At 58.6% G+C, this 57,671-nt stretch carries 49 protein-coding genes (2 of these 49 cut by a window edge); 31 read left to right on the top strand and 18 right to left on the bottom strand.

What is annotated here, in order from left to right:
• The 14 genes from ACWHWP_RS12280 to dsbG form a co-directional block, all read left to right on the top strand.
• On the top strand, nt 1-566 hold the end of the coding sequence (locus tag ACWHWP_RS12280; protein ID WP_447855696.1) for a diguanylate phosphodiesterase. It extends 646 nt beyond the left edge of the window; 566 of the gene's 1,212 nt are visible here — the last part of the coding sequence; its start codon lies off the left edge, out of view; it ends in the stop codon at nt 564-566.
• An 89-nt stretch (nt 567-655) separates the two neighbouring features.
• Nucleotides 656-1,546, top strand: a complete 891-nt coding sequence (locus tag ACWHWP_RS12275; protein ID WP_447855695.1) for an aminoimidazole riboside kinase — start codon at nt 656-658, stop codon at nt 1,544-1,546.
• 173 nt (nt 1,547-1,719) lie between these two features.
• Nucleotides 1,720-3,237, top strand: coding sequence for a carbohydrate porin (locus ACWHWP_RS12270; RefSeq protein WP_063430066.1), 1,518 nt, complete (start codon nt 1,720-1,722; stop codon nt 3,235-3,237).
• A 68-nt stretch (nt 3,238-3,305) separates the two neighbouring features.
• On the top strand, nt 3,306-4,676 hold the full coding sequence (locus ACWHWP_RS12265) for a sucrose-specific PTS transporter subunit IIBC (RefSeq protein WP_063430068.1): 1,371 nt from the start codon (nt 3,306-3,308) through the stop codon (nt 4,674-4,676).
• Complete coding sequence (locus ACWHWP_RS12260) at nt 4,676-6,082, top strand: sucrose-6-phosphate hydrolase (protein WP_447855694.1); 1,407 nt, start codon at nt 4,676-4,678, stop codon at nt 6,080-6,082. Before ACWHWP_RS12265 ends, ACWHWP_RS12260 begins: the two co-directional genes overlap by 1 nt.
• A 28-nt stretch (nt 6,083-6,110) precedes the next feature.
• Nucleotides 6,111-7,127, top strand: coding sequence for a LacI family DNA-binding transcriptional regulator (locus ACWHWP_RS12255; protein WP_047348449.1), 1,017 nt, complete (start codon nt 6,111-6,113; stop codon nt 7,125-7,127).
• A 214-nt stretch (nt 7,128-7,341) separates the two neighbouring features.
• Entirely contained in the window at nt 7,342-8,892 is a 1,551-nt protein-coding gene (locus ACWHWP_RS12250; RefSeq protein ID WP_447855693.1) for a methyl-accepting chemotaxis protein, read from the top strand.
• Between the two features lie 339 nt (nt 8,893-9,231).
• The gene (locus ACWHWP_RS12245) at nt 9,232-10,011 is read left to right on the top strand and encodes an FRG domain-containing protein (RefSeq protein ID WP_447855692.1); all 780 of its coding nucleotides are present in this window, start codon (nt 9,232-9,234) and stop codon (nt 10,009-10,011) included.
• Nucleotides 10,012-10,292: 281 nt separating this feature from the next.
• A complete protein-coding gene (locus ACWHWP_RS12240; RefSeq protein WP_447855691.1) occupies nt 10,293-10,712 on the top strand; it encodes a hypothetical protein in 420 nt (139 codons plus the stop codon).
• A 5-nt stretch (nt 10,713-10,717) separates the two neighbouring features.
• The gene (locus ACWHWP_RS12235; RefSeq protein WP_447856673.1) at nt 10,718-11,278 is read left to right on the top strand and encodes an RNA polymerase sigma factor; all 561 of its coding nucleotides are present in this window, start codon (nt 10,718-10,720) and stop codon (nt 11,276-11,278) included.
• Between the two features lie 87 nt (nt 11,279-11,365).
• Nucleotides 11,366-11,737 carry a hypothetical protein gene (locus ACWHWP_RS12230; protein ID WP_059310024.1) on the top strand — a complete coding sequence of 124 codons (372 nt, stop codon included), beginning with the start codon at nt 11,366-11,368 and terminating at the stop codon, nt 11,735-11,737.
• A gap of 48 nt (nt 11,738-11,785) precedes the next feature.
• Nucleotides 11,786-13,810 (top strand): protein-disulfide reductase DsbD family protein, encoded by a 2,025-nt coding sequence (locus ACWHWP_RS12225; protein ID WP_447855690.1) that lies wholly within the window; start codon nt 11,786-11,788, stop codon nt 13,808-13,810.
• A gap of 7 nt (nt 13,811-13,817) precedes the next feature.
• Complete coding sequence (locus tag ACWHWP_RS12220; protein ID WP_447855689.1) at nt 13,818-14,429, top strand: DsbA family protein; 612 nt, start codon at nt 13,818-13,820, stop codon at nt 14,427-14,429.
• A 41-nt stretch (nt 14,430-14,470) separates the two neighbouring features.
• The gene (gene dsbG / locus ACWHWP_RS12215; protein ID WP_063430084.1) at nt 14,471-15,229 is read left to right on the top strand and encodes a thiol:disulfide interchange protein DsbG; all 759 of its coding nucleotides are present in this window, start codon (nt 14,471-14,473) and stop codon (nt 15,227-15,229) included.
• Between the two features lie 42 nt (nt 15,230-15,271).
• Here the strand turns inward: dsbG and ACWHWP_RS12210 are convergent, their stop codons facing one another.
• The 9 genes from ACWHWP_RS12210 to ACWHWP_RS12170 form a co-directional block, all read right to left on the bottom strand.
• Nucleotides 15,272-16,564 carry a glycoside hydrolase family 10 protein gene (locus tag ACWHWP_RS12210; RefSeq protein WP_063956418.1) on the bottom strand — a complete coding sequence of 431 codons (1,293 nt, stop codon included), beginning with the start codon at nt 16,562-16,564 and terminating at the stop codon, nt 15,272-15,274.
• Nucleotides 16,565-16,571: 7 nt separating this feature from the next.
• Nucleotides 16,572-16,859: a VF530 family protein gene (locus ACWHWP_RS12205; protein WP_429052604.1), complete on the bottom strand. Its 288-nt coding sequence runs from the start codon at nt 16,857-16,859 to the stop codon at nt 16,572-16,574.
• 94 nt (nt 16,860-16,953) lie between these two features.
• Nucleotides 16,954-19,125, bottom strand: coding sequence for a glycosyl hydrolase 2 galactose-binding domain-containing protein (locus ACWHWP_RS12200; protein WP_447855688.1), 2,172 nt, complete (start codon nt 19,123-19,125; stop codon nt 16,954-16,956).
• Complete coding sequence (locus ACWHWP_RS12195) at nt 19,122-21,794, bottom strand: response regulator (RefSeq protein WP_447855687.1); 2,673 nt, start codon at nt 21,792-21,794, stop codon at nt 19,122-19,124. Before ACWHWP_RS12195 ends, ACWHWP_RS12200 begins: the two co-directional genes overlap by 4 nt.
• A gap of 8 nt (nt 21,795-21,802) precedes the next feature.
• Nucleotides 21,803-22,228 carry a globin gene (locus tag ACWHWP_RS12190; protein ID WP_059310031.1) on the bottom strand — a complete coding sequence of 142 codons (426 nt, stop codon included), beginning with the start codon at nt 22,226-22,228 and terminating at the stop codon, nt 21,803-21,805.
• Nucleotides 22,225-23,619 (bottom strand): DUF3131 domain-containing protein, encoded by a 1,395-nt coding sequence (locus ACWHWP_RS12185; RefSeq protein ID WP_447855686.1) that lies wholly within the window; start codon nt 23,617-23,619, stop codon nt 22,225-22,227. The genes ACWHWP_RS12190 and ACWHWP_RS12185 overlap by 4 nt, the downstream gene beginning before the upstream one ends.
• The gene (locus ACWHWP_RS12180) at nt 23,604-25,151 is read right to left on the bottom strand and encodes a DUF3131 domain-containing protein (protein WP_447855685.1); all 1,548 of its coding nucleotides are present in this window, start codon (nt 25,149-25,151) and stop codon (nt 23,604-23,606) included. Before ACWHWP_RS12180 ends, ACWHWP_RS12185 begins: the two co-directional genes overlap by 16 nt.
• A complete protein-coding gene (locus tag ACWHWP_RS12175; RefSeq protein WP_447855684.1) occupies nt 25,148-26,479 on the bottom strand; it encodes a DUF3131 domain-containing protein in 1,332 nt (443 codons plus the stop codon). Before ACWHWP_RS12175 ends, ACWHWP_RS12180 begins: the two co-directional genes overlap by 4 nt.
• Complete coding sequence (locus tag ACWHWP_RS12170) at nt 26,476-28,293, bottom strand: glycosyltransferase family 2 protein (protein WP_059310035.1); 1,818 nt, start codon at nt 28,291-28,293, stop codon at nt 26,476-26,478. Before ACWHWP_RS12170 ends, ACWHWP_RS12175 begins: the two co-directional genes overlap by 4 nt.
• A gap of 281 nt (nt 28,294-28,574) precedes the next feature.
• Between ACWHWP_RS12170 and opgC the strand changes: the two genes are divergently transcribed.
• From opgC to ACWHWP_RS12145, 5 genes are read left to right on the top strand one after another with little or no spacing between them, the layout of a single operon-like run.
• Nucleotides 28,575-29,792: an OpgC domain-containing protein gene (opgC, locus tag ACWHWP_RS12165; RefSeq protein ID WP_447855683.1), complete on the top strand. Its 1,218-nt coding sequence runs from the start codon at nt 28,575-28,577 to the stop codon at nt 29,790-29,792.
• 11 nt (nt 29,793-29,803) lie between these two features.
• Nucleotides 29,804-30,703, top strand: coding sequence for a hypothetical protein (locus ACWHWP_RS12160; protein ID WP_059310185.1), 900 nt, complete (start codon nt 29,804-29,806; stop codon nt 30,701-30,703).
• A gap of 9 nt (nt 30,704-30,712) precedes the next feature.
• Nucleotides 30,713-31,927 carry a PP2C family protein-serine/threonine phosphatase gene (locus ACWHWP_RS12155; protein WP_447855681.1) on the top strand — a complete coding sequence of 405 codons (1,215 nt, stop codon included), beginning with the start codon at nt 30,713-30,715 and terminating at the stop codon, nt 31,925-31,927.
• Nucleotides 31,917-32,255 (top strand): STAS domain-containing protein, encoded by a 339-nt coding sequence (locus ACWHWP_RS12150; protein ID WP_063430101.1) that lies wholly within the window; start codon nt 31,917-31,919, stop codon nt 32,253-32,255. Before ACWHWP_RS12155 ends, ACWHWP_RS12150 begins: the two co-directional genes overlap by 11 nt.
• Complete coding sequence (locus ACWHWP_RS12145; RefSeq protein ID WP_447855680.1) at nt 32,256-32,681, top strand: ATP-binding protein; 426 nt, start codon at nt 32,256-32,258, stop codon at nt 32,679-32,681. It begins immediately after the preceding gene.
• A gap of 26 nt (nt 32,682-32,707) precedes the next feature.
• Here the strand turns inward: ACWHWP_RS12145 and ACWHWP_RS12140 are convergent, their stop codons facing one another.
• Entirely contained in the window at nt 32,708-34,198 is a 1,491-nt protein-coding gene (locus ACWHWP_RS12140; protein ID WP_447855679.1) for a UbiD family decarboxylase, read from the bottom strand.
• Nucleotides 34,199-34,310: 112 nt separating this feature from the next.
• Between ACWHWP_RS12140 and ACWHWP_RS12135 the strand changes: the two genes are divergently transcribed.
• Nucleotides 34,311-35,195, top strand: a complete 885-nt coding sequence (locus tag ACWHWP_RS12135) for a LysR substrate-binding domain-containing protein (RefSeq protein WP_063430103.1) — start codon at nt 34,311-34,313, stop codon at nt 35,193-35,195.
• Here the strand turns inward: ACWHWP_RS12135 and ACWHWP_RS12130 are convergent.
• From ACWHWP_RS12130 to ACWHWP_RS12115, 4 genes are all read right to left on the bottom strand, one after another.
• Nucleotides 35,186-36,097 (bottom strand): LysR family transcriptional regulator, encoded by a 912-nt coding sequence (locus ACWHWP_RS12130; RefSeq protein ID WP_063956398.1) that lies wholly within the window; start codon nt 36,095-36,097, stop codon nt 35,186-35,188. The genes ACWHWP_RS12135 and ACWHWP_RS12130 overlap by 10 nt on opposite strands.
• Nucleotide 36,098: 1 nt before the next feature.
• A complete protein-coding gene (locus ACWHWP_RS12125) occupies nt 36,099-37,085 on the bottom strand; it encodes an MBL fold metallo-hydrolase (protein ID WP_447855678.1) in 987 nt (328 codons plus the stop codon).
• 142 nt (nt 37,086-37,227) lie between these two features.
• A complete protein-coding gene (locus ACWHWP_RS12120; protein ID WP_447855677.1) occupies nt 37,228-37,980 on the bottom strand; it encodes a 5'-nucleotidase, lipoprotein e(P4) family in 753 nt (250 codons plus the stop codon).
• A 77-nt stretch (nt 37,981-38,057) separates the two neighbouring features.
• Complete coding sequence (locus ACWHWP_RS12115; RefSeq protein WP_059310045.1) at nt 38,058-38,585, bottom strand: GNAT family N-acetyltransferase; 528 nt, start codon at nt 38,583-38,585, stop codon at nt 38,058-38,060.
• A gap of 132 nt (nt 38,586-38,717) precedes the next feature.
• Here ACWHWP_RS12115 and treZ point away from each other — a divergent pair, with 132 nt between their 5' ends.
• The 3 genes from treZ to glgX are packed head-to-tail and all read left to right on the top strand — an operon-like array spanning nt 38,718 to nt 45,062.
• The gene (treZ, locus tag ACWHWP_RS12110; protein WP_447855676.1) at nt 38,718-40,505 is read left to right on the top strand and encodes a malto-oligosyltrehalose trehalohydrolase; all 1,788 of its coding nucleotides are present in this window, start codon (nt 38,718-38,720) and stop codon (nt 40,503-40,505) included.
• The gene (gene treY / locus ACWHWP_RS12105) at nt 40,502-42,970 is read left to right on the top strand and encodes a malto-oligosyltrehalose synthase (RefSeq protein WP_059310047.1); all 2,469 of its coding nucleotides are present in this window, start codon (nt 40,502-40,504) and stop codon (nt 42,968-42,970) included. The genes treZ and treY overlap by 4 nt, the downstream gene beginning before the upstream one ends.
• Nucleotides 42,971-42,986: 16 nt before the next feature.
• Complete coding sequence (glgX, locus tag ACWHWP_RS12100; RefSeq protein WP_447855675.1) at nt 42,987-45,062, top strand: glycogen debranching protein GlgX; 2,076 nt, start codon at nt 42,987-42,989, stop codon at nt 45,060-45,062.
• A 3-nt stretch (nt 45,063-45,065) separates the two neighbouring features.
• Here glgX and ACWHWP_RS12095 read toward each other — a convergent pair whose 3' ends face one another.
• Nucleotides 45,066-45,611 (bottom strand): winged helix DNA-binding protein, encoded by a 546-nt coding sequence (locus ACWHWP_RS12095; RefSeq protein WP_047348472.1) that lies wholly within the window; start codon nt 45,609-45,611, stop codon nt 45,066-45,068.
• 200 nt (nt 45,612-45,811) lie between these two features.
• Between ACWHWP_RS12095 and ACWHWP_RS12090 the strand changes: the two genes are divergently transcribed.
• The 3 genes from ACWHWP_RS12090 to ACWHWP_RS12080 are packed head-to-tail and all read left to right on the top strand — an operon-like array spanning nt 45,812 to nt 48,522.
• Nucleotides 45,812-46,534, top strand: a complete 723-nt coding sequence (locus tag ACWHWP_RS12090; RefSeq protein ID WP_447855674.1) for a DUF969 domain-containing protein — start codon at nt 45,812-45,814, stop codon at nt 46,532-46,534.
• A complete protein-coding gene (locus ACWHWP_RS12085) occupies nt 46,531-47,517 on the top strand; it encodes a DUF979 domain-containing protein (RefSeq protein ID WP_429052621.1) in 987 nt (328 codons plus the stop codon). Before ACWHWP_RS12090 ends, ACWHWP_RS12085 begins: the two co-directional genes overlap by 4 nt.
• A 9-nt stretch (nt 47,518-47,526) precedes the next feature.
• The gene (locus ACWHWP_RS12080) at nt 47,527-48,522 is read left to right on the top strand and encodes a DUF2891 domain-containing protein (protein ID WP_447855673.1); all 996 of its coding nucleotides are present in this window, start codon (nt 47,527-47,529) and stop codon (nt 48,520-48,522) included.
• 97 nt (nt 48,523-48,619) lie between these two features.
• Here the strand turns inward: ACWHWP_RS12080 and ACWHWP_RS12075 are convergent, their stop codons facing one another.
• Nucleotides 48,620-50,020 carry an MFS transporter gene (locus tag ACWHWP_RS12075; RefSeq protein WP_447855672.1) on the bottom strand — a complete coding sequence of 467 codons (1,401 nt, stop codon included), beginning with the start codon at nt 50,018-50,020 and terminating at the stop codon, nt 48,620-48,622.
• A gap of 117 nt (nt 50,021-50,137) precedes the next feature.
• Between ACWHWP_RS12075 and ACWHWP_RS12070 the strand changes: the two genes are divergently transcribed.
• Nucleotides 50,138-51,043 (top strand): LysR family transcriptional regulator, encoded by a 906-nt coding sequence (locus ACWHWP_RS12070; protein WP_447855671.1) that lies wholly within the window; start codon nt 50,138-50,140, stop codon nt 51,041-51,043.
• A gap of 4 nt (nt 51,044-51,047) precedes the next feature.
• Here the strand turns inward: ACWHWP_RS12070 and ACWHWP_RS12065 are convergent, their stop codons facing one another.
• Both ACWHWP_RS12065 and ACWHWP_RS12060 read right to left on the bottom strand, forming a co-directional pair.
• Nucleotides 51,048-52,502 (bottom strand): Cu(+)/Ag(+) sensor histidine kinase, encoded by a 1,455-nt coding sequence (locus ACWHWP_RS12065; RefSeq protein WP_447855670.1) that lies wholly within the window; start codon nt 52,500-52,502, stop codon nt 51,048-51,050.
• Nucleotides 52,492-53,175 carry a copper/silver response regulator transcription factor gene (locus ACWHWP_RS12060; protein WP_059310056.1) on the bottom strand — a complete coding sequence of 228 codons (684 nt, stop codon included), beginning with the start codon at nt 53,173-53,175 and terminating at the stop codon, nt 52,492-52,494. Before ACWHWP_RS12060 ends, ACWHWP_RS12065 begins: the two co-directional genes overlap by 11 nt.
• Before the next feature lie 162 nt (nt 53,176-53,337).
• Between ACWHWP_RS12060 and ACWHWP_RS12055 the strand changes: the two genes are divergently transcribed.
• The 4 genes in view from ACWHWP_RS12055 to silA are tightly spaced (at most 27 nt apart) and all read left to right on the top strand, a layout consistent with a single transcriptional unit that may run on beyond the window.
• Nucleotides 53,338-54,723 (top strand): efflux transporter outer membrane subunit, encoded by a 1,386-nt coding sequence (locus ACWHWP_RS12055; RefSeq protein ID WP_447855669.1) that lies wholly within the window; start codon nt 53,338-53,340, stop codon nt 54,721-54,723.
• Between the two features lie 27 nt (nt 54,724-54,750).
• The gene (gene cusF / locus ACWHWP_RS12050; RefSeq protein ID WP_059310058.1) at nt 54,751-55,089 is read left to right on the top strand and encodes a cation efflux system protein CusF; all 339 of its coding nucleotides are present in this window, start codon (nt 54,751-54,753) and stop codon (nt 55,087-55,089) included.
• Between the two features lie 11 nt (nt 55,090-55,100).
• Nucleotides 55,101-56,351, top strand: coding sequence for an efflux RND transporter periplasmic adaptor subunit (locus ACWHWP_RS12045; protein WP_447855668.1), 1,251 nt, complete (start codon nt 55,101-55,103; stop codon nt 56,349-56,351).
• A gap of 10 nt (nt 56,352-56,361) precedes the next feature.
• On the top strand, nt 56,362-57,671 hold the 5' portion of the coding sequence (gene silA, locus ACWHWP_RS12040) for a Cu(+)/Ag(+) efflux RND transporter permease subunit SilA (protein ID WP_447856672.1). The gene runs 1,831 nt beyond the window's last position; the window shows 1,310 of its 3,141 coding nt (coding positions 1-1,310); its start codon is at nt 56,362-56,364; its stop codon lies off the right edge, out of view.

Genomic DNA, 57,671 nt, shown 5'->3' with positions numbered 1-57,671 from the left:
TCGATCTCCAGACGAAAGCGTATGCCTTTGCGCTGGCGGAAAAGCTGGGCATTGGCAGCCATAAAATTGCCGTAAACCTGCTGCCCATGTCGCTGGTGAACGTCCCCAACGCCGTGGAGTTCCTGGTCAGCGAGATTAAAAAACATGGACTGCAGCCGGAGCAGGTGGTGATTGAAGTCACCGAAAACGAGATGATTTCCGGCTTCAACCAGTTTAATAGCGCCATCAAGCAGCTTCGCGGTGAGGGCGTTGGCCTGGCGATCGATGATTTTGGTTCCGGCTATGCCGGTCTTTCTCTGCTGACTCGCTTTCAGCCGGACAAGATTAAAATCGACCGGGAAATTGTCAGCGATATCCACCTCAGCGGCGTGAAGCAGGCGATTGTGCGCTCCATCATCAGCTGTTGCTCCGACCTTGAAATTACCCTGGTGGCCGAAGGCATTGAGAAAATAGAGGAGTGGTGCTGGCTCGAATCTGCCGGTATCCGCCGCTTCCAGGGCTTTCTGTTTGCCCGCCCACAGCTTGACGGCGTTGGTGATATTTACTGGCCGCATCTGGTGCGCTAAGTCATTTTTCCGTCCCCGTTATTTCCCCTTTGCCCTGCCTGTGCTTAAATAGCTAAATCGGTTTAACATAGTTTAGCTGCGAGGAGCACATGAAGAAAATCTGGGTACTGGGCGATGCGGTGGTGGATCTGCTGCCCGATGGAGAAGGCAGATTGCTGCAGTGTCCCGGTGGGGCGCCGGCAAACGTTGCGGTCGGCATTGCCCGGCTTGGCGGCCAGAGCGCCTTTATCGGCAGGGTTGGCGACGATCCCTTCGGGCGTTTTATGTATAAGACGTTAGTGGATGAGCGGGTCGACGTACGGCAGATGCGCCTTGACCCGGCGCACCGCACCTCGACGGTGGTGGTCGATCTCGACGACCATGGCGAGCGCTCGTTTACGTTCATGGTGCGCCCGAGCGCCGATCTGTTTCTGGAACCCGACGACCTGCCGTCGTTCAGCGCCGGGGAGTGGCTGCACGTCTGTTCCATTGCCCTAAGCGCAGAGCCGAGCCGGTCTGCGACGTTTCAGGCGATGAAGGCCATCAGGGAGGCGGGCGGCTACGTCAGCTTCGACCCCAATATTCGCCCGGACCTCTGGCCGGACGAGAACGCGCTGCGCCGCTGCCTGGAGCAGGCCCTGCAAAGCGCCGATGTGGTGAAACTCTCCGTCGAAGAGCTGGCGTTTTTAACCGCAAATGAGCAGGTGAACGCCGGCCTGGAGGCGCTGATGCAGCGCTGCCCGGCGCGTCTGGTGCTGGTCACCCAGGGCAAGCAGGGCGTTATCGCCTGGCATGAGGGCAGCGTAAAACACTATCCGGCAACCCCCGTTCAGTGCGTCGATACGACCGGCGCGGGAGATGCCTTCGTGGCGGGCCTGCTCTACGGCCTTGCCGCCGGTCAGGATTTAACGCCGGTTATCGCCTTAGCCCAGCGCTGCGGCGCGTTAGCCACTACCGCCAAAGGGGCAATGACCGCATTACCCTGGCAGCACGATCTGTAATTCCTCCCTTCACTGGCCGCCATCCGGCGGCCTGAATTGTCGCCTCGATCACACTTACTAAATCGGTTTAGCAAAAAAGATTGCCGATCCAAAATTCACCGGTTTAGTATCAGCAACCTAAACCGGTTTAGCAATTTAGCACGTTTAATGACTTCTTTTAGGGATGCGACAAAATGTATAAAAAACGCAGACTTGCCGTGATGATAGGCATGCTGGCCGGTAGTACCTCTGTTTTTGCCCAGACGGATATGTCCACTATTGAAGCGCGTCTTGCCGCGATGGAGCAGCGCCTGCAGGACGCGGAAACGCGTGCGCAGGTAGCTGAGAAGCGCGCCACGGCGGCAGAACAAAAAACGCAGCAGCTGGTTGCCGCTCAGCAGCAGGCGCAAACGACAACCCAGGAGGTGGCGCAGCGCACCACCGCGCTGGAGAAGAAAGCAGACCAAAGCAGCGGGTTTGAGTTCCACGGCTACGCCCGTTCTGGCCTGCTGATGAATGACGCGGCCTCCAGCAGCAAAAGCGGTCCCTACCTGACGCCAGCCGGCGAAACCGGCGGTGCGGTAGGGCGTCTGGGTAACGAAGCCGATACCTACGTTGAGCTGAACCTGGAGCACAAGCAAACCCTGGACAACGGGGCGACCACCCGCTTCAAAGCGATGCTGGCCGACGGTCAGAGAACCTATAACGACTGGTCAGCCGACACCAGCGATCTCAACATTCGTCAGGCCTTCGCGGAGCTCGGCAACCTGCCTGATTTTACCGGCGCGCTGAAGGGCAGCACCTTCTGGGCGGGTAAGCGCTTTGACCGCGACAACTTTGACATTCACTGGTTAGACTCCGACGTGGTGTTCCTGGCCGGTACCGGCGGCGGCGTCTACGACGTGAAATGGAACGATTCGCTGCGCAGCAACTTCTCCCTCTATGGCCGCAACTTCGGCAGCGTGGAGCAGACCGACAATAACGTTCAGAACTATATCCTCACCATGAACCACTTTGCCGGCCCGTTCCAGCTGATGGTGAGCGGCCTGCGCGCGAAAGATAACGACGACCGCAAAGACGCCAACGGCGATCTCATTAAAACGGATGCCGCCAATACCGGCGTTCATGCGCTGGTGGGCCTGCATAATGAGAGCTTCTACGGCCTGCGGGAAGGGTCCGCCAAAACGGCGCTGCTGTATGGTCACGGGCTGGGGGCGGAGGTCAAAAGCATCGGCTCCGACGGCGCCTTGCTGTCTGAAGCGGATACCTGGCGCTTTGCAAGTTACGGTGTCACGCCGGTTGGCGGGGGCTGGAGCGTTGCGCCTGCCGTCCTGGCGCAAAGCAGTAAAGATCGCTACGTCAAGGGCGATAGCTATGAGTGGGTAACGCTCAACACCCGCCTGATTAAAGAGGTCACCCAGAATTTCGCGCTGGCGTTTGAGGGTAGCTATCAGTACATGGATTTAAATCCGGAAGGCTATAAGGACCGGAACGCCGTCAACGGCAGTTTCTACAAGCTGACCTTTGCTCCCACGCTAAAAGCGAGCAAGATCGGCGACTTCTTTAGCCGTCCCGAGCTGCGCCTGTTTGCCACCTGGATGGACTGGAGCAGCAAACTGGATAATTACGCCAGCGATGATGCCTTTGGCAGCAGCGGCTTCAACGCCGGCGGGGAATGGAACTTTGGGATCCAGATGGAAACCTGGTTTTAACCCATCCCGCTCCCGCCCGGCGGGAGCGGTTCAAACATCATAAAAAATGAAGTCAGGCAGAGGTATCTATGGATTTTGATAATATCGCCCGCGCGCTTATTCCGCTGCTCGGTGGCAAAGAGAACATCGCCAGCGCGGCGCACTGCGCAACGCGTCTGCGTCTGGTGCTGGTCGATGACGCGCTGGCCGACCAGCAGGCTATCGGCAAGATCGACGGCGTAAAAGGCTGCTTCCGCAACGCCGGGCAGATGCAGGTGATTTTTGGTACGGGCGTGGTCAACAAGGTTTACGCCGCGTTTATTCAGGCGGCGGGGATTAGCGAGTCCAGTAAATCTGAGGCCGCGGACCTGGCGGCGCGCAAGCTGAACCCGTTCCAGCGCATTGCCCGTCTGCTCTCCAACATTTTTGTGCCGATCATCCCGGCGATTGTGGCGTCCGGTCTGCTGATGGGCCTGCTCGGCATGGTGAAAACCTACGGCTGGGTCAATGCGGATAACGCTATCTACATCATGCTGGACATGTGCAGCTCCGCGGCGTTTATCATTCTGCCTATTCTGATCGGCTTTACCGCTGCGCGCGAGTTTGGCGGCAACCCGTATCTCGGCGCGACGCTGGGCGGCATTCTGACCCACCCGGCGCTGACCAACGCCTGGGGCGTGGCGTCGGGTTTCCACACCATGAACTTCTTCGGCCTTGAGATTGCAATGATTGGCTATCAGGGCACGGTGTTCCCGGTGCTGCTGGCCGTCTGGTTTATGAGCATCGTGGAGAAAAACCTGCGCCGCGTGATTCCGGACGCCTTAGACCTGATCCTGACGCCGTTCCTCACCGTCGTGATCTCCGGGTTTATCGCCTTGCTGATTATCGGCCCGGCGGGGCGCGCCCTGGGGGATGGTATCTCCTTTATCCTCAGCACCCTTATCGCCCACGCGGGCTGGCTCGCAGGACTGCTGTTTGGCGGACTTTACTCGGTGATTGTGATCACCGGTATTCACCACAGCTTCCACGCCATTGAGGCCGGGCTGCTGGGGAATCCGTCGATTGGCGTTAACTTCCTGCTGCCTATCTGGGCCATGGCGAACGTGGCGCAGGGCGGCGCCTGCCTGGCGGTGTGGTTCAAAACCAAAGATGCCAAAATCAAAGCCATTACGCTGCCGTCGGCGTTTTCTGCGATGCTGGGCATCACCGAAGCGGCCATTTTTGGTATCAACCTGCGCTTTGTTAAGCCGTTTATCGCCGCGCTGATTGGCGGCGCGGTGGGCGGGGCCTGGGTGGTATCGGTGCATGTCTACATGACCGCCGTCGGGCTGACCGCCATTCCTGGCATGGCCATCGTGCAGGCCAGCTCGCTGCTCAACTATATTATCGGCATGGTGATTGCCTTCGGCGTGGCGTTTACCGTCTCACTGCTGCTGAAATATAAAACGGACTCTGAATAATGACGTTACCTTCCCGCTGGCCTGCGATCCTGCAGGCCGTTATGCAAGGCCAGCCGCGGGCGCTCGCGGACAGCCATTATCCGCAATGGCACCCCGCGCCGGCGACGGGGCTGATGAACGATCCCAACGGGTTTATCTGGTTTGCCGGCCGCTACCACCTGTTCTATCAGTGGAACCCGCTGGGCTGCGAGCATCGCTTTAAGTGCTGGGGGCACTGGAGCTCTGCGGACCTGGTGCACTGGCAGCATGAGCCGATGGCGCTGCTGCCCGATGAAAACTATGACCGCAACGGCTGCTACTCCGGTAGCGCCGTGGATAACGAGGGCGTTCTGACCCTGTGCTATACCGGCAACGTCAAGTTCGATGACGGCAGCCGCACCGCCTGGCAGTGCCTGGCCGTGGAACAGCCGGACGGGACCTTTACGAAGCTGGGCCCGGTACTGGCGCTGCCGGAGGGCTACACCGGACACGTGCGCGACCCGAAGGTGTGGCAGCACGACGGGATGTGGTACATGGTGCTCGGCGCGCAGGATCTGCAAAAGCGCGGCAAGGTGCTGCTGTTTAAGTCAGCCGATCTGCGCGCCTGGACGTCCTGCGGGGAAATCGCCGGTCACGGCGTCAACGGCCTGACGGATGCGGGGTACATGTGGGAGTGTCCGGACCTGTTTGCGCTCGACGGGACGCACGTCTTGATCTGCTGTCCGCAGGGGATGGCGCGCGAGCCGCATCGCTACCTTAACACCTATCCGGCCACCTGGATGAGCGGGGCGTTTGACTATACAAGTGCCACCTTCGATCACGGCGAGCTGCACGAGCTGGACGCGGGCTTTGAGTTTTACGCCCCGCAAACGGCGCTGGCGGAAGACGGCCGCCGCATTCTGATCGGCTGGATGGGCGTACCGGACGGGGAAGAGATGCTTCAGCCCACGCGGGCGCATGGCTGGATGCACCAGATGACCTGTCCTCGTGAATTACGCTACCGCGACGGCAGGCTCTGGCAGAGCCCGGTGCGCGAGCTGGCGGCGCTGCGCGAAGCAGAGCACAACTGGCAGGGGCACGCCAGCGCCGCGCCACACCTGGACGCGACGCGCCTGGAGTTTGAGCTGAGCGCATCGCGCGCGCGCGTCGATTTTGCCGGCGCGCTGCGTCTCACCATCGATGAGCAGGGCGTGCGTCTGGAGCGCGCAAGCCTGAAAACAGGCGAAACGCTGACCCGCTACTGGCAGGGCGACGTCCGTCATTTGCGCGTCTTGTGCGACCGCTCCAGCGTTGAAATATTCATCAATCACGGTGAAGGGGTGATGAGCAGCCGCTATTTTCCTGACCATCCGGCCCGGGTGCGATTCGAAGGTGCGTCCGACATCACATTACGCTACTGGTCGCTGCGCGCCTGCATGATAGAATGAGGGTTTTGGCAGCCGGATCTAAGTCGTTGTGAGAAAAACAAAACGCGTCACCATTAAAGACATCGCGGAGCTGGCGGGTGTGTCAAAAGCCACCGCCAGCCTGGTACTGAACGGGCGCAGCAAAGAGCTTCGCGTGGCGGAAGAGACGCGCGAGCGCGTGCTGGCGATTGCAAAAGAGCACCACTATCAGCCCAGCATTCACGCCCGGTCGCTGCGCGATAACCGTAGCCACACTATTGGTCTGGTGGTTCCGGAGATCACCAACTACGGTTTTGCCGTCTTTTCTCACGAGCTGGAAACGCTGTGCCGCGAGGCGGGCGTTCAGCTGCTGATCTCCTGCAGCGATGAAAACCCGGGGCAGGAGACGGTGGTGGTGAACAACATGGTGGCGCGCCAGGTGGACGGCCTGATTGTGGCCTCCAGCATGCTTAACGATGCGGACTACCACAAGCTGAGCGAGCAGCTGCCCGTTGTCCTTTTCGACCGTCACATCAACGACAGCGCGCTGCCGCTGGTCATCACCGATTCCATTACCCCGACGGCGGCACTGGTGGCCGACATTGCGCGCCTCCATCCCGATGAGTTCTACTTCCTCGGCGGGCAGCCCCGCCTGTCCCCGACGCGCGACCGCCTGGAAGGGTTTAAGCAAGGGCTGCGAGACGCCGGCGTAGCGCTGCGCCCGGAGTGGATCATTCACGGCAACTATCACCCGAGCTCCGGTTACGAGATGTTTGCTGAACTCTGCGCTCGCCTGGGGCGTCCGCCGAAAGCGCTGTTCGCTGCCGCCTGCGGGCTGCTGGAAGGGGTGCTGCGCTATATGGGCCAACATAACCTGTTGCAAAGCGATATCAGGTTAGCCAGTTTTGACGATCACTATCTCTACGATTCGCTGACGATCCCCGTGGATACCATCCGCCAGGATAACCGCCAGCTGGCGTGGCACTGCTTTGATTTGATTAGCAAATTGATTGAGGGCGAGACACCGGAACCGCTACAGCGGAAGCTGGATGCCACCCTGCAGCGACGCTATAAGCCAGCGGTATAGGCCGGATCGATATACCCGTCATACTTCAAGTTGCAGGTGCGTTGGCTGCACTCACTCACCCCAGTCACGTACTTATGTACGCTCCCGGGGATTCGTTCCCTTGCCGCCTTCCTGCAACTCGAATTATTTTGGGTATACATCAATAACTTTAATTAATTTAAGTTTTGGAAGCGCCGATAACCATAAGGAATAATTTTCCTTGAGGTATTGGTTTATGTCGTTGAAAAAGTCGTCCCTGATTGTCCTGTTCTCGCTGCTTTTCTTCTTTGTTGTCAGCACCGTCACCAGCGTTGGCCTCATTATTAAAAGTAATAATTCCCTGGATAACGTGAACAAAGAGATCCAGGTTGTGCTGTCCATTATTGACCCCATCAACCACAGCCGTACGCTGCGCGTGCGGGTGATGGAATATGTGAAGATGGTGGAAGCGGGCAACTCGGCTGACGAGTCTACGAAGCTTGCCGCAGTAAAAGAGGCGCTGACCAAAGCGGACCACGCCTTTGCGGCCTTTATGGCGTCGCCGCGTCTGACGGATGAAGCCCCGCTGGTGAGTGCCTATCAGGATGCCTGGCAAAACTACCGCAACCAGGGGCTGGCGCCGCTGATCGATGCCGCCGCGGCGCACGATGTCGCCAAATTTAACGCGCTGATCCCGGAAGTGTCCCGCCTCGACCGCCAGTACGAGATCGTTCTCGACCAGGTGCTTTCCGTCCACCAGAAATACGCCAAAACCCTGAACGAGGATGCGAGCAGTAACTTCGTTTCCGGCCTGGTGATTATTGCCGCTATCGCCTGTCTGTTTGTGGTGGTGATTGTCGCCGTCAGCCTGCTGATGAAGCGCTTTGTCTTTGCACCGGTAAACCTGGCGCGCGAGCACTGCAGCCAGATTGCGGCAGGCAAGCTGGACATTCCGGTGCCGGTGAAGGGGAGCGCACATAACGAAATCGATCATCTGATGAGCTCGATGGAGCAGATGCGTCAGGCGCTGCTTGCGACCATCGCCCAGGTGCGCGATGCCAGCCATACCGTGACGCACGCGGCCCAGGAGATTGCCTCCGGGAATATCGACCTCGCTTCACGCACCGAGCAGCAGGCTTCCGCGCTGACCCAGACGGCGGCCAGCATGGAAGAGCTGAGCGCGACGGTGGCGAACAATACCGATAATGTGTATCAGGCCGGAAAACTGGTGCAGGACGCGGTGAAAAATGCCCACACCGGTGAAGCGGTGACCCGCGAAGTCATCGACACGATGAATACCATCGCGGCGAACTCGAAGCGCATCGAAGACATTACCAGCGTAATTAACAGCATCGCCTTCCAGACCAACATCCTGGCGCTGAACGCGGCGGTTGAAGCCGCACGCGCCGGCACGCAGGGGCGCGGCTTTGCGGTCGTAGCCAGCGAAGTGCGCACCCTGGCGCAGAAAAGCGCAGTGGCGGCCAAGGACATCGAGAGCCTGATTGCCCAGTCGGTTTCCAGCGTAAAAAACGGTGCGGAGCTGGTGAGCCGTTCAGGTGAGGTGATTGACTCGATTATTTCGTCGGTCAATAAAGTGAATACGCTGATGGAGCAGATCTCCGTCGCCTCTGAAGAGCAGAGTCGCGGGATAAGCCAGGTCGGGCAGGCGGTGACCGAGATGGATGGCGTGACCCAGCAGAACGCCGCGCTGGTGCAACAGTCCGCCGCGGCAGCGGCCTCGCTGGAAGAGCAGGCGCAGCAGCTATCGCGGAGTATTTCGAGTTTTAGTTTGCCGGTGCAGGCTTGATTGTATTAGGGAGGCTCCGCAGGGGGCCTTTTATTAGCTTAAGCACTGAAATATAGCTCTGTATAAACATGGGAATTAACTGGATTAATTAAACATGTTGTTTATAATGTAGGTGGTATTGTCCGTTGAAGAATTGAGGTGGCATAAGCAGTAAAAAATTGGTGGGTGTTATTTTATATTATAATGTTTAAAATCCTTGATGGGTATTCATTGATTTTAGTAAATGCAAGCATTAATATATAAGATGCAGCACAGTCATGCGACTTTCTGAAATGAATTTATCTTGCCGTTTTTTGTCTATAAGTGTTAATAATTAAATGTAATAAAGGAGTTTAAAGGATGGTACAGGAAATTGAGCTTGGGGATTGGGTTGAATTCAGAGAAACAGTTGGACAAATGTTCGGTGGGGTGAGCCGATATATTTTTAGAGGTCAATCAGATCGAGAGTGGAAACTCGAAAGCACTTTAACTCGGTTAGTGCAGCAAATCTCAAGGGATTTTAATTCACATGCCTTGGAGGAAATGCAGAAAGATAATTTTCGCATGAGGATTAGAGGGTTAAGGGGGAGTAATCCTTCTAAATTAAGTGATGAGGAAATATGGTGTCTTGGACAACATTATGGCCTATGTACACCTCTTTTGGACTGGAGTGAATCACCTTATATTGCAGCATATTTTGCGTATGAAAAGGTCAATACATGTTCAAGTGGTTGGCGTACTATTTTTGCTTTAGATAGATTAAATCTTGAGAAAAAAATTCAAGAAATGGACCTGTCTGATGAGTTTAAGTTTATTCAACCATTGCAAGATGATAATAATCGAATCATTGCGCAGGCAGGTTTGTTTACAAAAACACCAACTAATACTGATCTGGAGGCTTGGTTAATAGATAAGGAATTAGAAAGCTACCTTATAAAATTGCATGTTGAGGATGATTACAGATTAGATGCAATTAATGATCTGAAACTTATGAACATAATCGGCTCTACTATCTATCCTGACTTACATGGTGCCTCTGTTGCATGTAATATGTTGATCGAAAATATTTCTGATAATCATGAGTTGAGGAAGAATGTTAATGCAACTTTGAAGGCGCTTTTTCCAGAGAAATATAGTTAGCATGACTTTCAATTTCATATGGAAATTATAACTGTGGAGTGTTTTATGATGTTAAATAGAATACATATTCTGATTGGCGCTTTAGTACGCAGAAAACTGGCTCTATCTTAATACAATACTGATGCTAATTTATCCGCCGGATGTGTCAATACAGCGATATCAGGCTGCAAATCTGGTTATGTGGGTCCGAACATTTTTTATTTTTCCTGACAATATTTTGACTCCTCATCCGTCTACCTCATCACAAGCCATAATCAGTTACTGTAAACGAGGTAAACACCATGAGAGATTTTGATATGCACGGCAGAGGTCACGGGCGCGGATTTGGTCGCCACCGTATGGGCAAGGGCTTAGTCATCGGCGCGGTGATTTTCATCGTGCTCGGCCTGCTGGTGATGTCTCTGTGGAACGCCTTGCTCCCAGCCATCCTCGGCGTTAAGGCCATTGGATTCTGGCAGGCGCTGGGCATTCTGGTGCTGAGCCGCATTCTGTTTGGCGGGTTAGGTTTCCGCCCCGGGATGTTTGGTGCGCACCGCCGGATGCACGAGCGCTGGATGAACATGACGCCCGAACAGCGCGAGGCGTTTATTCAGCAACGTCGCGAAGGGTTCGGTCGCCACGGTCGTGGCCACTGCGGCTGGCATGGTCATCGTGACGAAAAACGCGATGACGCTACGCCAAAAACGCCGGAAGCAGAGTGAGCGAGATGAAAGCCGGGGAGGCGGGCGGATCCATGCTGATGTCGGCGCTCAATGCCTGCCGCGCCCGGCTGAAAGCCTTCATTCGCGGGCGGACGTCCGTCCGCGATGATGCCGACGACATTTTGCAGGAAGTGACGTATCAGCTGATGAAAGTGGAGCAGCCGGTCGAAAACGTTGCCGCCTGGCTGTTCCGCGCGGCGCGTAACGAGATGACCGACCGGGCGCGTAAAAAGCGCGAGGTGTCGCTCTCCGGCTATTTTACGGGCGATGACGAAGAGGGTTTTCCGGAGGACGAGCTGGCCGAAACCCTGTTCGGCGTACCGCACACGCCGGATGAGGAGTACCTCAAGACGCTGCTGTGGGAAGAACTGGGGCAGGCGCTGTCTGAACTGCCGCCGCCGCAGCGCGAGGTGTTTGAGAAGACCGAACTCCACGGCTACAGCATTAAAATGCTGGCAGAGGAGACCGGCGCCAGCGAACAGGCGCTGTTATCCCGCAAGCACAAGGCGGTACTGTTTCTGCGCACGCGGCTGCGGGACGTCTATGACGCCCTCACGGGCGAATAGCGGCGACAGACAAAACCTTACACTTCCGGCACTTGTAGATTCATCACTATCGTTTATGATCGGGGCGTCTTGTTACTCTGGAATGTTATGCGCAACCGTCAGCTCCTCGGAAAATGGCTTTTGATCGTCACCTGTCTCGCGATGGCAATTTGCCTCGTGCAGAAGGCGGTGTATCTCAACCATTTTTTACAGGGACTGGATCCGCAGATTTCTCTGGTGGCAGATGCCCCGGCTCAAAGCAGCAGCACTGAACAATCCGGCCCGTCGCCCTGTCAGCTGGGCGCACACTCGCTGCTTTGCGCGCAGCCGCTGTTCTTCGACGGTGCGCTACCGGCCATTATTATCTTCTTCGCGCTGCTGCAGCTCTTTACGCAAGGGCGGGCATTTGCTCCCGCAGAACAGCCCGTTCAGGCTCCGCCTCCCCGAATACACCTGAAAAACTGCGTTTTCCGTGAATGAAAATCATCGTCACCGCACGATAATTTTTCACTGTTCACGGAGTAAAACATGGTTAACCTCTTCAGGGGATTCGTCTTCCTGTGGCTGTCCTGCATCGGCATTGCCCATGCGGCGGACACGGGCTGGCTGGTTTCCCCAAAAAACGATCACGCCCGCATCCGCCTTCAGGCGGAGAGGGAGCAAACGCACATTAAAGGCCTGCTCACCGTTGAGCTAAAGCCCGGCTGGAAAACCTACTGGCGATCGCCGGGCGAGGGCGGCGTGGCGCCGAAAATCAGCTGGCCGGCAGGCGTAACGGATAGCTGGTCCTGGCCGGTCCCGTCGCGCTTCGATATCTCCGGCATGACCACGCAGGGCTATCACGATAGGGTGCAAATCCCGATTATGCTCGACGGGGTGAAGGGCGACGCGCTCGACGGAACGCTCACGCTCTCCACCTGCAGTAACGTCTGCCTGCTGACGGACTACCCGCTGCACCTCGATTTTACCCAGCCGGTGGATGACGGCTTCCGCAGCGCCTTCGAGCAAGCAATGCGCGCCGTGCCGGGCACGTCGGGCGTTGCTGCCGATTTGTCCGCCTGGCTCTCTGACGGCAGCCTGGTGGTGACGGGAACGACGGACGGGAAATGGGATAATCCGGGGATCTACTTTGACCCGCTGGAGGGCGATATTCTGCCCGGCGAGCCGGTCATTACCCACGACGGCAACCGGCTTCGGGTAACGGTGCCCGTTACCGATGAATGGGGCGATAAGCCCGCCTCCCTGGAGGGCAAAGCCCTTTCGTTCGTGCTGACCAACGGCGACCGGGCGCAGCAAACCTCACTCACCGTTGGGGCAACGCCTGACGCACCCTCTGCGCCTGGCGGGACCGGCAAAATGGTGCTCTTTGCGCTGCTGGGCGGGCTGATCCTGAACCTGATGCCCTGCGTACTGCCGGTGATGGGCATGAAGCTAAACAGCATCCTCCACGCGGGCTCGGACAGCCGTACGATTAGGCTGCGCTTTCTGGCCACCAGCGCCGGGATCGTGACCTCCTTTATGCTGCTGGCCGCGATGGTCACCGCGCTTAAGCTGGCCGGCGCGTCGCTGGGGTGGGGCATTCAGTTCCAGAATCCGTGGTTTATCGGTCTGATGGTCGCCGTCACCTTCCTGTTTGCGCTGAACCTGTTTGGAACCTTTGAGATGCTGCTGCCCTCAGCCGCCGCAGGACGGCTGGCAGCGGCAGGGGGAACGGGGATTGGCGGCAGCTTCTGCGAAGGGATGTTCGCCACGCTGCTGGCTACTCCGTGCTCCGCGCCGTTCCTTGGTACCGCGGTCGCCTTTGCCCTTGGCGCGCCGCTGCACGCCCTGTGGCTCATCTTCCTGATGCTCGGTCTGGGCATGAGCCTGCCGTGGCTGTTTGTCGCGCTGGTGCCGAAAACGGCCCTGCTGCTGCCTAAACCCGGGCGCTGGATGAACACGCTGAAAGTCGTTCTCGGCCTGATGATGCTGGCCTCCAGCTTCTGGCTGGCATCGCTGCTGAGCCTGCATCTGGGCGAGGCGGTCACGCAGGTCGTGATGCTGGTTCTGGTCGCCGTTGCGCTGACGCTGTTCGTTATGAAGCGTCAGGCGTCCTCGCCGCTGTTCTGGCTCGTGGTCATCGCGCTGTCGGCGTTCGGCGGGTATCAGGTGCGCGGGCTGCTTAACGCGCCGCCCGACGCGCCGGCGCAAAATACCGCGCAGGCCATCCCGTGGCAGCCGCTCAGCGAGGAGGCCATCGGGCACGCGCTGGCGCAGGGGAAGCGGGTGTTTGTGGATATCTCTGCCGACTGGTGCGTGACCTGTAAGGTGAACGAGCATCGGGTGCTCAATCAGCCGGACATCATTGCCGCACTGCACCAGCCGGACGTGGTGGCCCTGCGCGGAGACTGGAGCCAGCCTTCTGCAATGATTGCCGATTTTCTGGCGAAGCGAAACCGCTACGCCATTCCGTTTAACGCGGTGTATGGCCCCGGCCTGCCTGATGGCGAAATCCTCTCGCCGCTGCTGGACAAGCGCACCCTGGTCACCACCCTGAACAACGCAAAAGGCTAACCGTGCTATGAAAAAATTCCTTATTACGCTTCTGCTCCTGCTGGCCCCGGTTCAGGTATTCGCGGCCGAGCCGCTGACGCCGGACCAGGAACAGCGCGCGCAGAAGATGGTGTATGATTTTCTGTTTAACGATCCAAACTCCCCGCGCATCGGCGCGAAAAACCCCAGGCTGACCCTGGTGGTGTTCACCGACTACAACTGTCCGTACTGTAAAAAATTCGATCCGTACCTGGAGAAGATTGTCGAAAAATACCCGGACGTGGCGGTGGTCTTTAAGTTTTTACCTTTCCGCTCGGAAAGTTCGCTGACCGCGGCGCGGGATGCGTTAACGCTCTGGCGTCAGGATCCCGGGCAGTTTATGAAGCTGAACCACACCCTGATGGCGAAGAAGGGCTACCACGATGACGCCAGCATTCAGGAGGCGCAGAAGCGGGCGGGCGTGAGCGTCACGGCGCCGGATGACGAGAGCCTGCTGACGATCAGGCGCAGCACGATCGTCGCGGAAAAAATGGGGATCCAGGGAACGCCCGCCACGCTTATCGGCGAGGGATTGCTTCCCGGCTGGGTGCCTTTTGAGCAGTTCGATGAAATGGTCAGCGACGCACTGAAAAACCGCTAACCTGAAGGGGGCGTAATGCCCCCGACAAACCGGAGAGGGAAATGAAAAAATTACTGTTACTTTCGGCGCTGGCGACGTCAGGGCTGGTACAGGCCGCTGAAGCCATACCGGACGTGGTGAAGCACTTCAGCGAGCAGCAGAACATTAAAATCATCAAGAAGCTGGATGTACCCGGCGGTGCGCCAGCCTGGCTGGGGCAGTTTCAGGACATGGGCGTCACGCTGTTTTTAACGCCGGACGGCAAGCACGTCATCTCAGGCTATCTGTACGATGATAAGGGAAAAAACCTCAGCGAAGGGATTTTCCAGAAAGAGATCTACGCCCCGATGGGACGCGAAATGTGGAAGACGCTCAACGCGGCGCATCCCCTGAAGGAAGGGGCGGATAACGCCCCGCGTAAAGTTTTTGTCTTCGCCGATCCGTTCTGCCCGTACTGCAAGCAGTTCTGGTCCGAGGCGCAGCCGTGGGTGAAGGCCGGTAAGGTTCAGCTCAACACGCTGCTGGTGGCGTTTCTCAACCCCAACAGCGGACGTAACGCCGCCGCGATCCTGAATGCGAAGGATCCGGTCTCTGCCTGGCGCGAATACGAGCTTTCCGGTGGGAAAAAGTTACCGAAGCCAGAGGGCGAGGCTTCCCGCGAAACGGTAGCGATACTGCAGAAGCACCAGGCGCTGATGGACAGCCTGGGCGCTAATGCCACGCCGGCCATCTATTACATGAATGCGGAAAATGAGCTGCAGCAGGTGGTCGGTATGCCGGATGCGCAGCAGCTTGAGGCGATGTTCGGGCCGAAGCCGTAAAAAAAAACAGGCAGAAACAGGGCGTTTCTGCCTGACATTCACCTAGCTGCCCCAGCGTCCTTTCAGGTAGTTCACCGCCTGCTGCGTCTGCGGCTGGTTCAGGTAATCTTCCCGGAACAGGATGGTGCCGTTGACGTTGGGCAGCGAATCGTTGAGGTCGAGCTGCTTTTTCAGCTCCGGCACGCCGCCCTGAACCGTCCAGTCCGGCTCATTTTTCGACGGCTCGCCCACCTTGTAGAATGCAATGCCGATATACAGGCGAGTGTGGGTCGGCTTCACCACGTCGGCCCACCACCTGGTCAGCACGTCGTAGCGCGCGGCATCTCGCGAGAACGGCCAGTAAATCTGCGGAGCGATGTAGTCCAGCAGGCCCTGCTGCACCCACTGACGCGTGTCGGCGTAGGATTCATCATAGGCCGCGGCGCCGCGGGTGTCGGAGCCTGCCGGGTCAAACGAGCGGTTACGCCACACGCCCGCCGGGCTGACGCCGAACTCCACGCCGGGCTTTGTCTGTTTAATCGCCCGGGAAACCTGGACGATCAGCTGCTGCGTGTTGTGTCTGCGCCAGTCGGCTTTTGAGGCAAATCCCTGGCCGTACTGCCGCCAGGTCTGCGCGTCATTGAGCGCTGAGCCGGGCGTTTCGGTATAGAAGTAATCGTCAAACTGCACGCCGTCTATCGGGTAGTTCGCCACCACTTCGGTCACCACCCGGGTTATCCAGTCGCGAACTTCCGGAATGCCCGGGTCGAGCACAAAGCGGTCGCCCGAGACGCGCACCCACTCCGGGTGCTGGACATAGACGCTGGACGGGGTCTGGTATGACGTCCGGTTCAGGGCGGCGATGGTTGACGGCTTCGTGTTGGTTGACACGCGGTACGGATTGAACCAGGCATGCACCTTCATGCCGCGCTTGTGCGCTTCATCGAGCATAAACTGTAGCGGGTCGTATCCCGGGTACTCGCCGATGTTGCCCGTCAGCATATCCGACCACGGTAAAATTTTTGATGACCAGAGCGCCGTGCTGTCCGGCTTCACCTGGAAAAATACCGTGTTAATGCCGAGGTGCTTCAGGTTGTCGAGCTTGCTGGTCAGCGCCTGCTTTTGCATTGCGATACGCTGGTCAGCGCTGCGGCCGTTCACCGAGGCCACCGGTGGCCAGTCGAGACGACTGACCGTTGCCAGCCAGATCCCGCGCATCGGCTCGTTTGCCTGCTGCGTCGGTTTGCTCGCGGTGGGAAGAGGGGTAACCAGTGACTTTGGCGGTTTTGAGGAGCAGCTCACAAGTAAAAGCGCGCAGCCAGCCAGCGCACCAATCCGTTTTACGTGTCGCGTCATTTGCGTATTAGCTCTTTGTAATCCGACTGTTGGCCCAGGGATTAAAGGCGGGCGCCTCCTGTTCAGTACTCAACTCATCGTCGAGAGAGTCCAGATACAGGGCTTCAACCTCCGCGCGCGCCCACGGGGTACGGCGCAGAAATTTCAGGCTCGATTTAACGCTGGGATCTTTTCTGAAACAGTTAATTTTGATTCGGTCACCCAGCTCGCTCCAGCCATATTTCGCCACCAGGGCGTTGACCATCATCTCCAGCGTTACGCCATGCAAAGGATCTTTGGAAATATGTGCAGTCATAGGCGTCCGGATGTCTCGATTTTCAGGGGAATGGGGTAAACGCTGAAAGGGTACAAGAAAGCAGGGGAAGCGGCAATTTTCCTTTTCCCCTCGCTCACTTTATAACGGACTCCGTGCGCTGATTTTCACCGATAATTTTCCCCGCACTGTTTTCAATCGTGAACCGAATCGACACGTCATCCTGGCCCGCGGGCGTGGCCGTCAGCGTTTTGACCCTCGTTCCCGAGTCTGCAGCGATGGTCATCGTCATCGTGCCCTTTTCCAGGACCTTATCGCGCTGGGTGATGCGCCAGGTCAGACGGCATTCACGGCACGGTTTCCAGGTGTCGTTGATGGCCCACAGATGTACGGTCGCCGCCGCGCCGGATTGCCACTGTGCGGTGACCGGTTCAATGGAGGGCAGAATGGGCTGATACGCGCGTTTTAAGGCGTAAAAACCGGCTTTTGGCTTGCGCAGGTAGTCCACCACGCCCCAGTTGATGGAGGGCCAGGTTTCGACAAACATGAAGTGGAACAGCGCCGTTACCGGCTGGTATCGCTGCCGGCGGTAGCTCTCTGCTGCCGTGGCCACCAGCTGCGACTGATACGCCTGGGTATTGCGGATCATCTCCTGAATGTTGTTTCCGCGCGGGACACCGGCAAATTTAAACGTCTGAAAGGGCTGGAAGTTATGGTATTTCCAGACGGTCCAGCCGGGATCGTCGGCGGCGGTGGTTTTTGGCCAAAGGTACGACGCTGGGATGATGGTTTTTAGCGTGGACAGGCGGGGAAGCGCCTGCGCGCCGAACTCGGTAATGATCCCCGTTTTGGCCGGTGCCAGCAGGTCGCGCACGGTACCGAAATACCAGCCCGCCCAGTAATGCTCCTCAACGGCGGAAAAGCGGTGCACGATGCGGGAGGTATCTTCGGCAAGCGTGTCCGCCACCCGCTGCGTGAGCGTGCGGTTCAGGTCTTTGTTCCAGTCCGGGAAGCGTTTTTCCATCCACGGCGAATTCCAGGGCGGTTCGTTATGCCCGCCCCAGACAATGATGGCGGGAGAATTACCGAACTGTTCCATCATTTCCCGCGTCTGCCGCACCGCATTTTGCGTAAAGGCGTCGCTGCTGTCGTAGCCCCACTGCAGCGGAACATCCTGCCAGATCATCATGCCCGTCTCATCTGCAACGTCATACAGCGCGCGCCCGGCAACGTGTCCGTGCACGCGTATGGCGTTGGCGTTCATGGCTTTTACCAGCCGCAAATCGCGACGATATTTCTCTCGCGTCATGGTGCCGAGCCAGGGGGAACCGATGTAATTGCTGCCCTTAATGAAAAGGCGCCGGTCGTTAATGAGCCAGCCTTTATTGTCGGGTTGCTCAACGATCTTGCGCAGCCCGGTGCGGGTGACCGCCGTATCCATCAGGCCGATTTCGTCCCGCAGCGACGCGCGAACGTGATACAGGTGGGGTTTTCCCGTGCCGACGGGCCACCACAGTTTCGCCCCCGGCATGGGCAGCGTTACCTGTGCGGAATGGGCGCCGCTTTCGAGGGCCACCGGAAAGTCTGCCAGAAAGCGTCTGCCGCTGAAGTTTGCTGGCGTAGCGGCGAGACGCAGAGTAGCCTGACCCTTGTGGAGTGCGCGATAGCGAATCTCAGCCTTCAACGTCGGGTGCGCCAGCCCCTGCGACCAGTCGGGCCGCAGGATGAGCTCATCAAGGGTGGCGCCCCGGCTAAGATGCAGCCTGACCGGCGCCCAGATGCCGCCTGAGTTGGCATCCTGTCCTTCCGGCGACCAGGCGCCTCCGGGACGCGTGTCATGCTGATTAAGAATTCCCTTCATGGCCGTTTTATGCAGCGGCCAGACCTTGTGCGGATCTTCGTAAGGGCTATCCACTCTGACCACGAGCCGGTTGTGACGTTGTAACGCAGCGCTGGCGTCCAGCGAAAAGCGCTGGAAATAGCCCTCATGCTTGCCCAGCGGCTGGCCGTTCAGCGTGACATCCGCCAGGTAATCGACGCCGTCAAACACCAGAGTGCTCATCACGTCGGGCGGCTGCGCGGGCAGGGAAAACGCGTGCTTATACCAGAGCGCCCCCTGGCGATCGTACCCGGCGCTGTACCAGTTGGCGGGGACCTTAATCGGGCTCCAGCCTGTCGCGGGAGGAGGCGCAGGGTCGTTGGCGTCCTGAACCTGCCAGGTGCCCGCCAGAGACCAGCTAACCGGTAACGGGTTCGCCGCCAGCGGTGGGATAAACAACGCAAAGAGCAGCGCGCAGCTACGTGTCATGGTTCGTTTACCCCGCGCGCGTTGAGCCACGCCGTCAGGCGCAGCGATTCCTTTTGAAGACGCTGGTTTAGCGTCGCAAGCTGTTGCCGCTCCAGCGCGTGCGCCTCACTCTCCAGCGCCTGCAGCTGCCGGGCGAGTGGCCCGAAATCCAGCGTGACGGCTTCCCCGCGCAGCTTGTGGGCCGCGCGCCGCAGCGCTTCACGGTCATCGCTGTCTATAGCCCGGCTGATAGCGTTCATGGCCTCCTCCAGCCCTTCGCCAAACAGGGATAGCAGCTCCTGAACCAGGGCCGGGTCGTCGGCGCACTGCTTCAGCAGGCGCGCTTCATCCGGGAAGGCGAAGGGTTCATCGTGGCGCGGCAGTACGCGGGCAATCTCCTCAGCGAGGCGCTCGTGGCTGATGGGTTTGGCAATGTAGCCGTCGAAGCCCATGTTAAGACAGCGCTCTTTATCCCCCTGCATGGCGTGTGCGGTCATGGCGACGGTGGGTTGAGCCGGTCCGGGGCGGGAGCGTTCCTCCTCGCGAAGCAGGCGAATGGCGGTCTCACCGTCCATCTCCGGCATCTGAAGATCGATCAGCAAAATGTCCCACGCGCCCGCGCGCCAGCGTTCAAGCAGCGCGACGCCGTTGTCGACGATCTGACAGGTATGGCCGAGCCGCTCCAGCAGGCGCGCGGCGACCTTCTGATTGACCAGGTTATCTTCAGCCAGCAGGATCCGCAGTCCCGCCGCGCCAGTCGCGGCGACCGTTGCAGACGCAGTTTCACCCACGGTTTTCGGCGAACGTTCAAACGCCGCGGCAATAGCCTGATGCAGCTCGTCCTGGGCGATAGGCTTATGCAGATAGTTTTTGATCCCGATCCGCTTGAGCATATTGATATCAAAATGCCGGCTCATGGAACTCAGCATAATGATATGGCTATCGGTAACCTGCGGCAGAACCGAAAGCTCAAGGGCCAGAGACACGCCGTCCATCTCCGGCATCTGTGCGTCCAGCAGGATCAGCGGCCAGGACGGTCCAGCGGTAACCCGATTAATGGCCTCGCTGGCGTTGTTGACGCAGGTGGGTTTCAGCCCCATCTGGCTGAGCATGGCGGCCAGCAGGCGCAGATTCGTTTCGTTATCATCCACGACCAGCACGGGCTCACCGTTAAAGCGATGGCTGTGCGGGCGTTCCTCCGGGGCAAGAAACTGCGTGGCAAGCGGCAGGAAGAACGAAAATTCGCTGCCTTTCCCCGGCTCGCTGGTGACCGTTAACTCGCCGCCCATCGCCGCTACCAGCCGCGCCGAGATGGTTAGCCCGAGCCCCGTGCCGCCGTAGCGGCGGGTGGTTGAGTTATCCGCCTGGCTGAAGGCTTCAAAAATGGCCTTCTGCTTATCGGCGGGGATACCTATTCCGCTGTCGCGCACCCGAAAACGCCAGTGGCTCTCGCTATCGCCGGGCTCAACAACCAGGATGACTTCCCCGTGGTGCGTAAATTTCAGCGCGTTGCCCAGCAGATTGGTCAGGATTTGACGCAGCCGGGCGCCATCGACTATCAGCACGTCGGGGACGTCGGGGGCAATATCCACCAGAAGCTCAATGCCTTTTTCGCTCGCGCCCGGCATGTGCGGGCGAATAAGCGACTGAATAAACGGGCGAACCGAGACCGGCTCTGCCTCCAGCTCCACTTTGCCGGCTTCAATGCGGGAAAAGTCGAGAATATCGTTGATGATATGCAGCAAAGACTGCGCTGAACTCATGACCAGCGTCAGGTAGTCACGCTGGTCGGCGCTGAGGGCGGTATCCAGGCACAGCTGGGTCATGCCAATAATGCCGTTCATCGGCGTGCGAATTTCATGGCTCATGTTCGCCAGAAACGCGCTTTTCGCCTCGTTGGCCTTCCTCGCGTCCTGGGCGGCGTTGATGGCCAGTATTTCAGCCTCTTTACGCCGCGTAATATCCTGTAGGGTGCCAATAACGCGCTCGGCGTTTCCCTCAATGGAGAGCGTGACCACCTGCCCGGAAAGCATCATCCAGCGCAATCCTTCGCTGGGGTGATGCACGCGAATTTCACACTCAAAGACCGGGCGGTGATCCTGCTTCGAGGCGTGAAGCGCTTTTCGCAGCGCGGCGAGATCGTCTTCATGAACCTGGTTGAGCAAAAAACGCACCGGATATTGCCACTGCGTTCGCGACTGGCCCAGCATGGCAAGCAGGGTGTCGTTCACCTGTAGCGCGTCGCCGGAAACCTGCCAGTCCCAGATCCCAATGTGGATGGATTCCGCCGTCAGCAGAAAATCGTCGTGCAGCTGGTGGCGCGCCCGCTGCGCTTCATCCAGCTCCGTGATATCGCTGTGCAGGCTGACAATGCCGCCGTCCGCAAGGCGCTGATGCTGCACGAAGATCCGCCGCTGGCCCGCCTGCCGTACCTCACAGTGTTTATCCTGCCGACAGTTGCGCACGACCGACTCGCGCAGCGTCTGGCGAAGGCCGGGATCGACGTTGTAAACCGCGTCGATAAAGCGTTCCGCCAGCGCTTCAAGCGTTGTGCCCACCTTTAGCCACGGGGTAATGACCGGATAAAAAAGGGCCACGTTGTGATTCCAGGCCTGCAGGCGTTCATCGCGGTCATAAATCATGACGGCGGCCGGCAGCGCGTTAAGATCGTACGTGAATGCGCTCATCATGATCCTCCCTACGCGCGGTAGTGCAGTTCTGCCTGTCGGCGGAGGTATTCCAGCCCGGGCGCGATCGCCATTGCCCAGGCCGTCAGGATCTCATCGTCGCACTGCGGATCGCGCTCGCTGACTGCGTTCAACATCGCCTCGCGCCACAGGGCAAAAAAACGCGGGGGGAGATGAAGACCGTCGTCGCTTTGCTCCCGCGCCAGGCGCTCGAGAAAATCAGGCACGATTAACGCCCCGTCTACCGCAAGCATGGCGAAAAAACTCTTAAACAGGGTCTGCTGACCCTCCCGTTCCGGCAGGCGAGAAAAATGCAGCTCCGTCTCGGGTGACATATGGACGAAGGCGTCATAGAACGTCTGAAAAAACGCCGTTTTATCATTATCCGGAAAGACGCGGTTCAGGCTGGATTCAAACAGATCGCGGTAAAATTTCACGGCGTCCTCCTTACGGCGTTTTCGCCCGGTAGACAGTGCCCGACAGGCGTATAGTCATCTGCCACACGGCGCGTAAAGTAGCTCTCTTTTTTAGACCGGCGGGCGTCAAACAGGGGCCCGGCGTTGTGCTTAAAGAAAAGGGCTTCCAGAACCGTGGCGTTGGTGGAAAGGGTTAGCGCGGCGTTGGTATCGCCAGTGGCCTCCAGGCGGCCTTCGTACCAGCCTTTTTTCGGATCGTTAAGATGCTTTGTCACCGACATCAGCACGTCGGTGTATGGGACGTCCCACAGGGCCCACAGGGCGAAGACCGCTTTGGTCGAAACCTGGGCGAAGCGGGTGTAGTCCCGGCCATCATCGCCGACGGAATTCCAGGCATAGCCATTTCCCCAGACCGTATCCTGAATATGCCAGGGTGCCTGTGGGAGCGAGAAATCTGCCCTTGCCGTCAGGATCTTATCGGTCTCCCAGCGGCTTTTCTGGCTCAGCCAGACGTTTTCCGCCTGCTTGCGCAGGCGCTGTTGCCGATCGGCCGCAACGCCTTCGGGCTCCCAGCCAAACTCCAGGCCCGGCAGCATGTAGGGAAGGGTGGTAATCAGGGAGGGCTGCCATGTGGTGCGCGGATCGCGGGCGTCCACGGCCAGGCGCCGCTGCGCGATAATGACGTGGTGTACCGGCGGCGTAAACGCTTTTTCCGGGGAGAATCCCCACAGATGAAACGCCGTCGCGGCATATTCGCTTTCGCCCAGGCGCAGCTCCTCGCGAACGATCGGCTGGCCGTTTTGCAGGGAAGATGACCACAGTTCGCCTTCACCATCGATGACCGGGCAGAAGTTCCACCGCAGAATGATTTTATCCAGATACTCGCCGTACTGCGGCTCCCGCTCTGCGGTGAGGCGCAGGGCAAGCATCAGACGCGCCATGTCGCGCGCGGACCAGCCATTTTGGGCGGGCTTGCCGCTAAAGTCGACCGGCGTCGCCGTCTGGCTGGAATAGAGACGTCCTGGCGTTCGGGCCCCGGTCAGCATCAGGCGGTTGAGGGTGCCCATCAGCCGCGTCAGGCGGGCGTCATACTCGTCCTCATGAATCAGCCCCAGCTCTTTTGCCGCCAGCAGGGCGATAAGCGTGTCGCCCATTTGCCAGAGCGTGACGCGGGGCTGTTGGTCGCTTCCGTTGACCAGCCCGGTTTGCGGCTGGGTATTGTTAACGAAATAGCGCCAGGCGATCGCCGCCCATTTCCGTTCTTCCGGCGTCAGGGCAGCAATCCGCGCGCTGGAGTGCCAGCCTCCGGCGATAAGCCAGCGCCAGCCGGCGCCCTGGTGGCCAAACAGGGCAAAGGCGACTACGCCAGCGAGGAGTAATCCCGCGAGCCCTCTGGCTATGGTTTTAAGCATTGCGCAGTCACCGGAGGCAGTTTAACCGGCTCGTCCGCGCTGCATGACGCGCACTGACAGGCCTGGCAGGCGGTTTTGGTGCGCTGCGTGACGCCGGTCCGGTCGCACCAGCTTTTTACGGCCGGTGTGCTCGTGAGGAACGGACGGCTGCGCAGCGCATTGTTCTCTTCAAACTGATCGAGCAGCTTTTGATCCCACAGAGACGGGGCAAACTCCTTGCTCTTCGGGTTGTCGGTGTTGAAGGCCAGCAGTTTTCCCTCTTTTTTGAACAACAGGGCCTCAAGCATGATGCCGTTATTGTTCGCGGTGAACTCTTTGATCGGCCCGTCACCGTTTTCATACAGCCCTTCGTAGTAGCCTTTTCCCTCTTCGTTGGCATTCTCGATGGTGTTCAGCAGGCGATCGGTATAAGGCGAGTTCCACAGCACCCACATCCCCAGCGCCGCCTTCAGTGAAATTGCGGCAGCGTTAGGAACGAACTGGCCCTTATCGGTGATCGTGTTCCAGTTGTACCCGTCGCTGAAGACGGTGTCATAGACGAAGTAAGGGGCTTTATCGAGCTGGTGCTCCGAGCGCGCGGTGAGGACGCCGGTGATGGTATAGCGGTTCTCCTGAGCCTGATAAACGCGATCGGCAAAGTTTTTCATCCAGGCCTGGGAGTAGTCGCGCGGGGCGTTATCCCGGTCGGTCGGCTTATCGAAGCCGAACTCCAGCCCGTAAAGCAGGTAAGATTCCGTCACGACGTAGTTATGCTGAGACGTATTGCGCGGGTCGCGTGAATCATACGGGACCAGCACGCAGTAGATTTCGGCCAGCTCGTACGGCTGCGGGCGGCTGGCTTTACAGGTATTGAACCCCCACAGCTGGTAGCCCGCCGCACCGTACTCTTCATAGCCCAGGCGGCCTTCCTGAACATACTTCGGCTGGCCGTTCTCCAGATAAGCTCCGTAGAGCGTGCCGCAGGGGTCGATCGCATGGCTGAAATCCCAGCCGAGCACCACGTTATCAACGCTGTTGCCATATTCCGGGTAACGCTCTTTGATGATTTTCAGCCAGACCAGCATTCGCCCGATATCCAGGGCCGAGAAGCCAATTTCGCCGGGCTTGTTGGTATAGTCCACCTTCTGGCCGCTGATGGTGTTATAGGCTTTGTTGGGAAGCTCGTTGCGGAACAGCACGAGGGTGTTTAGCGTGGCGAGAAATTTCAGCATCCGGCGGTCGAATTCCGCTTTATCAATGAGCCCCAGCTCGCGCGCCGCCGTCAGTGCGGCCAGGTAGGAGGCGCTGTCCCACATGGTAGTGGAGGGATATTTATTAACCGCATTCACCAGGCCCGTCGTGGGCTGATAGTTTGAGACGAAATACTGCCAGGCATTTTTCGCAATGGTCATCTCTCTGGCCGTCAGCTCTCCGCTGCGCGGGGGATAATTCGATGCAGGCAGCCCGGTTTCCGCACGCACGGTCGATAGCGCCAGCCAGCAGATCGTTATTCCCGTGAGCAGGTGGAAAAGGATCGAAGATCTTGGCTTCATGGCGTTGCTCCTGCAGCAGTAGATGAATGGGAGGGCACGTTGAGGCAGGCCAGACAGAGCATCTGGCCGTGCGCGATGTAGGACAAGCTTTCCAGCACAATGGCGTTGGTGTCTGCGTCCACGACGCCATTGACGCTGTTATTAAGGTTGAAACCGCGCTGCCAGCCTTTACCCGGCACCAGAAGCGGCAGAACCTGCTGGCGCAGCGCCTCGCTCCAGCTGTTGCGGAACAGGGCATACCAGGCAAACGCGGTGCGGGTGGAGGCGATCGCCACCTTCTCCGGCACCTCTTCGCGCAGGGCGCGCGCCTGAACCGGCTGTCTGTTGGGCAGATCGTTAACATAATCCGGCGCCGGTTCGGCGTAATCGGTGCTAATCGGCGGTTTTGGCGTGCTCAGGCTATGGCGCCGCTGCTGAATCTGCATAATCCGCCACGCGATTTCGGCGCTCTGCGCGTCAAAGCCCAGCTCAAGGCCGGTTAACAGATAGGGAAGGCTGATCAGGGAGGTTTGTTTACCCCAGGGCGTGCGTAGCCCTTCATCGGGAACCATGATCCCATCCAGATCGATCATCTTTTGCCCTTCAGGCGGGTTGGTGACCGCCAGACCTGCCGCGCTGCCAATTAAGCGCAGCGTATGGCTGGCATAGAGCCGGTAGCCAAAGCTGTCCCGCTGTTCGTCGTCGGCCATCGTCCAGTGATGGAGCGGCACGGCCGCCTGGCTTTGGGTGTTGTTTTCAATCAGCGTTCCGGTGCTCCACTGGGTGAACAGATCGCGTATGGCCGCCGCGTGCTGGGGATAGCGCCACAACAGGGCCTGAAGCGCCGTTAGCAGGCGGCTGAGGCCTATTGCGGAGGCGTCAGGTTTTCCCAACATCTTCAGGGTATCGGCATGGTAATACGCAGCAGGGAGGCCTTTCTCGTTGAGCGGCAGCTGCCCCAGCGTGAACAGGGCCGCGCTGATCCTTTCGTCAAACTCATCGGTGGAAATAATATTGAGCTGCTCTGCGGCAGCGGTCGCAAACAGATAGCTTCCCACGCTCCAGAGGCTCAGCCAGGGTTCACCGTCGCTGGCGTTCGCCAGGCCGTTGGGCTGGGTATTGTTCACGAAGTATTGCCAGGCCACCCGGGCCCAGATCGCCTCGTCATAGGTCAGCTCGCGTTTTCCAGGCAGCGGAGGGAAATCTTTGCTAAGCGCAATGCCGCCGCTGCTTTCCACGCGCGAAGGCATTTGCTTCTCAACCCAGACCACAATGGCAAACCCGAGCAGGAACCCCAGCAGAATAGTGAGATAGCTACGCGCGGAAAGCAGCGCATCACGTGTCCTCATTGACTGACCTCTCCCTCTTCAGCAGGCGTCCACATGGCCGCGAAAATCAGGGGCAGCATGGCGGCGATGTTCACCGCACCCCAGAAAATATTGATGACGTAACCGGAAGGGTCGTCAACCTGGCCACGAGCAACCTGGATCCCTCCCCAGATAAGCCCCACCAGAGTCAGTACCACGATGGCAATCTGCGGCTTCACCAGGTAGAGAAAGCGGCCCGTTTGCCTCTCTTTTGGCGTGACGTGAAATTTGATCTGCTCGCCCCGCAGTACCGTATTGAGCGCGCGCAAATTCATGGAAAAGAAGGAGAGGTAGGACGCCCTGCCGTCCCAGGCCGAAATCCCCCATGTACCGAACATAAAGGCCAGCTCGGAGAGGATAAAAAAGGGGAGAAAATGGAGATAGAACGGCGTCGACCAGGCGGACACCGGCGGAATGCCGGTGAACAGATAGATAATGGGCGAAATCAAAAACACCGTGTTCCACACGCAGGCCATATACGACCAGAAGGTGGTGGCATACATCAGCGTCTGGGGAAGTGAAAGCCTGAAGCGACGACGGCTGAAGATGTTGTCGTGGAACAAAATATCCAGCGAACCTGCGGCGTATTTAAAGCGCTGGATCATCCAGGTCAGCATATCCTGCGGGGAGAGCATCTTCGACTCAACGCGCGGGTGCATGACCGAGCGCCAGCGTCGTGCGGCGTCACCGTGCAACAGCACCGAGGTATAAATATCCTCGGAAACGTGAAATTTGTAGGGCGTGAGCTCGGTGTCAAACGCCACGTGCGGGCGCATCGCCTCCTGCAGCGCTTCCCGCGTTTCGTCATCGCGGATGTCGCGGGTATGGCGATGGATCTCCTCTTCGACGGACCAGACATAGCTTCGCAGCGCGGCCTGCATGACCGCCTCGCGACGGTGGATGGATGCCGCGCCGCAGCAGAATGCCGCGTTGGCCCAGTTGCGCCGACGCAGGATCACATCATAGAACATGCGCGGATCGTTAAAAAACGGGTCGCGGCCAACCGTGACCGGGCCGACGCACTTTTGTATCAGCCAGCCCAGGCCGTAGCCCAGTTTTCCGGCTTTCCGCTGGCCCCAGCGCGACAGGTTTTCCCCTTCCGGGAGATCGAAGAACCACTGCGGCGTCTGCACCCAGGCCACATCCGGGTCGCGGAAATAGCCCAGCGTATGGCTGAGAAGTGTGGGAAAAACCCGGGTGTCGGCATCGCAGATAACAATAAAATCGCCGTCGGTGTGCTCAAGACCGTTGCGCAGATTGCCGGCCTTAAAGCCGATGTTGGTCTGACGGCTGATATAGTTAACGCCTTCCTCTTCGCAGACGGCTTTCATCTCGGGTCGGCGGCCGTCATCAAGCACGTGGATGCGGTAGTCAATCGGGTACGGGTAATCCATGTTCAGGGCATCGCGGATGGACAGCCTGACCAGCTCGGTGTCTTCAGAGTAGGTGGCAATGAACAGATCCACCTTGACGGGGCGGGGCTCTACGGCCTCCTCTGGCGACAGGCATTCGTTGATTTCGCCCGGGGGCGGACTCTGTGGAGGATCCTGCTCCTTCCACAAATTGATGGTAAACAGCACGGTGCCAATCCACGCCAGGGTTTCGGCGAGAACCAGCGGAATGGCATACCATAGCGCGTCCGTATTCAGGGATGCCGTCCAGCGCCAGTAAATATAATTTGCACCCAGAATAAGCGCCGCGACCGCTAACACCTGCCAGGTCATCATTACCCAGCGCGGTGTTTTTAACGGTTCCGGAGGTCGACGATGTTCAAAACGGGAAAAATAAAAATCCATAGTTCCGGCGTTCCTGATTCCGTGAAAATGCAGACCCATTCTGCTGCGCAGGCAGTTGCCCGAAAGCAAAAGAAAATAGCGACTAAACAAGATTTAAGGTAAGTGTAGAACGCTGAATAAAAGTGTCCAGCGACGTTCATTACTATTATTTAGTGGGGATTAATTCGATTTAAACGCAGCTTAATTATTCTCATCAGCCTGCGATAAATTGCGGATACTATTCCTTTAGGCTATCTAGTTTATTTAGAACTTAATTTTCGTTTCCAGGCAAAGGACACCCTATGAGCCATGTTGCGCCGCCGCTTGCGCAAGAAGATGAAGCTAAATCAACAGCATGGCGGTACTCCGTTGCAGGCGCTCGGGATCTGAGAATCGACTTTATGCGCGGCATCGCCCTCGTCATGATGGTGGTGGCACATACGGAAGTGATGTCAGTATTTAATATATTCTCCTGGGAGCGTTTTGGGTTAACAACGGGTGCAGAGGGTTTTGTTATTCTTTCGGGTTTTATGCTTGGCATGCTGAATCGCGCGCGACTGCAAAAAGTGGTGTTGCTCACGGTTTCATGGGGACTTTATCTCAGAGCGTGGAAAATATATCGCGTAAATATCATTGTCATAGTCTCTTTTATTTTTCTGGCCTGGGTCCCGCATATTAATGTTTTCGAGGTCACCCATTTTACCGACCGCTTTTCGGGTGAAAGCTGGTCGCTTTATCCAGTTACGCCGCAAATTAAGGAAACCTGGTTCAACATAATTCTCTATTTGCAGATTGGCCCCCATCAAACCCAAATTTTGGGGCTGTATATTTTTTTGCTGCTCTTTAGCCCCCTGTTTTTAGGGATGCTGCAGAAGGGAAAAGTCTGGTGGCTGCTGGGCCTGTCGCTGCTGGTGTACGGTCTGTGGCAGCGTTGGCCGCTGCGGCTCACGCCGTCGGAATTCGAATTCGCCTTTCCGCTGCTGGCCTGGCAGTTCATCTTCGTTCTTGGCATGGCCAGCGGCTGGTATAAAGCCGAATTGCTCTCGTTTGCCCGCACGCCGGCAGGTCACGTGGTGGTGGTCGCGCTGGTGACGGTATCGCTCGTTCTGGGGTTTGTTGCCCAGAATCATACCAACCCGTTTATGCCCCCGACGCTGCTGATGCACGTCATCCCGCCTGACAGTTTCAACGCGTTTTATCACACCTGGGCGGCGAAAAATGGGCTGGGCCCGGTGCGGGTGTTAAACGATATCGCCCTGATGGTCACCGTCTATCTGGTCCTGACATACTGCTGGACGCCGCTCAACCGCCTGCTGGGATGGTTCCTGATCCCGCTAGGCCAGCATTCGCTCTATACCTTTATTTTGCATGTGTACGTGGTGCTGCTGGTGAGCCAGTTCATCACCTTTGATTTATGGCGTCATGCCTGGATAGAAAATACGTTAGTGCATGCGGCGGCGCTGGGCATGTTGTGGCTCATGGCGAAATACAACGTCGCCGCACGCTGGATACCTAACTAAGGATGGCGGTTATGCGCGAAAAATGGCTCCTGGCGGGCGTCTTACTCGCCGCAATACCCGCGGCTGATGCGGCGCAAAGCGGTGAAAATGAAACCCTTCGTGATAAAAACGGCGAACCTGTTCAGGCTGGCGTCTTTACCAGCCGCTGGGGGCGTTTATTCTCGGGGAATGACAAAAAATTCTCTGGCGCCCTGAGCTTTAGTTCGGGGCTGAAGGAGCAGTGGATGAGCATTCCGAACAGTTCAGACACCGCCACGGAAAAGAAAAAGATTAACCAGACGCTGAATCTCAGCCTTCAGTATTCCCCCTATAGCTTCTGGTTTGCCAACATCACCTCCCGCTTGCCGGTGAGGGATACCAGCCGCTACACCGCAGATTTTCGCTACAGCTTCGGCTATGACGACTGGCACGCCAATACGGTTAGCCTGGTGTACAGTAACTACGGCGATAACCACTTCTGGACGTCGGGGAACCGAAGACACACCTATTTCGAACAGGGCGCCTTTACGCTGGCCTATAAGTTTTCACTGCCGAAGCCGGTTGAAAACGCGCTCCTGATTAATAAAGGGGACTCCATCATTTGCCAGACCGGGTACAGCTGGGTTCCGCGCTACTATGACCTCAGCAGCGATGACATTCGCAAAAATAAAAACGTGCTGCTGGGCGGCTGCGGCTATACCTTCAAACAACACTTTTTTATTCGCGCGACGGCATTCTGGTTTCCGGACAGCAGCCAGCAGCAGCCCTGGAACGGCGATTATAGCTACAGCTTCGGCTATGCCGGCTATACGCCCGGATCGTTCTCCATCCAATACGCTAACTATGCGGGGACGCGCTATCCGGGGCACGGCAACGGTAACGCTAAGTTCAGGGAAGGGACCGTGAGCCTCATCTGGTTCTTACCGCTATAGGAGGGATGTATGTCGGCGCTGCACGTGTTAATCGTTGAAGATTCCCTGATTTATCGCCGTCTACTCTGCCGGATGCTCACCCAGTGGGGGTATATCGTGAGCGAGGCGGAAAACGGCGTTGCCGCGCTGGAAATATTGTCCAGCCAGCCGGTCAGTATGGTGATAAGCGACTGGGAAATGCCGGAGATGGACGGGCTAACGCTCTGCCGGACGATCCGCAACCGCCAGTTTGGCCACTATGTGTATGTGATTCTGCTCACGGCCCGCGAGAATGCGGGGGATCTAACGCGGGGTTTCGATGCCGGGGCCGACGATTTTTTAAGTAAGCCGGTTGAACAGGCTGAGCTCCGGGCACGACTCCACGCCGGCGTCCGAATTCTGACGCTGGAGGCGACCCTCGCGGCGCACAACAAGCGTCTGAGTGAAGCGTTACGCCAGATTGAACAAGATCTTGAGCTGGCGGCGCGCGTACAGCACTCGGTGTTGCCTTCTCGTCGCCTGCGCTACGGGGACTACTTTTCCGACTGGCTTTTTCTGCCGTCTGCCTGGGTCTCGGGCGATGTCTTCAATATTTTTCCGCTGGATGCTCATCTGGGGTTTTACTGCGTGGACGTGTCCGGCCACGGGGTGGGCGCCGCGATGATGTCCCTCGCGGTTGCGCGTCAGTTCCTTCACGGCCGGGTGGTGGATCGTTTTCTGTTTACCGAAGAGGGTGGCATTCAGTCGCCCGCTGAGGTCGTCAGAATACTGAACAGCCGCTTTTGCAGCGACGAGAGCGAGATCGCCAGCTATTTCACCATCATCTACGGGGTGATCGACCCCGAGAGTGGCCGGGGGTTATTGTGCCAGGCCGGGCATCCTACTCCCGTCATTGTGAACGCCGACGGCGCCGTCACGTCCGTGGGCGATGGCGGACCGCCGGTTGGGCTGATGCCCGACCTCAGCTGGGAGGATGTGGCTTTTACCCTCAACGCTGGTGATCGCTTATGCTTATTCAGTGACGGTATTACGGAGTGTGAGAACGTCAGCGGCGAGCAGTTTGGCCCGCAACGCCTCGAACGCTGGCTTCATGAGCATGCCCGGCTCCCGGTTGACGAACTTCTGCCGCGGTTCGGTGACCACCTGACCGGCTGGCGCAACGCAAACCGTGATGAACCGACCGCCTTAACCGATGACGTTTCACTGCTCGTGATTGAGCGTCAGGGAGAACAGAATGATTATTAACACCGAACGATTACCGCAGGCCAACGTTCTCACGCCGGCGGTCCGGCGGCTGGATGCCTCCGTTGCCGCGACCTTTAAGGCCTCGGTGACCGAAGAGATTGGCAGCGATCGTAAAGCCTTGATCCTCGACTTTAGCAAAGTGGATTTCATCGACAGCAGCGGGCTGGGGATGCTGGTGTCGTTGTTCAAGCTGATGAACGGGAAAGGGGAGATGGCGCTGTGTTCCCTGAACCCCGGGATCATGAATATGTTCACCCTGACCCGAATGGATCGCATATTCCGCATCTATCCGGATAAAAGCAGCGCGCTTGCGCAGCTGGGGCAGTAAATGCTGACGACGGTGCAGGCACAATTTCCGGCGGATCTTGGCTCCCTGACGCTGCTGGCCGGCTGGCTGGGAGAGAGGATGAACGCGCTTGCCGTTGACGACGAGTGGCGTTTCGCGCTCGATCTCGCCGTCTGCGAAGTGGCGACGAATATCATCCGGCACGCGCTGCATGAGGATGCCTCGCGCACGTTCAGCGTACGCTTCGACATCCGCGACAGCGGCGCCTGCATTACGTTTACCGACGCGGGTGACGCGTTCCCGCTGGAGCGGCTTGATGCCGCCAGACGAGACCGTTTTTGTGAAATCTCGCCGCTGCTGGAGAGCGGCAGGGGGCTGATGCTCATTTTGCTGAGCGTCGATCGTTTCTCGGTGGAGCGAGAGGCGGGTGAAAATATTGCCACGCTTGAAAAGAAAATCAGCGTATGACCCGTGGGCCATACGCGTTCTATTTCCTATTTCGTATTGCCAGCAAACAGCTCTGGCGCCCACGGACGTGGGTCAACCTCCATAAACGGTGCCCGTTCGAAGCGATCCTTCAGCGCCCACGGCACCGTGCAGTCGAAGATGGTCTTGCAGGAAATTCCATTGCCGCGAATTGAGGTGCTGTAATCCGGCGACTGGGACGGATCCAGCTGGTGGCCGCGGATCCCCGGGATGTGGGTGATGCTAACATCTCCCTGCATGCGAGTGGTCATAGCCCACAGAATGTCGTCGCTGTCGAAAATATCCACGTCTTCGTCGACCAGAATAATGTTTTTCAGCTCCGAATAGGTGGCTAAGGCGATGAGCGCCGCCTGGCCCTGGCGTCCTTCGTCAGACGGCTGGCGTTTTTTCACCTGCAAAATACCGAGGAACTTGCCGCCGCCCGCGGTATGCGCATAGACGTTTTGCAGGAAGCCCGGAATGGCCTCCTCAACGGCATTGCGGATGCTGGCCTCCGTCGGCAAACCGGCCAGCGTGGTATGTTCTTCCCCCGGGCCCACCAGCGTTTGCAGGATAGCGTGATTTCGCATGGTCACGGCCTTCACTTTGATCACCGGCAGAGACGGGTTCGCCTCGCCGCAGTAGCCCGGGAACTCCGGCATCGCGTGCCCGGTGTTGGTGTGCTGATCTTCCCTGACGCGCACGCCCGGCAGCAGTTCGCCTTCAATAATGATTTCCGCCCGCGCGATAGCTTTCTCTTTTACCGCCACGCCCTGCACCAGCTCTACCGGCTGCTGGCGCAGCGCCCCGGCGACGCCAAGCTCGTTGTAGCCAAACGGCGTGGTGGGGGCCTCAAAGCACGCGCCGATATAGATGGCGGGATCGAGCCCCATGTTGATCGTCACCGGCAGCGGTTTACCGGCCTCTTCCGCCTTTTTGCGGAAGACTTCGATGTGGCGCCCGGCGGCAAGGAACATCGACAGCTCGTCGCGCTCCTGAACGCAGAGGCGGTGGATGGTGACGTCCGTCAGCGAGCTGTCTTCCGGATCGCTTGCCAACACCAGCCCCAGACAGAAGAACGGACCGGCATCAATCGGCGTGTTTGTCGGCGCCGGAAGCAGCTTGCGCAGATCGAAGTCAGGATCGTCAGCGTAAAAGACCTGCTCCTGACACGGGGCCTGCGCTGCCGGGACGACAACTGGCGCAACCGGCTTTTTCACCGCCTGGCCGACGTGCTTTGCCAGCTCAGAGGGCTCGCAGCCTAGCAGAAGCGCCGCGCGCTCGCGGCTGGCGTGCATGCCCACCAGGATGCGGGAGCCCGGATAGCCCTTCACGCTGTTGAACATCATCGCCGGGCCCGTGCGGGTTGGACGTTTTACCGTGCCGCCTGCGCCGATATGACGATAGACTCCCGCCAGCTCCGCGTTGGGATCGACCGGATAATTGGTTTCGATATACTGCCCTTCATGGCGTTGCAGCAGGGCGATGGCGCTTCTGAGATCGTTAATTGGGTTTTCCATATTTTCCTCCCTCGGTTGAATACCTCCATTCTTATGGCAATGACCAATAGCATCAATTGCATCATTACTGCTAAATTGATAAGTAAATTCATATCAAAAAAGGAAGCGTTCCGTGCAGTTTCGTCAGATGCGCAACTTCATCGTCGTGGCCGAAGAGCTCCACATGCACCGGGCCGCAGAGCGCCTGAACATGGCGCAGCCCGCGCTGAGCCAGCAGATAAAGGCGCTGGAGGAACGTTTAGGCGTTACGCTTTTTAGCCGGGCGAACCGCCGCTTAACCCTGACGCCCGCGGGCGACGCGTTTCTGGTGAAAGCCCGGCTTGCGATCTCCCTGACCGAACAGGCGGTTCTGGACGCCAGGCAAACGGCAAGGGGAGAGCAGGGGGTGTTAAACCTCGGGTGCGTGTCGAGCGCGATGTTCGACGGCAGGCTGCCCGCTGCGCTGCGCCAGATGCACAGCCGCTGGCCGGCCATCACCATGTCGCTGATGACGGGAAACGTGCAGACGCTCTACGCCGCCGTGCAGAGCAACCAGCTGGACGTGGCCATTATCCGGGCGCCGCTGCCGTCGCTGCCTGACGATCTGCAAAGCCGCCCGTTCGCCTCGGAGAAAACGGTGCTGGCGCTGTATCGCCAGCATCCTCTGGCAGGCTCCGCCGCGCTGACGCTCTCGTCGGTGAAAGACGAAAAATGGATCTCCCTGCGCGACCCGGAGGGAATGGGGCTGGAGCAATACTTTTATGACGCCTGCAGCGGGGCGGGGTTTCAGCCGGACGTGGTGCAAAACGCGACCGACGTGCCCACGGTGATAAGCCTGGTCTCTGCCGGGTTTGGGCTGGCGCTGCTTCCCGCTTCGGCAAAGGCGGTGAGCGTCGAGAACGTTGTTTACGTGGACATCCTCGACCGGCTGCGGGAGAGCGAGCTGACGCTGGTTTGCCACCGGATTATTCGCTCAGAGGTGCTTAAAAAGTTTCTGGTTACCCTCGATCACACCTGACGTCCGGCGGCCTGCAGCAGCTGCTCGCGCAGCCAGATATTCGCCGGGTCCTGGCTATTTTTCGGATGCCAGTACATGTTGATGGTAATCGGCTGGAGCGGCAGCGGCGGCGCGAAGAGATCCAGCGTGCTGGCAAACTGTTTCAGCATCCGCTCCGGCAGGGTGCACACCAGGTCGGTACCGGCAACTAGCGCAGGCGCTACGGCGTAGCTCTGTGTCGACATGGCAACGTGCCGCTGGTGGCCCAGCCCGGCGAGGGTTTGATCGACAAATCCGGTAAAGGGATCCCCCGCCGAGGACACCACCAGATGAGAGAGGGCGCAGTAGCTTTCCAGATCTAACGCTCCTGTCCCGCGCGGATGGCCTTTGCGCTGCGCGGTGGCAAACGCGTCGTCGATGAGTTTGCGTCTTACCCAGCCGTCATGGGCGCCCGCGCTCACGCCGATGTAGATATCCACATCGCCGTTTTCCAGCTGCTGCGGCAGTTCGGCCATCACAGGCTGGGCAAAGCGCAGGCGAACGCCGGGGGCAGCGGTGCCCACCTGGTTAAGCAGCCCGGTGCCCAGCATCAGCGCCGGGTTTTCATGCAGCGCGATAACAAAGGTCCGGCTGCTGGTTTGCGCCTCGAACGCGGTGGGGGCAAACATCGCGCTGATGCCGCGCAGCACGCTCTCCACCTGCGGCCTGAGCGCTTCCGCTCTCGGTGTGGGTAACACCCCGCGTCCATGCGGGGAGGGAATAAACAGCGGTTCGCCAAAGAGCGAGCGCAGGCGCGCGAGACGGGCGGACATCGCCGGCTGGCTGATGCCCAGCCGCGCGGCCGCATGGGTGATGTTCCTGTCCTGAAGCAGGGCGTCCAGGGTCAGGATCAGGTCTATGTCCATCTCAGTGATCCGCGTCATCTTATTTCGCGCCGCTGGCGTCCCGGTTGGTATAGGTTACCGGTACCCAGGCATAGCCGCCGCTTTCGCCTTTGGTCACGTAGCCGATACCCGGGAAAGGCAGATGGGGCGCGGCAACCAGATCTTTATTTTTCACAAAGTCCGCAAACGCGTGCTGGCGCACGCCTGCCGCTTTGTTCTGATCTTCATCGTAGGTAATGGTCACGTCAGGCTGCGGAAACTGGACCGCCGCGGCGTGAATAATGTCGCCCACGAAGGTGATCTTCTCACCTTTGCTTTCAAGGGTGTAAAACGCTGAACCCGGCGTATGTCCGGGATGAACCGTGCCGGTAATGCCCGGCAGCAGTTCAGAGGTGCCGCTAAACGGCACGATCTTGCCGGCGTCCAGATAGGGCTTTAAGGTCTTCTGCGCGACGGTAAAGTAGTTTTTGCCGTAGCCGGTTTTTTTCTGGTTGTCGTCGTTAAAGAAAAAGTCGATGTCCGGTTTGCCCACGAAAACGCGCGCGTTGCTGAACACCGCCTTGCCGTCTTTCACCAGGCCGCCAGAATGGTCGGAGTGGGCGTGAGTCAGCAGGACTTCAGTAATGTCCTGCGGCTTAATTCCCTGCGTGGCGAGGCTCTCAATCAGACGTCCGCCGTTGCCGGGGCCAAAAAGCTGGCCTGAGCCGGTATCCACCAGAATTTTATGTCCGGGCATCGCAATCAGGAAGGCGTTGATGGACACCTCCGCCGGGTTGGTCTGGAAGTTTTTCGCCAGCAGCGCATCGATTTGTTGCGGTGTTGTCTGGCGCAGCAGCTTGTGCAGATCCTGGGCGACGCTCCCGTCGGTAAACGAGGTGACAAGCACATCGCCGACCTGAACGCTGTATCCGCCCGCCGGTTGTTTAACGACGTGCTGGGGCGTCTGTGCCGACGCCTGCAGCGCAGGGTAGAAAAGCAAAGAACTGGAAATCAGCGTGGACAGGGCAAGTTTTTTCACGGTAAGCATACGAGTCTCCTTTGAAAGCGCTCATCTTACTTCTCCGTAAAATTATAAGAACCTGCCTAATAATGATAGGACCTATAAACGAGATGGATAGTAAACCGAAGGGCCGGTAAGGCGGGCGATGCCTTTCCCGGCCAGTAAGATATTATTTTTTCAGGGGGGCGTTCCAGCTGTCTGGCGTGGCTTTCGACCAGGCGCCATAAGCGGCGTTAGGCAGCACAATCCAGTCATCGCCGAAGTGAGCTTTGCTGGCCTCAACCAATTCGCGCTGCTGCTCGCTCGGCTTTTTGTTTTTAAACTGCACGGCGAAATCCGGCAGGCTGTCGCCGAACAGCATGACGATCTGCTGCTTTTTGAGGATGCTCTGGCGACGCTCTTCCTTGCTGGCCGTATCCAGAAGCACGCTTTCGTCAGAGACCTGCGGAAGGCCGAGGGCGTTTAGCGTCTTCAGCGTGTCGGCTTTGTTTTCCTGCATGCGATCCGAGACATAGTAGATGCGGACCTTGCTTTGATTAACGTGGTCAAGAAACGCTTTCGCCCCCGGGATTAGTCCGGGTTTTCCCTGTTTCTCCCAGTCGCTCCAGGTGTCCCATTTTGTAAAGTCGTGACACTGCTCCGCGTCGCGCACCAGCAGAGGGGTGTTGTCCAGTACCGTTTCATCCAGGTCCATCACCACGGCGTAATTTTCAGGCATTTTCAGGTCTTTTAACTTTTCGTTAAAACGCTCGGTGGCAAACCGATACGTCTGCAGCTGAAGGGCCATAATCTCTGCCGATTTCTGCTGGTAGCGCAGCGCCATTTCGTACGCTTTTGGTTCACACAGGTCGCGCTCAGCGGCCGTCGCCGCTGTACTTAAAACAGGTAATGCCAGCAGTAATGCCTTCGCCATAAAATTCACGCTTCTTTCCTCAACGCCTTGTTTAAAATCCGCAAAGAGTAGTGAAGTTCAATGACAGAAATATGAAGGTCGCGTCGCTAGGCCAGCATGTAATACCAGAACAGGGCGACCTCGTCTTTTTCCGGCAAGGCGTTGTATAGATAACGATCGTATCCGCCCAGGGTAAAGCCGTAATGGCGGTAGAAAAGACAGGCAGACACGTTCACGTTTTGCGTCTCAAGACGTAAACCGGCGGCATTCACGCTGCGGGCCCAGACGTGGGCGGCGGCCATCAATTTTTGCGCGGCGCCGGTTCTGCGTTTTGTGCGCTCAACGGCAATATAATCCACTGAAATAAATTTATTCCAGCCCATTGAAGCGGTAATAAATCCGGCTATTTCACCGTCGTCCGTTTCCGCAACAAGGAATATGGCGTCCGGATTGACGCAATGGTTTTCAAGGGTTTGGATGTCCAGCTCGTAGGTTTTTGTCCACGGCTCGGCGACCGCCTCAATATGCAAATCACAGTGGATAAACGGCTCTCGGGCAATGTGGCTAATGGTGAAAGAAAAGTCACAGCATTCAAGACGGACGAGGTCAGTATTTAATCCTTTTCGAATCTGCATAGTATTCCCGGTAGTGAGTTATTTCATAAAGAATAGACGAAGCGGTTAAATTCGCTGGGCTAACACACTTTTAATCCTGAACTAAGCTTGTACTTCATTCCGCGTAAAATGTGGGTCATTCGAGGACAATGAATGGAATTCAGGACATTTCAAAAGCAGTGGGGTACTGAGTTTATTTCCGATGACGTAGTCCGTTTTCGCGTCTGGGCAGAAGGACAGAAAAAACTTACGCTTCGTCTGACCAGCGCCGACGTGCCGATGACGGCAGTCGGCGATGGCTGGTTTCAGGCAGACGTACCTGGCGTCGCGCACGGCGCAGAGTATCAGTTTGTTTTGCAGGACGGCATGATGGTGCCCGATCCCGCGTCGCGCGCCCAAAAGGGGGATGTTAACGGGCCTTCCGTGGTTATCGACCCCCGACGCTACTCGCCCGTCAACCGGGACTGGGCCGGGCGTCCGTGGGAAGAGACGGTCATTTACGAACTGCACATCGGCACCTTCACCCCGGAGGGCACCTTCCGGGCGGCCATCGACAAGCTGCCTTATCTGGCAGAGCTCGGGATCACCCAGCTTGAAGTGATGCCCGTTTCCCAGTTTGGCGGTTCCCGCGGCTGGGGGTATGACGGCGTATTGCTGTATGCCCCGCACGCCGCCTACGGCACGCCGGAGGATTTCCACGCGTTTATTGACGCCGCGCACGGCCTTGGGCTTTCCGTGGTGCTGGATATCGTGCTTAACCACTTCGGCCCGGAAGGAAACTATCTGCCGCTGCTGTCGCCGGCGTTTTTCGATGCCGATCGCACCACGCCCTGGGGCAACGGCATTGCCTATGTGGTGGAGCCGGTCAGGCAGTACATTACCGACGCGCCGCTCTACTGGCTGACGGAATATCGTCTGGATGGCCTGCGCTTTGATGCCATCGACCAGATTAAAGATACCTCGGATACGCACGTTCTCGAGGAGATAGCCGAAAAGATCCGCGCGGCGATCCCGCACCGACACGTTCACCTGACCACGGAAGACAGCCGCAACGTGATTTTCCTGCACCCGCGGGATGAACAGGGCAATACGCCGCTGTTCACCGCCGAGTGGAACGACGACTTTCACAATGCCGCCCACGTATTTGCCACCGGCGAGACCCACGCGTACTACCAGGATTTTGCCTTTGAACCGGAGAAAAAATTCGCCCGGGCGCTGGCCGAAGGGTTTGTCTACCAGGGTGAGGTGTCGCTGCAAACCGGTGAATCCCGCGGGGTGGAGTGCCACACGCAGCCGCCGCAGTTCTTCGTCGATTTTATTCAAAACCACGATCAGACCGGGAATCGCGCCCAGGGCGAGCGGCTTATCACCCTGGCGGGTGCCGACAGGACGCGGGTGCTGCTTGCCGCGCTGCTGCTTTCCCCCCATATCCCGCTGCTGTTTATGGGCGAAGAGTTTGGCGAAACGCATCCGTTCCTGTTCTTCACCGATTTTCACGGCGATCTGGCAAAGGCGGTGCGGGAGGGGCGCGCGAAGGAGTTTACCGGCCACGCCGGGCACGATGAGGCCGTACCCGACCCGAACGACGTGAACACGTTTAATCGCTCAAAACTCGACTGGAACAAAATCGCCACCGACGAGGGCAAAACGTGGCTGCGCTACACCCGCCACCTGCTGACGCTGCGCCATCGCTATATCGTTCCGCTTCTGCATCAGGGCGGCGCCGTTAAGGGCCAGGTGCTCAGCACCGCGCCCGGCGTGGTGGCGGTGAGCTGGCGCTTCCCGTCGGGAACGCTCTCTCTGGCGCTTAATATCGGAGCGAAGCCCGTCGCGCTGCCCGCTCTTGCGGGGGACACGCGCTTTGCCTGGCCGGAGAACCACGACGTTTTACCCCCGAACGGTATTGTCGTTCGCTTTGCTGATGGAGAAGCATCGTTATGATCCCTTCCGCTACGTACCGTATTCAGTTTCGTAATGGCATGACCTTTGACCGCGTCGTCGCGCTGGTGCCGTATCTGAAGGATCTCGGCATCAGCCACCTCTACGCCTCGCCGGTGTTTACCGCCACAACGGATTCAACCCACGGCTATGACGTGACTAACCCGAATGAAATTGACCCCGCCATCGGCGGACGAGAGGGGTTTGACCGCATGGCCGCGGCGCTCAGACAGGCCGGCATGGGGCTGATTCTGGATATCGTTCCGAACCATATGTCCACCTCGCTGGAAAACGCCTGGTGGCGGGACGTGATTGAGCACGGCAGGCAAAGCCGCTACGCCCGCTATTTCGATATCGACTGGTCACGGCCGCTCACGCTGCCGTTTCTCGGCGACACCTTTGAGGCGGAGCTGGAGAAGGGGGCCATCACGCTAAAACGTGACCCTGTCACGAGTAAGGCCGCGCTGGTTTACTATGACGCAGAGTATCCGCTCAACCCCGGTACGTACAGCGAGGAGAAGAGCATTGCCGCGCTGCACGACGCGCAAAGCTGGCGCCTGATGTCCTGGCGGGAAGCGCCGAAGCAGCTTTCGTGGCGGCGCTTCTTTGAAATAACCGGGCTGGTCGGCGTTCGGGTAGAAGATGAGGCGGTCTTCGACGATACGCACCGTCTCATTCTTGAGCTGGTCCACGCGGGCGTGGTGGACGGCCTGCGAATCGACCACGTCGACGGCCTGGCCGATCCGCTGGGCTATCTGCAGCGCCTGCGGCAGGAAGCCGGACCCGACTGCTACATTACGGTCGAAAAAATTCTCGCAAAGGGAGAGCAGCTGCCCGCAGACTGGCCGATCTCCGGCACCACCGGCTACGAGTTTATCGCCTCGCTGGCGGAGGTGCTGGTCGACGACGCGAATCTACCGCGCCTGGAGAAAATACACGACGAGACGCTGGGGAGCGCGGTCGATCGCCACGCCGAACTGCGCGATGCCAAAGGCCTGATGACCGATCGTAATTTTGAGGGCGAATTCACCACGCTGTTAACGATTGCGGCCGATCTGGCCCAGCGCAATGGCGTTGCGCTGCCGCGCGACGAGATCCGCCACGCGCTGCGCGAGCTGCTTATCGCCTTTCCGGTCTACCGCACCTACGGCACCCCCGAGGGCTTAACCCCGCCGGACGTGGCGCTGCTCAACCGCGTGGTCGCCAGCGTGGAGACCTCCGAAGCGGCGCTGAGCCTGATTGTGCGCATTCTTACCGGCGATCTGCCGGACGCGTGCCGCGAGTCCGCCGCGCTTTTCAGAACCCGCTTCCAGCAGCTTACCGGGCCGCTGATGGCGAAGTCGGTGGAGGACACGCTGTTCTTTCGCCACAACCTGGAGCTGGCGCTTAATGAAGTGGGCGCCGACCCGACGCCGCGCGCGTTCTCGTTATCCCGCTTTCACCAGGAGATGCGCATTCGCCTTGCCCGCCAGCCCGACGCGCTGCTGGGCACCTCCACGCACGACACCAAGCGCGGGGAAGACGCCCGGGCGCGTCTTTACACCCTGACGGAAGCCCCGGAACAGTGGGGGGAAAACCTGGCCCGCTGGCGGCAGATGAACCAGACCGAGGTGCGTTTTCTCAACGACGGTACCGCGCCGAACGCCGCCGATACCTGGATGATCTATCAGGCGCTGGCGGGCGTCTGGCCCGCCACGCTGTCGCCGGACGACGCCGACGGATTGACATCACTGGAAGAACGTTTCCTTGGCTTCCTCGAGAAAGCGCTGCGCGAGGCGAAACAGCGCACCGACTGGATCGACAGCAACGAGAGCTATGAGAGCGTGGTGCTGAGCTACGCGCGGCACCTGCTTTCCCCGGACAACACTCTGTTCCTGCATGATTTCAGCGAGGCGATGCAGCCCTTTATCCGGGCCGGGCTGATGAACAGCCTCAGCCAGACGGTGATCAAGCTGACGGCTCCCGGCGTGCCGGATATCTATCAGGGCAGCGAGGCGCTTAACTTTAGCCTTGTCGACCCGGATAACCGCCGGGAGCCGGGCTTCCCGGCCCTGGTGCAAAACCTCAGCGCGGCGGATGCCGGCGTGTTTGACGACCCGGCCTGCTGGCGGGACGGGCGGGTAAAACAGTTCGTTACCGCCACGCTGCTGCGGCTTCGTCCGCACTACGCGGCGCTTTTCCGCTACGGCGACTGGCTGCCGCTTAAGGTCACCGGCGAGCGTGAAGAGAATCTGATTGTTTACGCGCGCGTTAAAGGCGACGAGGCGCTGATTGTAGCCGTGCCGCGTCTGGTGTTTGACGTCAGCGGTAACGACAAACTGTGGGTGAATACCACTGTCGCGATACCGGAAGAACTGGCCGGGAAGCGCTATCGGGATCTGTTCAGCGGTGAAAGCCGCATTCTGCAAGAGACGCTGGATTTAACGCCAGAAAAGGGATGTGTATTGGTTCTGCTTACCTGCGAATAACCGTGGAGAACGAAAAATGTCAAAGGATACCAGGTTTGAAATTCGGGCCGGTCACGGCCAGCAGTTGGGTGCAAATTACGACGGGAAGGGGGTGAACTTTGCGCTGTTCTCCGCTCACGCCGAGCGGGTGGAGCTCTGCCTGTTTGACCCGTCCGGGAAAACGGAAATCGTCCGGCTGGAACTCCCGGAATATACCCATGAGGTCTGGCACGGCTACGTTCCCGATCTGAAGCCCGGCGCGCTGTACGGCTATCGCGTCTACGGCCCTTACGACCCGGAAAACGGCCATCGCTTCAACCCGCATAAGCTGCTGATTGACCCCTACGCCCGCGAACTGGTGGGCGATATCGACTGGAACGACGCCCATTTCGGCTATGTGCTGGGGCATGACGAGTTAGATTTGAGCTTTGACGCGCGCGACAGCGCGCCGTTTACGCCGAAATGCCGGGTCATCGACCCCAATGCCTTTGACTGGCAGGACACAAACCGGCCAAACGTTCCCTGGCCGCACGCCGTCGTCTATGAGAGCCATGTGAAGGGCTTTACCCAGCTTAACCCGGCCATACCGCCCGAACTGCGCGGGACGTTTGAGGGGATGGGGCATAAAGCCTCTGTGGATTACATCAAGAGCCTGGGCATTACCTCGGTGGAGCTGCTGCCGGTTCACTGGTTCCCGGACGACCAGCACCTGCTCGACCGCGGCCTGAAGAATTTCTGGGGCTATAACACGCTGGGCTTTTTTGCCCCGGCGTCGCGATACTATGGCCCGGCGGGGATCCAGGGCTTTCGCGATATGGTGCGCGCGTACCATGATGCGGGCATCGAGGTGATTCTGGACGTGGTGTATAACCACACGGCGGAAGGAAACGAGCTCGGCCCCACGCTCTCGTTTAAGGGGATCGATAACTACAGCTATTATCGCACGCTGCCCGACCAGCACCGGTACTACATCAACGACACCGGCACGGGAAACACGGTCAATACCTCGCACCCGCGCGTGCTGCAGATGGTGATGGACTCCCTGCGCTACTGGGCGGAGTCGATGCACATCGACGGTTTTCGCTTCGACCTCGGGACGATCCTGGGCCGCGAGCCCGAAGGGTTTGACCCGCGCGGCGGTTTCTTCGACGCCATGACCCAGGATCCGGTGCTGTCCCGACTGAAGCTGATTGGCGAACCCTGGGATATCGGCCCCGGCGGGTATCAGGTGGGCGGTTTCCCGCCGGGCTGGGGCGAGTGGAACGACAAATACCGCGACACCGTGCGCGAGTACTGGAAGGGGGACAACGTCTCCACGGACTTTGCCGCGCGGCTGCTCGGCTCCGGCGACCTGTACGATCTGCGCGGGCGTCGTCCGTGGGCCAGCGTCAATTTCATCACCGCCCACGACGGCTTTACGCTGAATGACCTGGTGTCGTACAACGAAAAGCATAACGCCGACAACGGCGAGGACAATAACGACGGCCACAACGATAACCGGTCGTACAACTACGGCGAGGAAGGGCCAACCGAGAACCCGGACATCATCGCCACCCGCGAGCGGCAGAAGCGCAATTTCCTGACCACGCTCCTATTTTCACACGGCACCCCGATGCTGCTGGCGGGCGATGAGTTTGGCCGGTCGCAAAAGGGCAACAATAACGGCTACTGTCAGGACAGTGAGATCTCGTGGATCGACTGGAAGGGGCTTTCTGAAAACGACACCGCGCTTCGCGAGTTTACCCAAAAGCTGATCGCCCTGCGCGCTCAGCAGCCGCTGCTGCGCCGTGAAAGCTGGCGCGACGGGCTGGAGATCCGCTGGTTCAATGCCGGAGGCGGCGCGCAGCAGGCCGAGCAGTGGGATGAAGGCTCGACGCTGGGCGTTTCCATCAGCAGGCCGGATCTCAGGCAGGAGGAAGGCGTCTGGCACGACGTCCTGATGCTGTTCAATCCGTTTGAAGGCACCGTGCCGTTCCAGATCCCGCAGTTTGGCGAGGGGGGATGGGTGCTGGAACTGTCCACGGCGGATGACGCTGCCGCCGGGGCAGCGATCACCGAAACCGTCGAGTACGAGCTGGCCGGACGCAGTATTACCCTGTTCAGACGTCCTTAAACCCTAGAGTGATGCCGCCGCGCGGGCGGCGGTGTCATACAGGGAGGAGATCGTGCGTAGCAGCTGCGCGGTTTCTCCAATCGATTTCCCGGCAATGCCGCTCTCCGCGTGTATCGCAATTAAGCACGCTTCCCGCACGTCCCGGTACTTCATGCACAACGCTTTCCCTTCCTCGGTGGTGGAGAAAAAGAGCTCTTTGCCCGCTTTCTCGCTCGTCACGTAGCCCGCTTTGACCAGCTTTTTCAGGGCATAGGTCACCACGTGGGTATCTTCCACGTTGAGAACGAAGCAGATATCGGCCAGCTTTTTCTTGCGATCGCGGTGGTTCACGTGATGCAGCAGCGAGACGTCAAAGGCACCCATGTCCGGCTCGCCCGCTGCGGTCATGCAGCGCACCATCCATTTATTGAACGCGTTGCTGGTCATGATCAGCGCGTATTCCAGCTCTGATAGCTCCGCGCAGCGCTCGGACACCAGATGGCGGGAGGAGACGATCCGGCCGTCGTTGATATCGTCGTGATGGGGGGTAGCACTCTTTTCTGAGGTCATAACGTTCCTTAGCCAGAAATGTAAACTCATCGATAAAATAAGAACATTTTATTGATAAATTGTTTACATGTTTTTGAGGTTCAGATATAGCTTTTTAGCGCAGGTTTTGCGAAACCTGCCAACAAAACACAACATCGCTCGCCGCAAATTAAAAAAATAGCCGTCGGCGCGCAACGCTCACTTTGGATAGGGTAAACGTTATGGACGGTACTACGCTGTTGCCGCTGATCGGTATACCGATCGTGGTTATTGGTTTTGCACTGCGCTTCAACCCGCTGCTGGTGGTCGTGGTGGCGGGGCTGGCGACGGGTCTGCTGGTCGGTATGGATTTCGGTATGCTGCTGGAGACCTTCGGCGAGAAGTTCGTGAACAGCCGCTCGCTGGCCACCTTCATTCTGATCCTGCCGGTGATTGGCCTGCTGGAATATTATGGGCTTAAGGAGCGCGCGCAGGCCTGGGTGGCGAAGATCGCCAGCGCCACCTCGGCGCGCATTCTGATGCTTTACTTCGTGGCGCGTGAGGGTACCGCCGCGCTGGGGCTGATGTCTCTTGGTGGCCATGCCCAGACGGTGCGTCCGCTGCTGGCCCCGATGGCCGAAGGGGCGGCGCTGAACGAATACGGCGAGCTGCCGCAGCATATTCGCGACAAAATCAAAGCCCATGCCGCCGCGTGCGACAACATTGCGGTCTTCTTTGGGGAAGATATCTTTATTGCCTTTGGCGCGGTGCTGCTGATTGACGCGTTCCTGAAGGAGAACGGCATTGAGGGCATCGAACCGCTGCATATTGGCCTGTGGGCCATCCCGACCGCCATTGCGGCATTGGTTATTCATATGACGCGCCTGCTGCGCCTTGATGCCAGCATTCGTCGCGACGTCATGGTCTGGCGCGCGGAGCAGGGCACGCAGGAGGCCGCGCAATGATGACGCTTATCACCATTAACCGCGTGTACTACCTGATCGGCTTTGTCGTGATGCTGCTGGTTGTGATGACCCTGCGCGATCGCGCCAACCCTAAACGCTTTACCACCGCGCTGTTCTGGTTCCTGTTTGGCGGGATCTTCCTCTTTGGCGACCTGATGGTGCAGGAGCTTGGTAAATCCCTGGCATACCGGATAATCGGCGGCGGCGTCATCGCTATCGCGCTGCTGGCGGGCTTTGGCCTGGTCGGGAAAGGGCACTATAAAATGTCCACCGAGGAGGAGCGCGTCGCGTCGTCTAATCGGCTCAAAAACTGGCTGTTCCTGCCTGCGCTGATGATCCCGGTGGTGACGGTGATCGGCACCCTGTTCCTGAAAGGGGTGTCGGTTGGCGGCGTGTTCCTGCTCGATCAGAAACAGCTCACCCTGGCGGCGCTTTGCGTGGCCTGCGTCGCGGCGATCCTCACCGGCTGGTGGCTCACCAAAGGCACGCCGCTTCATGCGGTTCGCCAGTCTCGTCGTCTGGTCGATACCATCGGCTGGGCGGTGATCCTGCCGCAGATGCTGGCCATGCTCGGCGGGGTCTTCGTGGTGGCGAACACGGGCGACTCGGTGCAAAAGGTGGTGAGCCTGTTCGTGAACCCGGATAGCCGCTTCATGCTGGTGGTGATTTACTGCGTGGGTATGGCGCTGTTTACCATGATCATGGGTAACGCCTTTGCGGCCTTCCCGGTGCTGAGCGCCGGTATCGCCTTGCCGTTCCTGATTAACGTGCATCACGGCAACCCGGCGCCGCTGCTGGCGATTGGCATGTACGCGGGCTATTGCGGCACGCTGATGACGCCGATGGCCGCGAACTTCAATATCGTTCCCGCCGCGCTGCTGGAGCTCAAAGACAAATATCAGGTGATCAAGATCCAGATCCCGACCGCGTTAACCCTGCTGGTGGTGAACGTGTTCCTCATGTACTTCCTCGTGTTTCGCTAAGGAGCTGTTATGGAATTAACGCAACATCAGGCTGACGCGTTTGCCCGCATGCCTTTGACCTATTTGCGCCAGGAATACCCGAACCACATCATGCACCTGCTGAATGATGATGGCGACGTGCTGCCGCCTCGCGAACTGCACCCGATTTTCTACGGCTGTTTCGACTGGCACTCGGCGGTGCACGGCTACTGGCTGCTGCTGCGCTGCGTGCGTCTCTATCCAGAATTGCCGTGCCGGGACGCGATCGTCGCGCTTTTTGACGAGCACATGACTGACGAGAACGTGGCGAAGGAGCTGGCCTATTTCACCGCGCCGTTCCGCGCCTCGTTTGAACGCCCGTATGGCTACGGCTGGCTGCTGGCGCTGGCCCAGGAGCTGAAGCAGTCGTCGCTGCCGCAGGCCGCAGGCTGGTATCAGACTCTTGAGCCGTTAGCCCAGGACATTCGCAACCGGCTGGTGGATTACCTCGGCAAGCTCACCTATCCGATCCGCGTCGGGACGCACTACAACACGGCGTTTGCCCTCGCGCTGGCGCTCGATTACGCTCGTGCCGTGCAAGACCGCGCGCTTGAGCAGGCGATTCTGACGGCGGCGGAGCGGTTTTACCTCGCCGACACGCGCTATCCGGCGCACTATGAGCCCGGCGGTGATGAGTATATTTCTGGGGCGCTGACGGAAGCGCTGCTGATGAGCAAGGTGTCGAAGGACTTTCCGGCCTGGTTTGACGCGTTTCTGCCGGAGGTCGGCTCCGTTACGGCACTGATGAACCCGGCGGAGGTGAGCGACCGTACCGACCCGAAAATTGCCCATCTCGACGGGTTAAACCTCAGCCGCGCGTGGTGCATGAAGCATATTGCCCGCGCGCTTCCCGCCAACCATCCGGCGCAACAGGCGCTGCGTGATGCGGTGGCGAAACACCTGACGGCGAGCGTCGAGCATGTGGTGGGCAGCCACTACAGCGGCGGGCACTGGCTGGCGAGCTTTGCGCTGCTGGCGCTGGAGTAAACAACCGAGTCGTCTTTTTTGCCGGGTGGCGCTGCGCTTACCCGGCCTACATTCTTCACCGTTGTAGGCCCGTGCAAGCGTAGCGCCGCCGGGCGAATCAGGCTGATGCCCGGACCGCAGAGCGCAGCCTGCTCAGGCTAAACAATACCGAACCCGTCGAGGCGAGGACGGCTATCCACAGCGCAAAATGCACGGCCCGGTCATGGTCTGACCCGGTCGTCGCAAGCAGAACGCCCACCGCGGCGGCGCCGAGACACTGGCCGAACGTCCTCACGATCGACAGCACGCCGGAGGCATAGCTGGCATGCTCCCGCGCCACGCTAGAGAGCATTTCCCGGTTATTGGGGCTCTGGAAGCAGCCGAAGCCAATCCCGCAAACCAGACTGCGCAGGCAGATATTCCACGCGGAAGGGCTGTCGGGCAACGTCGCCAGCAGGACCAATCCACCGACAAAAATCATCAGCCCGAGGGTCGAAATCAGCGGTGCGGAAATCGTATCTGCCCAACGCCCCGCGTGCGGCGCGATCAGCACGATGCCGATCGGCCACGGGGTGAACAGCAGCGCGGAGACCACCGGGCTGTAGCCATAGACGCTCTGAAACAGGAACGGCAGCGCGATAAACGTGATGCCCTGGCTTACAAACGAGGCCAGCGAGGTCAGCGCGGCGAGGGAAAAGCGGGCGTTTTTGAACATCACGGGCGGCAGTAAAGGGTTTTGTGCGCGCCGGATACGCCAGATAAAGGCGAGGGCGCTGACCAGCGCGAGAAGCCCCCAGCATACGGCTTCCCGGCTAACGTGCTGCGTCACGCTCTGAAGGCTGTTGGCCATCATGATCGCTGATCCTAACAGTACGGCGGAAAGCACGGCGCCCGGCGCGTCAAAGGGAGTCCTGTCGGTAGCCGTTTCCCGCGGCAGCGCCCGCCACGCCAGCAGCAGGGCGATGCTGCCGGGAATAATGTTAATGGCGAACAGCCACTGCCAGCTCAGCGCGTCCAGTATCGTCCCGCCCAGCACCGGGGCAATTGCCGTGCTGGAGGCGATAAGCAGGGCGTGCAGCCCCAGAATGCGGCCAAGCAGCCGTCCCGGGAAAACGGAACGCAGGATCGCCGGGGCGATACTCAGGGTGGCCGCGCCGCCGATGCCCTGCAGAATGCGCATCCCGGTTAGCATTTCCGGCGTGGTTGCCAGCGCGCAGCCGAGCGAGGTGAGCGTAAAGGTGGCAAGCCCGACAAGAAAGACCGGGCGGTAGCCCACGCGCGCCGCCAGCGCCGCGAAGATGGCTAACGTCATTGCCGCTGACAGCAGGTAGCCGTTGGCGAACCAAACCGCAACGTTCGCGGGAACCTGCATTGCGCCCGCCATGGAGGGCAGCGCGATGTTGATCATGGTGCCGTCAAAGACGCCCATCAGCGTGGTGGTCATAACGGCGGCCAGGACCCGGGCGTGTTCATGCCCGGGTAAACCTTCGTCGCCGGGCAGGTTTGAAAATAGCGTCATCGTCGTCACTCCGGATAAGAATATTGATGACGAAACTATAATCATGCGATATACAGGGCGGAAGACGCAGCGTTTGCACTTAATCGTTGCATATAACGCCTTATCTGAGGATTCACCGTGTCCGATCCTGATTTTAACCTTCTGGTTGCGCTCGACGTTCTGCTGGCAGAAGCCAGCGTGGCGGGCGCGGCGCGACGCTTAAACCTGAGCACCTCCGCCATGAGCCGCACCTTGAGCAGGCTGCGGGAGGTGACCGGCGATCCTATTCTGGTGCGGGCCGGCCGTCATATGGTGCTTACGCCCTGGGCCGAAGCCACCCGGGACCGCGCCAGAAGCGCGGTGCATGAGGCAAGGGCGGTGCTCCAGCCCTCGACCGACGCGCTGAAGGTGGAAAGCCTCGAGCGGCTGTTCACCATCCGTGCCAACGACGGTTTTGTGGTGGCGTTTGGGCCACTGTTGATTGCCGCAGTGGCGAGCGTTGCCCCCGGGGTGTGCATCCGTTTTTCGCCGAAACCTGAAAAAACGTCGCGCTATTTGCGGGAGGGGCTTGTCGATCTGGAAATCGGCGTGCAGGGCAATATGGGGCCTGAAATACGGCTGCAAAGGCTGTTCCAGGATCGGTTTGTTGGCGCGGTGCGCAAGGGGCATCCGCTGTCATTACAGTCTGAGATCAGCCTGAGCGAGTATATCGCCTGGGGCCACGTGGTGGCCTCACCGGACGGCTCGCTGCACGGGTTTGTTGATGAGGCGCTGGCGGAGCATGGGCTGAAGCGCAAGGTCGCCAGCGTCGTGCCAGGTTTTCCGACGGCGCTGTCCGTGGCGCTGGCCTCCGATCTGGTTGCCATGGTGCCGGCGCTGTACCTGCTCAACCAGCCGATGACCGAGCGCGTGCACGTCTTTGAACTGCCCTTTAAGACCCGAGCTATTACGGTTTCACAGATGTGGCATCCGCGCATGGAGCGAGACCCGGGGCACCGCTGGCTCAGGGAGAAGGTGCTGGAAGTCAGCCGCGCGGTGCGCTGATGGCTCAGGCAACCTTTCCCGGCACGGTGAGGATGAAGCGCGTCGACACCGCGTCCGATTCCACGCGGACTTTGCCGTGATGCGCGGTGACGATGGACTTCACGATGGCAAGCCCAATCCCGCTGCCTTCCCCTTTACGCTGCCTGGACGGATCGACGCGGTAAAAGCGGTCGAACAGCTTCGACAGATGCGCCTGCGGGATCGGCGTGCCGGGGTTTTCCGTTACCAGCTCAACGTCGTTATCCCGCTTTCTGAGGGAGACCGTCACCGTTTTCCCCGCTGGGGTATAGCGCAGGGCGTTGGAGAGCAGGTTGTTGATGGCGCGTCTGAACATCTGCGGGTCGCCTTCTATCAGGCAGGGCACCCCGTGAAACGCCAGCGTGACGTTGCGCTCTTCCGCCCAGGCCTCAAAGAAGTCGAAGACTTTCATCACCTCCGCGCCGAGGTCAAACATCACCCGGTCAGGGATCAGCTGATTGTTATCCGCCTGCGCCAGGAAGAGCATGTCGCTGACCATTCGGGTCATCCGGCTGTACTCTTCCAGGCTTGAGTACAGCACGTCTTCCAGCTCCTTCTGCGTCCGGTGCTGGCTCAGCGCAATTTCCGTTTGCGTCACCAGGTTGGTGATCGGCGTTCTGATTTCGTGTGCGATATCGGCGGAAAAATTAGCCTGCCGGGTAAAGACATCTTCTATTTTCCCCATCATATGGTTGAACGAGATAACCAGCTGCTCCAGCTCAACGGGGACGCGGGAGGGCTCCAGCCGCGCATCCAGATTTTCGGAGGTGATATTTTTAATGGCGGTGCTGACGTTACGCAGGGGTAAATGCCCCTGGCGAACCGCGATTCGAATGACGAGCACAATCAGCACGCTAATCACCGCGGCGATCGCGAACAGATTCTTTTTCAGCGCCTCAAGGTAATGCAGATGGAAATTAATGGAGAGCCCGATCAGCATGACGTAGTCCTGCGTTTTGCCCTGCAGCGTCGCCGTCCCTGAAGAGGCGATAATCCGGTAGGTTTCCATCTTCATGTCGGACCCGGCATGCATGGCCGGAGCCTGGCCCCCGACCGTCCAGAGAAATACGTCCCGTGCCTGCCGGTGTTGGCTAAAGTTCGCCGCGTTCATCGCAGGGCGCAATGCCGCCCCCTGCGCCGAGCTGAAAAGGGTATTTCCCTGCGGATCCAGAAGCAGTACGGCAACGTTGCGGTAGCTGGCGATCGACTCGTTGATCTTACTGATTTTCTTTTGGTCGGGATCGGCCGGGGATTGCAGTATGCGGTGCATCGCGGTGCTGATTTGCTGCAGGTCACTGATATCCTGCTCGGCGAAGTGCTTTTCAACGGAATGCAGCATAAACCAGGTAAAGGCGAAGAAGGCCAGGATCGTGGAAAGGCTGATGAAAAAGGTCAGCCGCAGGGCGAGAGAAAAAGGGCGCCTGGGGAGCTTAACGGGCATCCGGCACCTCCAGCATATAGCCCACGCCGCGCACCGTCTGGATCAGCTTCTGTTCATAGTCGTTATCGATTTTCGCGCGCAGGCGCTTTACCGCCACGTCAATCGCGTTCGTGTCGCTGTCAAAGTTCATGTCCCACACCTGGGAGGCAATCAGGGAGCGGGGAAGCACCTCGCCCTGATGACGCATGAAAAACTCCAGCAGGCTGAACTCCTTGCTGGTGAGCAGGATGCGATTGCCCGCCCGGTTCACCTTTCTTGACACCAGGTCAACCGTCAGGTCGGCCGCCTGAAGCTGGCTTTGCGCAATCACCGTATTCCCGCGCCTTAGCAGCGTTCTGACCCGCGCGAGCAGCTCAGCAAAGGCAAACGGCTTAATCAGGTAATCGTCCGCGCCCAGCTCAAGCCCCTTAACCCGGTGCTCAATTGTGCCGAGCGCCGTCAGCAGCAGTATCGGCATCCCTTTGCCGGCCGAGCGGAGCATGCGGACGATATCCCAGCCGTTCACGTCGGGCAGCATGATGTCCAGAATCAGCAGGTCATAGTCCGCGGTCATGGCGAGGTGGTATCCGGTCAGGCCGTTGTCCGCGTGGTCCACGACAAACCCCGCCTCCGTCAGCCCCTTGCTGAGGTACTCACCGGTTTTCTTTTCATCTTCAACGATCAGTATTTTCATCTTGCTCCCCTGACTGGCTGCTGATGACATTCTATTGCGCCCGCGACCGTTAACAATGACTTACGCCATAAATGACAACATTGTCATTATCCTGTCACCCGTCAAACAGGATGCGTTCAGTAGAGTAGCCCTAAAAATACTCTGGAATTCATTTGAACCGCTATGTTCCTGTTAAAACGACTCAGCATCACGACGGTATTTATCCTGGCAGGCTGCGTCTCGCTGGCCCCTGAATACCCGCGCCCGGCGCCGCCGGTGCCCCAGCAGTTTTTGCTCTCGCGTAACGGCCTGACGCCTTCGGCATCAGGGTATCAGGACACCGGCTGGCGCAATTTCTTCGTCGACCCTCAGATAACGGAACTGATTACCGAAGCCCTGAAGAACAACCGCGACATTAAAATGGCCGCCCTGAAGGTGGAAGAAGCCCGGGCGCAGTTCAGCGTGACGGATGCAGATCGTTATCCTCAGCTGAATGCCTCCTCGGGCATCACCTACAGCGGAGGGCTGAAGAGTGACAAACCCACCACGCAGCAGTACGACGCGGGGCTTGCGCTTAGCTACGAACTCGACTTTTTCGGCAAGCTGAAGAACATGAGCGATGCCGATCGACAAAACTTTTTCGCCAGCGAAGAAGCCCGTCGCGCGGTGCATATTTTGCTTGTCTCTAACGTGTCGCAGAGCTATTTCAACCAGCAGCTGGCGTATAAACAGCTGCGCATCGCGCGGGAAACGCTGAAAAATTATCAGCAGTCTTACGCGTTCGTTGAGCAACAGCTGGTGACGGGCAGCACGAACGTCCTGGCGCTGGAGCAGGCCCGGGGGCAGATTGAAAGCACCCGGGCAGATATTGCCAAAAGAGAGGGGGAGCTGGCGCAGGCCAATAATGCCCTGCAGCTGGTCCTCGGAACGTATCGCGCGCTGCCGGGCGACGGCGGAATGAACGCCCGCGATATTGCGCCGGTAACGCTGCCGCCCGGTCTTTCATCGGCAATACTGCTGCAGCGTCCGGATATTATGGAGGCGGAGTATCAGCTTAAAGCGGCCGATGCGAATATCGGCGCGGCGCGCGCCGCCTTTTTCCCGTCCATCTCCCTGACCAGCGGGCTTTCTACAGGCAGCACGGAATTATCCAGCCTCTTCACGTCCGGGAGCGGCATGTGGAACTTTATTCCCAAAATAGACATTCCCATTTTTAATGCGGGCAGAAATAAAGCCAACCTGAAGCTGGCCGAAATTCGCCAGCAGCAGTCGGTTGTGAATTACGAACAAAAAATTCAGTCCGCTTTTAAACAGGTCGCCGACGCGCTCGCGCTGCGGGACAGCCTCAGCCAGCAGCTTGCTGCGCAGCAGCGGTATCTTGATTCGCTAAACATCACCCTGCAGCGTGCCAGAGGGTTATATACCAGCGGCGCGGTGAGCTATATCGAAGTATTAGACGCGGAACGCTCGCTGTTTTCCACGCAGCAAAACATCCTCGACCTTATTTATGCCCGACAGGTTAATGAAATTAATCTCTTCACCGCGCTGGGCGGCGGCTGGGTCGAATAACCTCATTTAATGAAAAGGAATATAAACATGCGCAATTCACTTAACGCCGTTGTATTTGGTGCAATCATTATGTTTTCCACCGGCCTCCAGGCCGAGGCTCATCAGCACGAAGGGATGAGTGCCGTCAGCGAAGGAAGCTCAGAGCAGATCGTCGCCGGGACGGGCATCGTGAAGGAGATCGATCTCACGAACAAAAAGGTCACGATTGCTCATGAAGCCATCCCGGAAATTGGCTGGCCCGCGATGACCATGCGCTTCACCTTTATTCAGGCCGACGAGAGCATCAAGGCCTTAAAAGTCGGCAGCCGCGTTAATTTCTCATTTGTTCAGCAGGGCAATCTCTCTTTACTCAAGAGCATTAAATAGCGAGAAACGGCATGGCCTCTTTAAAAATAAAATATGCTGCCGTGATAGCCAGCAGCCTTATCGCGGGAGGGCTGATCTCGGTGACGGCATGGCAGGCTCTGCATTCATCGGCAAAAACAGAAAATAGCGCGCCGGAAAGAACGGTGCTTTTCTGGTATGACCCGATGAAGCCCGACGTTAAATTCGATAAGCCCGGTAAGTCGCCGTTTATGGATATGGATCTGGTGCCGAAATACGCGGACGAGAATGACGATAAAAGCGGTGCCGGTATTCGAATTGACCCGACGCAGGTCCAGAACCTGGGGTTAAAAACGCAGAAGGTGACGCGCGGAACGCTGAATTATGCCCAGACGATCCCGGCGAACGTCAGCTATAACGACTATCAGTTTGTGATTGTGCAGGCGCGCGCGGAGGGTTTCGTTGAGAAAGTGTACCCGCTGACAATCGGCGATAAGGTGAAGAAAGGCACGCCGCTGGTTGATATCACGATCCCGGACTGGGTCGAAGCGCAGAGCGAGTTCCTGCTGCTTTCCGGCACCGGCGGTACGCCCACGCAGATAAAAGGGGTTCTCGAGCGGCTTAGGCTGGCCGGCATGCCGGACGACGATATCCAGCGGCTGCGCGCGACCCGCGCTATTCAGACCCGCTTTACCATCAGGGCGCCTATCGACGGGGTCATCACGGCCTTTGACCTGCGCACCGGCATGAATATTTCGAAAGATAAGGTAGTGGCGCAGATTCAGGGGATGGATCCGGTCTGGATCGGCGCGGCGGTCCCTGAATCTATTGCTTATCTGCTGAAAGACACCTCGCAGTTTACCGTTTCGGTACCGGCTTATCCGGATAAAGCCTTCCCGGTTGAAAAATGGAGCCTTCTGCCGAGCGTGGATCCCACCACCCGGACGCTGCAGGTGCGCCTGCAGGTCTCTAACAGGGATGAGCTGCTGAAGCCGGGCATGAATGCGTACCTGAAGCTGAATACCCAAAGTCAGGAGATGTTGTTGATCCCGTCTCAGGCGGTTATCGATACCGGCAAAGAGCAGCGCGTCATTACCGTTGATGCAGAGGGGCGCTTTGTGCCGAAGCCTGTCCACGTTCTGCATGAATCTCAGCAACAGTCCGGTATCGGCTCTGGCCTGAATGAAGGGGATTCGGTGGTGGTCAGCGGTCTGTTCCTGATTGACTCGGAGGCCAATATTACCGGCGCGCTGGAGCGCATGCGCCAGGCTGAACCCGCTGACGACGCGCATTCAGGCCATTAAGGAGACGATGATGATTGAATGGATTATCCGGCGGTCGGTCGCCAACCGTTTCCTGGTGATGATGGGCGCGCTGTTTCTCAGCGTCTGGGGGACATGGACCATCATCAATACGCCGGTCGATGCCTTGCCCGATCTGTCTGACGTTCAGGTGATTATCAAAACCAGCTATCCCGGCCAGGCCCCGCAGATTGTTGAAAACCAGGTGACCTATCCGCTCACCACCACCATGCTGTCGGTTCCCGGCGCAAAAACCGTGCGCGGGTTTTCTCAGTTTGGTGATTCGTACGTGTACGTTATTTTTGAAGACGGGACCGATCTGTACTGGGCCCGTTCTCGCGTGCTGGAGTACCTGAACCAGGTGCAGGGCAAACTGCCCGCCGGCGTGAGCTCTGAAATCGGTCCGGACGCCACGGGCGTGGGCTGGATCTTTGAGTATGCGCTGGTGGATCGCAGCGGAAAACACGATCTCGCAGAGTTGCGCTCGCTGCAGGACTGGTTTCTCAAGTTCGAGCTGAAAACTATCCCGAACGTCGCCGAGGTGGCGTCGGTCGGCGGCGTGGTGAAGCAGTACCAGATTCAGGTCGACCCGTTAAAACTGTCTCAGTACGGCATCAGCCTGCCGGAGGTTAAGCAGGCCCTTGAGTCCTCTAACCAGGAAGCAGGGGGATCGTCAGTTGAAATGGCGGAAGCGGAGTATATGGTCCGCGCCAGCGGCTATCTGCAGACGATGGACGATTTCAATAACATCGTCCTCAAAACCGGCGAGAACGGTGTGCCGATTTACCTGCGCGACGTTGCCCGCGTGCAGACGGGGCCGGAAATGCGCCGCGGGATTGCCGAGCTGAACGGGCAGGGTGAAGTGGCGGGTGGCGTGGTGATCCTGCGTTCGGGCAAAAACGCGCGCGAGGTCATTACGGCGGTAAAAGATAAGCTGGAGACGCTGAAGGCCAGCCTGCCGCAAGGCGTTGAGATTGTGACCACCTACGACCGCAGCCAGCTTATCGACCGGGCCATTGATAACCTGAGCGGCAAGCTGCTCGAAGAGTTTATCGTGGTGGCCGTCGTCTGCGCGCTGTTCCTCTGGCACGTCCGCTCCGCGCTGGTGGCGATTATCTCTCTGCCGCTTGGCCTGTGTATCGCCTTTATCGTCATGCACTTCCAGGGACTGAACGCCAATATTATGTCCCTGGGCGGTATCGCCATCGCCGTCGGTGCGATGGTCGATGCCGCCATCGTGATGATTGAAAACGCGCATAAGCGGCTGGAAGAGTGGGATCGTCAGCATCCCGGGGAAGACATTGACAACGCCACGCGCTGGAC

The sequence above is a fragment of the Enterobacter sp. WI-ESBL-E8 genome (genome assembly GCF_053364895.1).
The sequence above is the reverse complement of the archived record's forward strand: the minus strand, read 5'-3'. Positions and strand labels throughout refer to the sequence as shown.

Excerpts from the sequence above, each read along its gene's own strand:
- ACWHWP_RS12275 (WP_447855695.1), top strand. The coding sequence starts at position 656 with ATGAAGAAAATCTGGGTACTGGGCGATGCGGTGGTGGATCTGCTGCCC.
- ACWHWP_RS12270 (WP_063430066.1), top strand. The coding sequence starts at position 1,720 with ATGTATAAAAAACGCAGACTTGCCGTGATGATAGGCATGCTGGCCGGT.
- ACWHWP_RS12265 (WP_063430068.1), top strand. The coding sequence starts at position 3,306 with ATGGATTTTGATAATATCGCCCGCGCGCTTATTCCGCTGCTCGGTGGC.
- ACWHWP_RS12260 (WP_447855694.1), top strand. The coding sequence starts at position 4,676 with ATGACGTTACCTTCCCGCTGGCCTGCGATCCTGCAGGCCGTTATGCAA.
- ACWHWP_RS12250 (WP_447855693.1), top strand. The coding sequence starts at position 7,342 with ATGTCGTTGAAAAAGTCGTCCCTGATTGTCCTGTTCTCGCTGCTTTTC.
- ACWHWP_RS12245 (WP_447855692.1), top strand. The coding sequence starts at position 9,232 with ATGGTACAGGAAATTGAGCTTGGGGATTGGGTTGAATTCAGAGAAACA.
- ACWHWP_RS12240 (WP_447855691.1), top strand. The coding sequence starts at position 10,293 with ATGAGAGATTTTGATATGCACGGCAGAGGTCACGGGCGCGGATTTGGT.
- ACWHWP_RS12235 (WP_447856673.1), top strand. The coding sequence starts at position 10,718 with ATGAAAGCCGGGGAGGCGGGCGGATCCATGCTGATGTCGGCGCTCAAT.
- ACWHWP_RS12230 (WP_059310024.1), top strand. The coding sequence starts at position 11,366 with ATGCGCAACCGTCAGCTCCTCGGAAAATGGCTTTTGATCGTCACCTGT.
- ACWHWP_RS12225 (WP_447855690.1), top strand. The coding sequence starts at position 11,786 with ATGGTTAACCTCTTCAGGGGATTCGTCTTCCTGTGGCTGTCCTGCATC.
- ACWHWP_RS12220 (WP_447855689.1), top strand. The coding sequence starts at position 13,818 with ATGAAAAAATTCCTTATTACGCTTCTGCTCCTGCTGGCCCCGGTTCAG.
- dsbG (WP_063430084.1), top strand. The coding sequence starts at position 14,471 with ATGAAAAAATTACTGTTACTTTCGGCGCTGGCGACGTCAGGGCTGGTA.
- ACWHWP_RS12210 (WP_063956418.1), bottom strand. The coding sequence starts at position 16,564 with ATGACGCGACACGTAAAACGGATTGGTGCGCTGGCTGGCTGCGCGCTT.
- ACWHWP_RS12205 (WP_429052604.1), bottom strand. The coding sequence starts at position 16,859 with ATGACTGCACATATTTCCAAAGATCCTTTGCATGGCGTAACGCTGGAG.
- ACWHWP_RS12200 (WP_447855688.1), bottom strand. The coding sequence starts at position 19,125 with ATGACACGTAGCTGCGCGCTGCTCTTTGCGTTGTTTATCCCACCGCTG.
- ACWHWP_RS12195 (WP_447855687.1), bottom strand. The coding sequence starts at position 21,794 with ATGATGAGCGCATTCACGTACGATCTTAACGCGCTGCCGGCCGCCGTC.
- ACWHWP_RS12185 (WP_447855686.1), bottom strand. The coding sequence starts at position 23,619 with ATGCTTAAAACCATAGCCAGAGGGCTCGCGGGATTACTCCTCGCTGGC.
- ACWHWP_RS12180 (WP_447855685.1), bottom strand. The coding sequence starts at position 25,151 with ATGAAGCCAAGATCTTCGATCCTTTTCCACCTGCTCACGGGAATAACG.
- ACWHWP_RS12175 (WP_447855684.1), bottom strand. The coding sequence starts at position 26,479 with ATGAGGACACGTGATGCGCTGCTTTCCGCGCGTAGCTATCTCACTATT.
- ACWHWP_RS12170 (WP_059310035.1), bottom strand. The coding sequence starts at position 28,293 with ATGGATTTTTATTTTTCCCGTTTTGAACATCGTCGACCTCCGGAACCG.
- opgC (WP_447855683.1), top strand. The coding sequence starts at position 28,575 with ATGAGCCATGTTGCGCCGCCGCTTGCGCAAGAAGATGAAGCTAAATCA.
- ACWHWP_RS12160 (WP_059310185.1), top strand. The coding sequence starts at position 29,804 with ATGCGCGAAAAATGGCTCCTGGCGGGCGTCTTACTCGCCGCAATACCC.
- ACWHWP_RS12155 (WP_447855681.1), top strand. The coding sequence starts at position 30,713 with ATGTCGGCGCTGCACGTGTTAATCGTTGAAGATTCCCTGATTTATCGC.
- ACWHWP_RS12150 (WP_063430101.1), top strand. The coding sequence starts at position 31,917 with ATGATTATTAACACCGAACGATTACCGCAGGCCAACGTTCTCACGCCG.
- ACWHWP_RS12145 (WP_447855680.1), top strand. The coding sequence starts at position 32,256 with ATGCTGACGACGGTGCAGGCACAATTTCCGGCGGATCTTGGCTCCCTG.
- ACWHWP_RS12140 (WP_447855679.1), bottom strand. The coding sequence starts at position 34,198 with ATGGAAAACCCAATTAACGATCTCAGAAGCGCCATCGCCCTGCTGCAA.
- ACWHWP_RS12130 (WP_063956398.1), bottom strand. The coding sequence starts at position 36,097 with ATGACGCGGATCACTGAGATGGACATAGACCTGATCCTGACCCTGGAC.
- ACWHWP_RS12125 (WP_447855678.1), bottom strand. The coding sequence starts at position 37,085 with ATGCTTACCGTGAAAAAACTTGCCCTGTCCACGCTGATTTCCAGTTCT.
- ACWHWP_RS12115 (WP_059310045.1), bottom strand. The coding sequence starts at position 38,585 with ATGCAGATTCGAAAAGGATTAAATACTGACCTCGTCCGTCTTGAATGC.
- treZ (WP_447855676.1), top strand. The coding sequence starts at position 38,718 with ATGGAATTCAGGACATTTCAAAAGCAGTGGGGTACTGAGTTTATTTCC.
- treY (WP_059310047.1), top strand. The coding sequence starts at position 40,502 with ATGATCCCTTCCGCTACGTACCGTATTCAGTTTCGTAATGGCATGACC.
- glgX (WP_447855675.1), top strand. The coding sequence starts at position 42,987 with ATGTCAAAGGATACCAGGTTTGAAATTCGGGCCGGTCACGGCCAGCAG.
- ACWHWP_RS12095 (WP_047348472.1), bottom strand. The coding sequence starts at position 45,611 with ATGACCTCAGAAAAGAGTGCTACCCCCCATCACGACGATATCAACGAC.
- ACWHWP_RS12090 (WP_447855674.1), top strand. The coding sequence starts at position 45,812 with ATGGACGGTACTACGCTGTTGCCGCTGATCGGTATACCGATCGTGGTT.
- ACWHWP_RS12085 (WP_429052621.1), top strand. The coding sequence starts at position 46,531 with ATGATGACGCTTATCACCATTAACCGCGTGTACTACCTGATCGGCTTT.
- ACWHWP_RS12080 (WP_447855673.1), top strand. The coding sequence starts at position 47,527 with ATGGAATTAACGCAACATCAGGCTGACGCGTTTGCCCGCATGCCTTTG.
- ACWHWP_RS12075 (WP_447855672.1), bottom strand. The coding sequence starts at position 50,020 with ATGACGCTATTTTCAAACCTGCCCGGCGACGAAGGTTTACCCGGGCAT.
- ACWHWP_RS12065 (WP_447855670.1), bottom strand. The coding sequence starts at position 52,502 with ATGCCCGTTAAGCTCCCCAGGCGCCCTTTTTCTCTCGCCCTGCGGCTG.
- ACWHWP_RS12060 (WP_059310056.1), bottom strand. The coding sequence starts at position 53,175 with ATGAAAATACTGATCGTTGAAGATGAAAAGAAAACCGGTGAGTACCTC.
- ACWHWP_RS12055 (WP_447855669.1), top strand. The coding sequence starts at position 53,338 with ATGTTCCTGTTAAAACGACTCAGCATCACGACGGTATTTATCCTGGCA.
- cusF (WP_059310058.1), top strand. The coding sequence starts at position 54,751 with ATGCGCAATTCACTTAACGCCGTTGTATTTGGTGCAATCATTATGTTT.
- ACWHWP_RS12045 (WP_447855668.1), top strand. The coding sequence starts at position 55,101 with ATGGCCTCTTTAAAAATAAAATATGCTGCCGTGATAGCCAGCAGCCTT.